Raw genomic sequence first — 56,483 nt, 5'->3', positions numbered from 1 at the left:
GCGACCGACCTCGACCAGGAGGACAGCTTCACCGCGCAGGGCTACACGGTGAAGCCGTGGTCCGGCTGGGCGATCACGTACATGCCGTACAACTTCAACAACCCCTCCATGGGTGCCGTGTTCAAGCAGCTGTACGCGCGCCAGGCGGTCCAGAAGTCGATCGACCAGGACAGTCTGGCGAAGGTCATCTTCAACGGGACCGCCGTCCCGGGCTACGGCCCGATCCCGCAGGGCCAGTCCTCGGACTTCCTCTCGCCGACGCAGAAGAACAACCCGTACCCGTTCTCGACCTCGGCGGCCAAGTCGCTTCTGATCAGCCACGGTTGGACCGAACAGGACGGCGTCATGGTCTGCACGGACGCCGGCAGTGGTGCCTCGCAGTGCGGCGCAGGCGTCGCCAAGGGCACCAAGTTCCAGATGGAGGTGCTGTCGCAGTCCGGCTCGACGGTCACCGACAACATGATGAGCGCGATCCAGTCCTCGCTGGAGAAGACCGGGATCAAGTTCACCATCAAGACCGCGCCCGTGAACTCGGTGCTGTCCCAGACCCCGCCGTGCACCGCGGGCGAGTCGGTCTGCAAGTGGCAGCTCTCGTTCTTCGGCACCGCGGGCAGCTGGTACTTCAACGCCTTCCCCACCGGTGACTCGCTCTTCCAGACCAAGGGCGGCTCGAACTTCGGCAACTACTCCAACCCGGAGGTCGACCAGCTGATCTCCGCGTCCACGACGTCGAACGACGCGCAGGCGGTGCAGGACTACAGCGCGGCCGTGGCGAAGGACCTGCCGGTCATCTGGCTGCCGGAGCCCGACTACCAGATCTCGGTCGTCAAGGAAGGCCTCGGCGGCTTCTCGCAGGACTCGCTCGCCAACTTCCACCCGGCCCAGTGGAAGTGGAACAGCTGACCGCATGGAGACACTCCTCTACCTGGCCCGGCGCGTCCTGCAGTCCCTCGCCGTGATCCTCATCGTGACCGTGGTCGTCTTCTGCCTCCTGCACGCGCTGCCCGGGGGTCCCGCACGCGGGATCCTCGGCCCGCAGGCCACGGCCCAGCAGATCGCGCAGTTCAACCACGAGCAGGGCCTGGACCGTTCACTGCCCGTGCAGTACGTCTACTACCTGAGCAACCTCCTGCACGGCGACCTCGGCACGTCGTTCACCCTGAACGAGGCGGTGTCGCGGCTCATCGAGCAGCGCCTCCCCAAGACCCTCGTCCTCACCGTGCTGTCCGCGGTGGTCGGGCTCGCGCTCGCGATCCCGCTCGGCATGTGGCAGGCGGTCCGGCGCAACAAGCCGGCGGACTACGTCATCACGACACTGAGCTTCGTCGCGTACGCGACCCCGGTGTACTTCCTCGGCCTCGTGCTGGTCCTCGTGTTCACCCAACTCCTGCCCTGGTTCCCCTCGCAGGCACCCCAGGGAGACACCCTCGGGCAGGTGCTCGCGCAGCCGAACGCGCTCGTCCTGCCGGTCGTCGCCGGAGCCGCTTCCATGGTCGCCGTGTTCAGCCGGTACATGCGCGCCGCGACCCTGGAGAACCTCTCCGAGGACTACGTACGGACCGCGCGGGCCGGTGGCGCACGGCCGCGCGCCATCCTGTGGCGGCATGTGTTCCGCAACTCGCTCACGCCGGTCATCGCGATGCTCGGCTACTACATCCCGGTGCTCTTCGGCGGCGCGCTCGTGGTCGAACAGCTCTTCAACTACCCAGGGATGGGGCTGCTGTTCTGGAGCGCCGCGCAGTCCTCCGACTATCCGGTCCTGCTCGGCTGCGTCCTCGTCATCTCCGTCGCGACCGTCATCGGCACCCTGCTCGCCGACATCGTCCAGCGGATCGTCGATCCCCGAGTGAAGGCGGGCCGGACATGAGCGCCGTACTGACCGTGGAAACCGTCGCCGGGTACAGCCTCTCCGTACGCCGGTTCACGCGGAACAAGCTCGCCGTGGCGGGACTGGCCGTGGTCGTGCTCTTCCTGCTCTTCTGCTTCCTCGGCCCGCTGCTCTACTCGACCGACCAGACCCACACGGACCTCACACAGGTGAATCTGGCGCCCAGCGGCGCCCATCTGCTCGGCACCGATGCCGTCGGACACGACGAGCTCGGTCGGCTCATGTTCGGCGGCAAGGTGTCCCTTCTCGTCGGCCTCGCGGCCGGCATCCTCGCGACCGTCATCGGCACACTCTGGGGAGCGATCGCGGGATACGCGGGAGGCTGGATCGACGCGGTCATGATGCGCGTCGTCGACGCCGGCATCGCCATCCCGGCGCTCTTCATCCTCCTCGTGGTCTCCGCCATCACGACCCCGGACACCTGGGGCCTCGTCCTCATCCTCGGTCTGGTGTCGTGGCTCGTGCCCTCTCGCCTCATCCGGGCCGAGACACTCACCCTCAAGGGCAGGGACTATGTGTTGACCCTCCGCGCCATCGGGGGCACGCACGGCCGGGCGATCGCCCGGCACATCCTGCCCAACTCGGTCTCGACGATCGTGGTGGCGGCGACGTTCCAGGTCGCGGACGCCATCCTGCTCGTCGCCTACGTGTCCTACCTGGGCCTGGGAGTCCAGCCACCGGCCACCGACTGGGGCGGAATGCTGTCGGCCGGTCTCACCGCCGCCTACTCCGGCCGCTGGTGGCTCATCGTGCCGCCCGGCCTCGCCATCATCGTCGTCGTCTGCGCGTTCAACGCGATCGGCGACGGCCTGCGCGACGCCTTCGACGTACGGGGGCGCGGATGACCGCCGACATCCTGCGGATCGAGAACCTGGGCGTCACCTTCTCGACCGAGACGGGAGACGTGCCCGCCGTACGCGATGTGTCGCTGCACGTGCGGCCCGGTGAAACGCTCGCCCTCGTCGGCGAGTCCGGCTCCGGCAAATCGACGGTCGCGCTCGCCGCGATGGGGCTGCTGCCCGGCAGCGCCCGCGCCACGGGCCGTTGCCTGGTCGACGGGACCGACGTGATCGCCACCGCCGAGGCCGACCTCAGGGACCTCCGGGGCCGTACGGCGTCGATGGTGTTCCAGGAACCGGCGACAGCGCTCGATCCGCTGACCCGGATCGGCGCGCAGATAGCCGAAGTCGTACGCAACCACCGGCCCCTCACTTTTAAGGAGGCGGCCCGCGAGGCGGTCGAACTCCTGCGCCGCGTAGGCATCCCGGACCCGGAGACAAGAGCGTCCGCGTTCCCCTTCCAGCTCTCCGGCGGACAGCGGCAGCGCGTGGTCATCGCCATGGCGATCGCGAACGCGCCGAGCCTGCTCATCGCGGACGAGCCCACCACCGCGCTCGACGTCACCGTGCAGGCCGAGATCCTCGACCTGCTGCGCGCACTGGCCGCCGACTCCGGCACGGGAGTTCTGCTCGTCACGCACAACATGGGGGTCGTGGCGGACTTCGCCGACCGCGTCGCCGTGATGCTCCAGGGAGAGGTCGTGGAGACCGGGCCGGTGGAGGAAGTTCTGCTGCGCCCCACGCACGAGTACACCAAGCGGCTGCTCGATGCGGTGCCGCGGTTGACGGTCGCCGAGCCGGGAGCGGTGCGGGAAAGCCCCGTCCAGGTTCGGCCTTCCGCCGACCCGGTGGTGGACCTGCGGGAGGTGTCGGTGCGGTTCGGCCGCGGACCGCGGGCGGTGCGGGCGCTGAGCGACGTCTCGCTCACGGTCCGGCCCGGCGAGACCGTCGGCCTCGTCGGTGAGTCCGGCTCGGGCAAGTCGACCGCGGCCCGGGTCGCCCTCGGCCTGCTGTCGCCGTCGTCCGGTTCGGTCGCGCTCTTCGGCGCCGATCTCGGCCGGACCAGGGGGCGGGCCCGCCGCGCCCTGCTCTCCGGCGTCGGTGTGGTCCTCCAGGACCCGGTGGCCTCCCTCGACGCCCGGATGAGCGTGGGGGAGTGCGTCGCAGAGCCCCTGCGTGTCCACCGCCGCGGTATGTCTTCGGCGGAGCGCCGGGCCCGGGTCGGGGACGTACTCGAACGCGTCCGGCTGCCGAGGGACTTGGCGCAGCGCGGCCCGCGCGAGCTGTCGGGCGGCCAGCGCCAGCGGGTGAGCCTCGCCCGCGCACTGGTCCTCGATCCGCGGTTGCTGGTCGCCGACGAGCCGACGAGCGCGCTCGACGTGAGCGTGCAGCGGTCCGTACTGGAAGTGATCGCCGAGCTCCAGGACGAACTGGGTTTCGCCTGTCTGTTCGTGTCCCACGACCTCGCCGTCGTACAGCAGTTCGCGCAGCACGTCGTCGTCATGCGTGCCGGGCGCATCGAGGAGGAGGGCAGTACCGCGACCACGCTCCTGCACCCCAGGACGGACTACACACGCCGGCTCATCGCCGCCGTGCCCGTGCCCGACCCGGTCCTGCAACGCCGCCGGCGCGAGGAACGGCAGGCCGTCCCGGGGGTGAAGGCGTGAGCGCCTCCGAGGCCGGCCCGGCGCCCGAGGTGTTCGCAGGTGTCGACATCGGCGGTACGACCACCCAGGTCCTGCTCTGTACGGCCGACCTCGACGTGGTCGACTCCACGGAGGTGCCGACACCGGCGAGCGAGGGCGGGCAGGCGATGGTCCGCGCCGCGCTCGACGCACTCGGCGTCCTCCGGGCCAGGGTGCCCGCACGACTGCGCGGCATCGGCGTCGGCGCCGCCGGCATCGTGGACAGCCGCGCCGGGCGCATCCTCGTGGCGAGCGACTCCTTCAAGTCCTGGGCCGGCTTCGCGGTGACAGCGACCCTGGAGGAGGCGCTCGGCGTGCCGGCCTTCCTCGACAACGACGTGAACGCCTTCCTCCGCGGCGAGGCGGTCAAGGGCGCGGTCAGGGGCGAAGCGTTCGTGCTCGGGATGACCCTCGGTACGGGCGTCGGCGGTGCGCTGTGGCTGAACGGCGAACTGCTCGACGGCCCGCACGGAGCGGCGGGCGAGGTGGGTCACGTCCCGGGCTTCGGAGACCTGCCCTGCACCTGCGGTGGCCGCGGCCACCTGGAGACACTCGCCTCCGGCCGCGCGATCCGGGCGCGCTACGGCGAGCGGACCGGACGGCTTCTCAGCGCACGAGGTGTCGCGGAGGCGGCGGTCGACGGTGACCCCGACGCGATCGCCGTGTACGAGGCCGCGGGCGCGGGAGTGGCGCGCGCGATCCTGATCACGGCGGGCCTGGCCGACATCACGACGGTCGTGATCGGCGGCGGAGTCAGCGGGGCATGGGATCTGCTCCAGCCATCGATACGGGCCGCACTCGCCGCCGAGCCGCCGGTCAGCGGGCATCCGGTCCGGGTCGTACGGGCCGGGCTCGGAAACGGGGCGGTCGCGATCGGGGCCGCGTCCCGTGCGCGTACAGAACTCGGCGTGGTCGCACAGGTGTAACTGCCGTTTCCTGGATACCGAGTTGACGCCTGGCGTTCCCTGCATTGGTTTGTACATGTCCATGGTTCCAGGCCAGACTGTGCGCCGAACCAGCGCCCCCCACCGAGGAGAAGACCCCATGCGCATGCTCGCCCGGCAACGTTGTCACGCGGCCCTGGCCGGTCTTGTCACGCTCGCCACGGCCGGTGTCCTCACCGTCTCCGCCACCGTGCCCGCCGCCGCCGCGGACACCTGGACCGAGGTGGGCTCGGACCGCGCCGACGCGCTGGCCGAGAGCCAGGGCCTGACCTCGGTCGAGGTGCCGGCCGGAAGCCCCAACCGCTACACCGGGGTCGGCACCATACCCATCGACGTCTACGCCCGCGGCTGGAACCACGTCGGCGACCCGGACGCCTCCTACAACGGCTACTACATCGAGCCGTACCAGGCCGACGGCGGCACCGCCAAGATGTTCCGGGTGCAGGCGCCGGGCGGCGCGTGGTCGGAGTACGTCCACACGCTCAACTCCGGGGAGGCGCTGAACAACTCCTGGGTCACCATCTCCCCGAGCGGCTCGTGGATGGTCAACGGCGAGTACGGCACCATGACCAGATTCTTGGTCTTCCCGACGCCGGGCGTGAACTCGAGCACCTCGCCCTCGGCGAACCTCCCGCAGGCGTCCACCGTCACGCTCGACCATGCCGTACGTGACGTACAGGGCTGCGACTTCGTCACCTCGACGCAGTTGCTCTGCTCGTCCGACGACCCGGCGGGCACGCTCTTCGGCATCACCAAGCCGCTGCTCCAGATCGACCTGTCCGCCGAGCCGGGCAGCACCAACGTGACCGGTCACGTCACGGCCCTGCGTCAACTCCCGCTGCGCAGCGGCTGCACGGGCACCTTCGAAGCGGAGGGCATCGATTACGACCGGCGCACCAGCACCCTGCGCGTGATCGTCCTGTCGCCGAGCATCTGCGTCCTGAGCGACAGCATGACCTACAAGTTCACCAAGAGCTGAGCAGCGCCGCCGCGGGGTGTCCGAGGGGATGCGCGGTGCCCAACTGCCTGGATTTAAGCCAGGCTTCGCCCCGCCACCATCTCGGACCCTCCCCGGCGAGGCCACCTCGCTCCATACTGTGGGCCGAATTCGGCACGGACCCGTGAACGGACCGAAAAGGATGGCCCACTCATGATCGGATGGCGCACCTCAGTCGTTACGGGCACGCTCGCCCGCACCGCGGCCCTGGCCTGCACCGCGGGCGTCCTCGCGGCACCTGCAAGCGCGAGCGAGCGGCACGGGCCCAAGCCCGGAGTCTTCGACCTGCAGGCGCACCGCGGCGGGCTCGGACTGCGGCCGGAGAACACGCTCGCCTCCTTCGCCCACGGCCTGGAGACCGGCGTGAGCACCCTGGAACTGGATGTCCAGATCACCAAGGACGGCCAGGCGGTGGTGACCCACGACCGGCGGGTCACCGGCACCAAGTGCCAGGACACGGCGCCCGTTGTCCCGGACGACCCGCAGTACCCGTACGTCGGGAAATACGTGAACACCCTCACCCTCGCCCAGGTCAGGACGCTGGACTGCGGTTCCCTGACGCTGCCCGCCTTCCCCGAGCAGGTGGCGGCTCCCGGCGCCCGGATGCCCCTGCTCCGCGAGGTGTTCGACCTGGTGAAGAGCTACCGCGCCCACGACGTCAAGCTCAACGTCGAGACGAAGGTGGAGGCGGGCGCGCCCACCGAGACCGCACCGCGCGAGCAGTTCGTGCAGGTCACCGCCCGTGAGATCCGCCGGGCCCACATGCTGCGCCAGGTGACCGTCCAGAGCTTCGACTGGGGCGCCCTGATGGCGATGCACAAGGTGGAGCCAAGGCTGCCGCTGGTGGCGCTGGACAACAAGGACTTCCTCCAGGTCGGCCGACCCGGCGCCTCCCCCTGGCTCGGCGGCATCGACATCGACGACTTCGGCGGCGACCCCCTCGAAGCCGTCAGGTCCTTCGGCGCGAGTGCCTATTCGCCGGTTCACGGCAGCCCGCAGAACGGCCAGGTCACCGACCCCGACTACGTGCCCTACGTCACCGCTCGCATGGTCGACGAGGCGCACCGTCTCGGCCTCAAGGTGATCCCCTGGACCATCGACGACCCGGCCACCATGAACAAGCTCATCGACGACGGCGTCGACGGTCTGATCACCGACTACCCGGACCGGCTGCGCAGCCTGCTGGCCGAGCGGGGCCTCAAACTGCCCAAGCAGTATCGGTAGGTCTACAGTCGACAGGACAACCCGACTGATGGGGGGTTTCCGGCGGTGGTGCAGGATGAGGCCGTGATCGGCCGCACGGGGGAGCTGATCATCGGCACGCGCGGAACCGCCGGTCCCGGCGAGATCCTGGTGCGCGTCAGAGGCGGCTCCGAGACCTTTCTCGCCTGGTCCCAGGAGCCCCTGCCGACGGGAGCGACGGTGCTCGTGATCGAGTCCCGGGGCTGCCGTGCGGTCGACGTCATCAAGTGGGCCGATCCGCTGGATGTACTGGGCGACGGCCACGCCGACGCCGGCTGAGGAGGACAAGCATGTTTGGTTACCGCGTTCCCGCTCCCGACGAGGCGATGCTGATCTCGGGAGGCAGGCGGGGACTGGGCGGCGCGCCCTTCCGGGTGGTGACGGGGCACGGCAAGTTCGTGCTCCCGGTCTTCCGCAAGACCCGCTTCCTCACGCTGTCGATGTGCGAGGCCGAAGTCACCGAGACCTGTGTCACCAGGCAGGGCATCTCGCTGCACGTCCGTGCCGTCATCGCCTTCAAGGTCGGCAACGACACGGAGAGCATCATCAACGCGGGGCAGCGCTTCCTCTCCGACCAGGAACAGATGTCGGTGCTGACCGGCCGGATCTTCGCCGGGCATCTGCGCTCCATCATCGGCTCGATGACGGTCGAGGAGATCGTCACCGAGCGGCAGAAGCTCGCCGCGGAGGTCCTGGACACCTCGAAGATCGAGATGGCGAAGATCGGCCTGATCGTGGACTCGCTGCAGATCCAGTCGATCGACGACGGCGACACCGGCTATATCGAGGCCATGTCCGCTCCGCACAAGGCGGCCATCCAGCGGCAGGCCCAGATAGCCCAGGCCCAGGCCACCCAGGCCTCGGTGGAGGCGGAGCAGGTCGCCGCGCGCAACCAGGCCGAGTACGCCCGGCAGACCGCGATCGTGAAGGCGGAGTACTCGGCCGAGGTGGACCGCGCCCAGGCGCAGGCCGCGCAGGCCGGACCGCTGGCGCAGGCCCACGCGCAGCAGGAGGTGCTCGCCGCTCAGACCGAACTGGCCGAGCGCGCCGCCAAGTTGCGGCAGCAGCAGCTGGTGGCCGAGATCGTGAAGCCCGCCGAGGCCGAGGCCGAGCGCATCCGGGTGCTCGCCATCGCGGAGGCGGAGCGCATGAAGATCCAGGCCGCGGCCGCCGCGTCGTACGACCGCGTCGCCCTCGACCGGATGCTGATCGACCAGCTCCCGCTCATCGTGAAGGAAGCGGCGGGCGGCCTCGCAGGCGCCAACGTCAATGTCCTCAACGGCGCTGACGGCCTCGGTGAGATCGCCGCGGGCCTGGTCGCCCAGGGCCTGACGATCCTGGACTCCGTCCGCCAGAACCTGAACGGCCAGAACAGCGACAGCAGCGCCGAGAAGGTCAAGGGGCTGCTGGAGCTGCAGGGGTTTTCGGGTACGTCGGGGAAGGACACCGACGAAGGGGAGCGGGAGGACGGCCCCGGCAACGCCCGCTAGGGCGGTTTCGGTGCGACCGCGCGAACAGCGGGACCGCGCTCCGCAGTTGACGCTACGTCAGGAGAGCCAGCCGGTGGAGCCGGATCCCGGGGGAAGGGCGCGGGCGCTCGGGACCGAGGCGGCGGGGGGTCTGGGGGGAAGACCGCCGGACGCGGGACCGGAGTTGACGATCCAGTCGAGTTCGCGCTGGATCCTGCGGGCTTCGTTGCGGGCCTGCAGCGGTATGTCGCCGCGCTCGGAGATCAGCTGGTCGTAGATCGGTGCGTCATGCACGGTTGGTGCTTCTCCTCGGGGTCGGTACCTCGCCTCTACGGTAAGGCCGCGGCGTCGCCGCAGGAGACATTCTCCCAGTTCGGACAGAACCCGGCGTACAGCAGTCGACTCGTCTGCCGCTCCTTGTTTCCGCAGGGCAGAGCATTTCTTTCTCGAATTCGCCAACCCGTGGGGTCCGAATCCGCTTGAAGCCGGGTCGAATTGGCGCCCGCGTATTGTTCGCCTTGTCCTACCTGAGGGTGGATAGGCAGGGCATGCCGGGCTCGCCCGGGAGCGGGGTGTGGCCGGAAGTCGGCGGACAGTGAGCTGGGAAGCCCCGGACAGAGCCCTCTTTACCCGGCCCCGCGACGATTCCGAGTTGATTCCGTTCTACCGGTCGACCGCGGTCACCGTCCGGCCCGACGACCGCACGAACTCGCTCGCCTCGCCCCGGCGCCCCTCCGAGGACCGCTTCGTGGACTTGCTTCCCACCTGGCACTGTTCAGCCTCTGGAACCTCAAGACCCAGCCTCCAGGTGTCCTCGATCAAGGGGAAGCGTCAGGCGAGGTCTTCACCCGGCCCAGTACACCCCCCAGCTCTCCCCGCCCCCGAACCCCCAACTTCCGGTAAGCACCGGTCAGATGAGTCTCCACCGTGCGCCGGGCCAGATGCAGCAGCTCCGAGATCTCCGTGTTCGTTCGGCCGTCCGCCGCCAGCGCGGCGATTCGGTGCTCGCTGGCGGTCAGGGTGGTCGTTGTCGTGCGGCGGGCGCCGCCCTCGCGGAGGGATGCCTCGGCGAGGGTGCGCAGGCGTACCACGCCCAGGCGTTTCGCGTGGTCGGCCGCCTCGCGGAGTAGGTCTCGGGCGCGGGTTCGTTCGCCGGACTCGGTGAGTTGGCGAGCCTGGGCCAGTAGGGCCAGGATCAGTTCCGTGACGGCAGGGGTGTCCCGCAGGACGCGTACCGACTCCTCCGCCAACGCCAGGCCCCGGTGGCCGCCCGTCGCCCTGCCCAGAACGCGCAGTGAACGGCCCACCAGGCGTGGAGTGTTCCACACCTGGGCCAGTCGTAGTTCCTCCTCGGCCAGTGCCAGTGCCTCGCGTGGCCGGGCCAGTGCGACACGGCACTCTGCCGCGGCCGTCCGCCACGGTGTCACGACCGGGCTCACCACATCGCGCGCCGACTGGCGGCGCCCGCACCCCAGGAAGTCCCCCAGTGCGCCCGCGTGGTCACCGGCCGCGGCCCGCACCACGCCCCGCGCGTACAGGAAGCGGTTCAGTTCCCAGGAGTCGTGTGCCTCCCGTAGGTCGAGGCCGTCGGCCAGCCGTGTGGCCTCCGTGGTGCGGCCCGTCTCGACCAGTGCGAGGAGTATGTGCGCCTGTGTGTTCGTCGGGCCGTTCCGGGGAGAAGCTCCCTCTCCGGCCCACGGTGCCCCTCCGGGGCACACCCCGCCCTTGTCCCCTTCCCCCTGCCCTTTTCCTCGGCTTCGCTCCCTCTCCCCGTCCCAAGCTCCGGCCAACAGCTCCCCGAACTCCCCCCGAGCCGCCGCAATATCGGCCCGCACGTTCAGCAGCGCCGCGTGCATCGGGTGCAGCAACGACGGCCGCTGCCCCGCCAGCCCCCGCTCCACCAACCGTTGGGCCTCGTCCAGTTCGTCGGCCCACTGGGCCACCGCCGCGGCTGTGCCCAGGAGGTAAGGCTCCGCGAGGGGGTCGGTCGGCTCGGCCAGCAGAACTCGGACCTGTTTCATCGCCGTGGCCGCCGAGGCGAGGCCCGCTGTCGCCTCGTACCGGATGAGGAGGGCGAAGCCGGTCGGGCCGAGCAGGTGCGGTGAGCTCTCGGCGGTCTCGCGCAGCCAGCGGTACACGGTCTGGCGGATCGTCTGGTCGTGGTCGGCCAGCAGGGCCGAGGCGGTTTGTACCGTGCGGAGCAGATCGGGGTGGTCGGTCAGCTGTCCCTTCAAGTTGCGCAGGAGGTCGAACGCGGCGTGGGCCTCGCCGCGCCGGGCCAGTACCGTGCCCAGCGCCACCGCCGCCTGCACCCGATGCTGCGGCAGGTCCGGCAGCCGCATCGCCTCGGTGAGCCGCGGTATTCCGGACGAGGAGAGCACGGCGGCGAACTCCAGGGAACCCAGCTCCGTCAGGACCTCCGCGCGGCGGGCCGACGACATCGGCTCGGCCAGCGCGTGGCGCAGCAGCACCAGCGCCTCGTCGGTACGGCCGTCGCGGACGGCCCCCGCCGCGGCGTCCAGCAGGGCATCGGTCGCCCACGCCTCGCCGACGGTGCCCGATTTGAGCAGCTGCCGGGCCACCGCCTCCGCGGGGTCGCCGCGGCGCAGCAGCAGTTCGCCCGCGGCCCGGTGCGCCGCCTGCCGCCGGGCGGCGGGCAAGCCGGTCAACACCGCGTCCCGCAGCAGCGGATGGGCGTAGCGGGGCCGCCCGGCGGCGTCGGGGCACAGCAGCCCCAGCCGGGTCATGGCGGTCAGCCAGCCCCGTACCCGCTCGGGATCGGCCCCGGCCGTCTCGGCGAGCAGCTCGGCGTCGCCGCCCTCCGGCACGTCGTCGAGCGCGGCGAGCACCCGGGCCGCCTCGGCGGTCGCCGGACCCGCGCTGTCCAGCCACCAGGACACCGCGGCGGGGTACGCGCCCGGATAGAGCGCCGCGCAGGTCTCGGGCAGGGGGGCGGACGTCTGGTTTCCTACGTCGTCCAGCAGGGCCCGCAGCAGCAACGGGCTCCCCGCGCTTGCCCGCACACAGTCAGCCACCCACTCCGGTGAAGGGGGCGGGGGAGGGAGCGGAGATGGTGTGGAGGGTCCGCCCCACGCGTCCGCCAGCGCGGAACGCACCAGCTCCGCCCCCGAGTCGGCGTCCAGCGGTGCGAGTGTATGGATGCGGACGAGCGCGGGGGACAGCGCGTGCACCAGACCGGGGGACGGCGGGTCGACGTCGTACTGGCTGCGTTCGGTCGCGAGGAGCAGGACGGGTAAGTGGTCCAGGCGCCGGGCGGTTTCGGCGAGCCAGCGCCGCGACGGCGGGTCGGCGTGGTGGACGTCGTCCACGGCGATGAGCAGTGGGCCATCGGCCGCGGACGAGCGCAACAGCTTCCAGAGCGCGATGGCCCGCCCGGTCTCGTCCGCCTCCCCGCCGGGTTCGGTGGACCCCGAGGCGAATTCCGGCACGAGATCCGAGGCTGACTCCACTGGAACACCCAGGAGTTGATGTACGGCGGCGAACGGCGCGCCGGTGCCCTCGGGCGAGCAGCGGACGCGCAGGACGCGCATGCCGTGTCCGGCCGCGTGCTCGGCGGCGGCCTCCAGAAGGGTGGTGCGGCCGGTGCCGGTGGCGCCGCGCAGCAGGACCAGCCGGCCAGTGCCGGACCGGGCGCGCTCGGCCTCGGCGGCGATGAGCGCCAGGGCCTCCCGGCGCTCACGCAGCGATGAACTGGGCATGCCTGCCTCCTGTCGTGGACGCGTCGGCACGTCCCCTCTGTGGGACGGGTCCGGGCAGGCTCACGTCACAGCGGCGGCGGCCACTGTTACGGAATGGGCGAGAGAGATCTCGTGGTGCATCTCGTGGTTCTCCACGATTGCGGGAGCCACATGGGCCACAGAAGGGTGGAGGACGTACATCCGTCACCGAACCCACCGAGGTGGCGGGCACCTGGACATGGGGGGAACGGTTGCGTAGCTCATTGCCGGCCACCGGCCGCGTCACACGCGAACCGGGCCGCCGAATACCGGTGGCGGTGCACGCGTCGGACCCGATCTCCCGGGAGGGCGCGCGCAGCCAGCTGAGGCAGCACCAGCAAATCGACCTCCGCGAGGAAACCGACACCGGACCGGGAATCGTCGCCCTGGTGGTCGGCGAGTCCCTCGACGAGACCACCCTGGCGCGGCTGCGCAGACTCGTGCGCAGCGAGGGCGCCAAGGCCGTTCTCGTGATGGGCGTGCTCCGCGAGAGCGAACTCCTCGACGTCATCGAGTGCGGGGTCGGAGCCATCGTCTGGCGCCACGAGGCGACCTCCCACCGCCTGTTGCAGGCGGTCCAGGCGGCCGCCCGCGGCGACGGGGACCTGCCCGCCGACCTGCTGGGCCGGCTGATCAGCCAGGTGGGCAGCCTGCACCGCACCGCGGCGGGCCAGCCCGGCGCCCCCTCGTCGGGCCTCGCGCCGCGCGAGATCGACGTCCTGCGGCTCGTTGCCGAAGGCCTGGACACCGGGGAGATCGCCAGCAAGCTGTCCTACTCAGAGCGCACTGTAAAGAACGTTATGCACGGACTCACCACCCGGTTGTATCTGCGCAACCGGGCACATGCGGTGGCCTATGCCCTCCGGGAAGGCTACATCTGACCGAACGGGCAATCGAACGTCGCGTGCGGGCAGCACCTTCTGCCCGCACGCCGTCCCTTGAGCGCCTGCGAGGGCGGGTGCACCGCAAGGCACGATCGAACCCCAGTGGCGACGGCGGGGCAGGGCGGGAGTGCGACGGTGATCCATGAGGTGGACGAGGTCCTCAAACGGCTGCTCAGCGGCGGCGCCCTGGCCGGTTCCGGCATCGACGTCTTCTTCGACGCCCCGACCAACGACTGGGCGGCCCGCCGCAACGGGCCCGCCGTCAACGCCTACCTGTACGACATCCGGGAGGATGCCAACCGCCGTCAGCGCGGTGCCGTCTCCATCCGCGACGAGCGGGACATCGTCATCAAGCGCCGCCAGCCGCCCCGCTGGTTCCGGCTGTCTTACCTGATCACCGCCTGGACCAAACAGCCTCAGGACGAACACCGGCTGCTGTCCGCCGTGTTGGCGACGCTCTTGCCTCGCGAGATGCTGACCGCCGACGAACTCCCGCCCTCGCTGGCCGCGTTGGGCCTGTCCGTCCCGTTGTCGGTGGCCGGGATCCAGTCCGAGGCCCGTTCCATGGCCGAGATCTGGTCGGCCATCGGCGGCGGACTCAAGCCGTCCCTGGACCTGGTGGTCACCGCGCCCTTCCCGGCCTACCCCGAGTACGACGCCGGGCCGCCGGTCACCGAGGGCGCGGTGGTCCGCGTACGCGGCATCGACGGTTCGCTCGAAGGTTCCGAGGAACGCATGCACCAGACACGGCATCTGACGCCCGAGAACAACGAAAGGCGGTCGAAGGCCGCCAAGCCCGTCGGGGAGGTCCGGTCCGAGTGACCACCCACATCCTGCCCGAGCGCGACGAGGTGACGGCCGCCGTTGCCCACCCCCCGGCTGCCGCACTGCTGTTCCGGCTCGACCGGTTGCGTGCCCGCGCCGCCCTGCTTGTCGACCACCGCAGCCCCGGCGACCCGACGGCCGGTGATCCGCTGCGCGGCCTGTACCTGTCCGAGGAGGCCGTAAGGCACGTCCTGCGCACCGCGGGCCGGGAAGCGGCGCCGGACGACGAGCAGCCGGTCGGGCCCGGCTCGGCGCCGGTGGCCGGCCGCGACCGCCTCGCCGACCTCGCCGCCCGTCTCGGCCTTACCGAGCTCGACGTTCGTATCCTCCTCACCGCCCTCGCCCCCGATGTCGACCGCTCCTTCGAGCCGCTGTACGGCTATCTCAACGACGACGTCAGCAGGCGCCGGGCAACCACCGGGCTCGCCCTCGACCTGTGCGGACTGCCCGGGCACCTCGCCGAGGCCCGCGCCCGGTTCCACCCCGCCGCACCGCTGACCGCGCTCGGCCTGATGACCGTCGAGGAACCCGAACGGCCCTTCCTCGGACGCGCGTTGGCCGTCCCCGACCGGCTCGTCGCCCATCTCCTCGGCGACGACACCCCGGACGGGGCGCTCATCGGCCACCTCCGCCCGCTCGCGCCGCCCGATGCTCAAGACACCTCCCGAGAGTCGGAGTTCACCCGCCGACTCGCCGCCCGACTCGCCGACGGCCCGGTCTCCGTCTACCTCCGCGAACACCGCGAGGGCGACGGGCTCGGCTGCGCCTCGGCCGCCCTGCAGGCGGCGGGGCTCGATGCCCTGCGCTACTCCGGCCCCGAGGACCGGGTCCCCGACCTGCTGCGCGAGGCCGGACTGCGCGGCTCAGCGATCCTCGTCTCCCCGCTGCCGGACCAACCTGCCGCGCTGGTGCGGGCGTTGGCCGCCACCGAGGTACCTGTGCTGCTCATCGGGACTCGCCCCTACGACCCGCAGTGGTGCGACCGCGACCCTCTCGTCTTGGAAGCGCCCCGGCGGCGCGCGGGCGCGGTCACCGAATGGGCGGCGGCGCTGGACCCGGACCCGGTCCTGGACGCGGGCCCGGACGCGCGCCCGAACCTGGTCCCGACCGCGAACCTGGACCCTCTCCCGCGTCTGGACTTGACCCCGGATCTGGATTTGACCCCGGGCCCGACCCAGACCCCGAACCCGGCCCCGGAGGCCGGATCGACCCTCGGCTTCGATCTCGCCGCCACCGTCGCCCCGTACCGCCTCGGCAGCGACCGCATCCGGCGGGCCGCGCAGGCCGCGCAGCGCCTCGCCGTCTTCGACGACACCTCGGTGACCGCAGCGCACCTGCGGATCGCCGCCCGGCAGCAGTCCGCCTCCGGACTGGAGCAACACGCCCGGCGCATCAGGCCCGACGTCGGCTGGGACGACCTGGTGCTGCCCGGCAAACCCCTCGCTCAACTGCACGAACTGGCCCTGCGTGCCCGCCACCGCGAGCAGGTTCTCGGCGACTGGCGGCTCAGCGCGGGCGGCGGGCGTGGCCGGGGTGTCATCGGACTGTTCGCCGGCGAGTCCGGCACCGGAAAGACGCTCTCCGCGGAGGTCGTCGCCGCCGAACTGGGGCTGGATCTCTACGTCGTTCAGCTCTCGTCGATCGTCGACAAGTACGTCGGCGAGACCGAGAAGAATCTGGAACGCATCTTCACCGAGGCCGACCGCACCGACGCCGTGCTGCTCTTCGACGAGGCCGACGCCGTCTTCGGCAAGCGTTCCGAGGTCAAGGACTCCCACGACAAGCACGCCAACATGGAGAGCGCGTATCTGCTCCAGCGCCTCGAGTCCTTCGATGGCATCGCGCTGCTCACCACCAACCTGCGCGCCAACATCGATGAGGCGTTCACCCGTCGGCTCGACCTGGTGGTCGACTTCCCGTTCCCGGACCCCGGCCAGCGGCTCGCACTGTGGCGGCACAGCCTGGCCCGGGTGCCGTGCGCGCCGGACACCGACCCGGCGCGGGTCGCCGACGCCTTCGAACTCGCCGGCGGCTCCATCCGCAGCGCCGTTGTCACCGCGGCCTACTCGGCCGCCGGACGCGGTACTCCGGTCACGACAGCCGACTTGGTGGACGGCGCCGAACGGGAGTACCGCAAGGCCGGCCGCCTGGTGCCCGGCGAAGGCAACTGGTAGCGAGAGCACCTGTCGGCGACGACAAAGCGGGCCCGCGGCGCTCACGCCACGGGCCCGCTCCACACCGGCGAGGTCGTCACACAGCAAACAGTCCTGTAATCACAGAATCACAGGGTGAGCCTGCATCACACGGTGAACTTGACCGCTTCGAGCCAGAGCGAGTTGGCGAGGGTCCCGCCGAAGATGTAGTTGTCCCCGCCGGGCTCGTCGCAACTCATGTTGAGCCAGCCCTGGCTCTGGATGTGCACGGTCTGGCAGATGACGTTCTTGCTGTCACCGACGTTGATGGCGAAGCCCAGCATGTTCGGGGCGTCGTTCTTGGTGCTGCCGATGTAGTTGTCCATGCCGTCGACCACGCCCTTCCACCCGGCGCCGTCGTAATGACCCTTGCCGTCCTGCGAGGCGGGGTAGTGGACGAACGCTGTGGCAGCCGTGCCGTTGGTGCCGGACACCGCGATGTTGAGCGCCTTGAGCGGCTTGTCCTGGCCCGTTGTGCCGGCGATGGCGCCGTCGCACGAGGGGTTCGTCCAGCCCATGCCCGTCACATAGGCGCGGTAGCAGATGTGCTTTTTCCCCGGGTCGTCCGCGGCGGCCTGCTGGACGGCGGTCGCCGCGGTCACCTCCGGAGCCTTCGTCTCCTTCTCCTGCTCGGTTCCGCCTGACCCGCTCCCGCCGTCGCCCGCGTCCGGGGAGGGCGTGACCTGCGGAGCAGGGGGCTCGACCACGGCGGAAACGGTGGGCGAGGGAGGCGGCGGGGCCGCCACCGATGCCGGTGCGCTGCTCGGCGGCAGGGTGCTGACGCCGGCTTCCTGGAGTTGTTCGGTGGCGGCGGTGCGGAAGTTGGGTTTGTAGGCGATCCAGATCATGACGAAGGTGATGGTGAGGGCGAGTGCTATGCCGAGGAAGGTGGCGAGCCAGCCGGGCAGGAACCCGCGCTGGACGTAGGTGCCTTCGACCTCGAGCGGTGTGACGCCCGACCTTTGAACGGCGAGGGTGTAGGGCCGTTGTTCCTTCGACCCGAACCAGATGATGTCGCGCGGCTTGATGGTCGTCTTGACGAAGGCGGCCCGCCCCGGTTCGATCTGCACGCTGCCGGGGTGGATGTCGTACGAGAGCTGGTCGCCGTTGTCGCTTCCGGTGACGGAGGCGGTGAGCTTGGTGTTGCCGAGGTTGTCGATGGCCAGCTTGGGCCGTCCGCGGAGCCGCCCCTTCACGGTCGGGGGCACCAACTCCGCCCGGACCTCCGTAAAAGGGGTGATCGTGAGGTTGCCCTCCGGGACGGTGGTCGCCTCCGGGTGCTCGGTGGGCGTGATGCGTACAGCGAACGGGTTCGCCCCAGCTCTGGCGTCAGGGGTGCGCGGTGGCGCGAAAGTCAGCTCGACCGTCCCCGTCGTCCCCGGATACAGCCGGAGCGTCTGTGGCTCGACGGTGGTCCAGGGTGCGATGTCGCCGACCGGCTCGAAGCGGTATTCGTCGACGATGTCACCGGTGTTGCGCAACCGCAGCCGCACGGTCGTACGACCGCCGGGGTCCACCGTCGCTGACGCGGGTTCCAGGGATGTCCATAGGCTCACCTGGCGACGGTACGGTGGCGAGCCGCGCCCCGTCAGGAGGCGCAGGGGCAGGAACTGTTGCCCGAAGGGCCCCGGTGACGGTGTCCCGGGGCCCAGGGATCAGCCGTCGATGTCCATGGGCGACGGGGACCTCCGGTCCTTCCCCTTCCCTTTCCCTTTCTCCGACTTGTGACGCTTCCACTCGCTTCGGTTCATGGACTCCACGACGTTGCCGCTCGCGTCGACCTTGTCGAAGCCTGAGACGAACTCGGGGCGGACGCCCTTCCAGAAGACGACTTCCTGCTGCTGGGCGAAGGACACGGTGCCCAGTGAGTCCACCAGGTCGATCCCGCCCGGCGGGTTCATCTGATACCGGTACGCCGATCCGTCGGGCTGCCGTGCCCAGTCGGGTACGTAGTCGCCGGCCGAACGAGTGGCGCTCACGAAACCCGTCTTGTGCAGCTCCTTCTGGTAGAGCCGAAGGCTGCGCGGCACTTCTTCGTTCCAGGATTTGAACCCCTCGTCCATGATCTGCTCGGGACTCCGCTTGTCGAAGCGGAACAGGGGCTTGTCGTCCTTGCGGTACTTTAGCTCGGGAGCCTGGCGGTTGTGCTTGTCGTGCCGGAGTGTCTTCAGCTTCTTGGGATTGATGCCGTGTTTGCTCTTGCCGAACCCGGCCGCGGGCTGCGGATCCGCCGTGGTGTCGCGATCGGCGCGCGACCGCTCGGCGAGGTACTCCGTTTCCTCCCACTCGTACCCCTCGGAGTCGTTGTCGTGGCTCGCGTCCGGCCCGGACGAGTAGTCCGGGGTGGAGTCCACCTCCATCTCGTCCCCGGAGGAACGCGGCATCCGCTGCACTGTCGTACCCGCACCCGCTGCCGGCCTGGCCGACGTGCTCGCCGCGCGCTGCACGGGATCGTTGTGCGAGCCCACCCCGGGCACAGAGAGACTGGGGGCGATCCCCTGGGCAAGCTGCCGGCCACTGTCCGCGGCATGCCGCTCGAACGGGTCGTCCTTGTGGGAGACCTTCGTCCCCGTCCCGTTGTCGGCTCCCGCCACGGGCCCCAGGGACTGCTGGTGTACGTGGGTGAGCTCGTGGTACATCGTCTCGTCGTCCGCGCCTCCGGGACCGACGACGATGTCCTTGCCGGTGGTGTAGGCACGGGCGCCGAACTCCAACGCCGATCGCTGGGCGACCGGACCGGAGTGCACCCGCACGTCGCCGAGGTCCATGCCGAGCCCTTGCTCCGCCCTCTCACGAATGCGTGACTCCAGCGGCCGGGCGGGGGAGAGAAGCGCTTCGGACACGGACGACCGCTGGAGGGACGGCTGCTCCACGGCGGTCCGTTCATGGGCGCAGCCAGGGCCGTGCTCATGCCGTTCCTCCTCGACGGCCCGTGCCACGGCCGCGTTGCCCGCCAGGCGCTGGAGTGTGAGAAGCCGGTCCGGGGTCGTGCTCGGCATGGCCGCCGCTCGGCGGTTGCCCTTCCGGTCGTTCGTTCTACCGGCCCGTGCTGCGTGTGCGCGCACCATGATCCCTTCGACGATTGGCATCCTCAGCCTTACCCGGCCGCGCCTGGCGTCGGAAGGACCGTTCGGGCAGCCTCGCGGGCAGACACGGCGAGCGAGGGGCATCGGGGTGCAACGGACTGCCCGTTGGGGCAACACCTCTGCCCCCGGTTGAGTACCGCAGGACGTTTCGGGGTGCGTGCTTCGCGCGTGAGAGTGAAAGGCATCCTGTCTCGTACCCGAGGAGAGCAGAGCATGCCGTCCTACCTGTCGCCCGGCGTCTACGTCGAGGAGGTGGCCAGCGGTTCGCGTCCCATCGAGGGGGTGGGTACCTCGGTGGCGGCCTTTGTGGGCCTGGCACCTACCGGGCCGCTCAACGAGCCGACCCTGGTGACCAACTGGACGCAGTACGTCGCGGCCTTCGGTGCCTTCACCGACAGCTACTACCTCGCGCACTCCGTCTACGGCTTCTTCAACAACGGCGGTTCGGCCGCGTACGTCGTCCGCGTGGGCGGCGTCCCCGGTGACGGCGACGCCTCGGCCGGCAACGGATCCCGGTCCGCGCTGGCCGGCTCGGCCCCCGCCGGGCTGCCCCCGGGCGCGCCCCAGCAGCTCGGCACCTTCAGTGTGACGGCCGTCGCGGGCGGTTCGCTGACCGTCGAGGTCGCGGACGCGGAGGGCGAGGGCCCGGCAGAGCGCTTCAAGCTGTTGGTCAAGGACGGCGACAAGACGGCCGAGACGTTCGACGTCACCGCCAAGAAGGGCGGCCGCAACTACGTCGTCACTCAGGTGAAGGAGCGCTCCAAGCTCATCGCCCTGCAGGAGGCGGCCCCCGCGGCGCAGTTGGCGCGCCCCGAGAACCAGACGGTTGCCCTCGCGGCCCCCACCGCCCCGGCCGCCGTACCCGCCGCGACGGACGACTCGCACCCCGGTCCGGCCCAGTACCTCGGCGACTCCGCCGACCGCACCGGCTTCGGCGGCCTGGAGGCGGTGGACGAGATCTCCATGGTCGCGGTCCCCGACCTGATGGCCGCCTACCAGCGCGGCGCGATCGACCTGGAGGCCGTCAAGGCCGTCCAGTTGGGCCTGATCGCCCACTGTGAGCTGATGGGCGACCGGGTCGCCGTCATCGACCCCCCGCCGGGGCTGAACGCCCGGCAGGTCAGGGTCTGGCGGCAGGAGACGGCGGGCTACGACTCCAAGTACGCGGCCCTCTACTACCCCTGGATCAAGGTCTTCGACCCGGCCACCGGCCAGTCCCAGATGATCCCGCCGAGCGGCCATGTCGCCGGCATCTGGGCCCGCAACGACTCCGAGCGCGGGGTGCACAAGGCGCCGGCCAACGAGGTCGTGCGCGGAGCGGTGGACCTGGAACTCCAGATCACCCGTGGCGAGCAGGACCTGCTCAACCCGATCGGCGTCAACTGCATCCGCTCCTTCCCGGGCCGCGGCATCCGCGTCTGGGGCGCCCGCACCATGTCCTCGGACCCGGCCTGGCGCTATGTGAACGTGCGCCGGTACTTCAACTACCTGGAGGAATCGATCCTCCTCGGCACCCAGTGGGTGGTGTTCGAGCCGAACGACCACAACCTCTGGGCGCGGATCCGGCGCAATGTCTCCGCGTTCCTCGTCAACGAGTGGCGCAGCGGCGCGCTCTTCGGCCAGCGGCCGGAGGAGGCGTACTACGTCAAGTGCGACGAGGAGACCAACACCCCGGAGTCGGTCGATCTCGGCCGGGTCATCTGCGAGATCGGCGTCGCGCCGGTCAAGCCCGCCGAGTTCGTGATCTTCCGGCTGGCCCAGTTCTCCAGTGGCAGCGGGGAGTTGGAGGAGTAGCGGGCCCCGACCGCCTCCACCGGCACCCGCACGCACACGTCAAGCCCCTAGAAATACCCTCAGAAGGACAGCGAACTGATGAGTCTCAGCCCGGGTGACTCCCTTACTTCACATAATTTCGGCCTCCAGATCGATGGCGTGATGGTCGAGTACCTCGCGGAGGTCAGCGGCCTCAGCATCGAGCAGGACGTCATCAAGAGCCCGCAGAACTCCGCGATGGGCAAGCCCGAGATAGCTTTGCTGCCGGGAACACAGAAGGACGGTCAGTGCACTGTTGTGCGCGGTATGACCCAGTCCGCGGCCTTCACGAAGTGGATCAACGACTCGATCGCAGGCCGGATGAGCATTGCCCGTGTGAACGCCTCGATCATCATGATGGACTACGAGAACAATCCGGTGAAGCGCTACAACATGCGCAAGGCCTGGTGCAGCAAGATCGACGCCAGCACCCTGAAGGCCGGCGAGGCCTCCCCGCTCCAGGAGACCGTGACGATCGTCTTCGAAGAACTGGTCATCGAGTAATGCGGCGTGCGACGGCAAGGGCGGGCAGGGGTTCGGTCGTGGACGTACCGGATGCCGTGCCGGAGGACCCCGCGGCGAGCGTGCCGGAGCCGGCCCCCGCCGTCCCTGCCCCGGTCCGCCAAGTACTGCGCACCGAGTTCGAGTTCGAGCTGCCGCGCGGGTACGTCGACGAGGCCGGCACGGTCCACCGCGACGGCGTGATGCGCCTGGCCACGGCCCGGGACGAACTCATCCCGCTGCGGGACGTCCGCGTCCAGGAGAACCCGGCGTATCTGTCGGTGGTGCTGCTCGGCCGGGTGATCACCAGGCTCGGCTCGCTGCCGATGGTGCACGACGGCGTGGTGGAGAACATGTTCGCCTCCGACCTGGCCTTCCTCCAGGACTTCTACCGTCAGGTCAACGCGGAGGGGCACACCCGCGCCGGGGTCACCTGCCCGCACTGCGAGCAGCCCTTCGAGGTCGAACTCGGCGGGAGCCGCCTGGGGGAATCGTGACGTACGCGACCGGCCCTCTGCACGAGGAGATCGCGTACGTCGCCTATCACTTCCACTGGAGCCTGGAGGAGATCCTGGACCTCGAACACCACGACCGGCGCCGCTACACCGAGCAGATCGCGGTCCTCGTCACACGTGCCGCGGGGGAGGAGTGAGGTCATGGGGTTCGTCGATCGTTTGAGGGGTGGGCGGGGCCGCGGCCGTATGAGCCCTGTTGCTCCCCCTGCTCCGACCGTTCCTTCGGGTTCGGCTTCGGCCGGTGTCACGGGGGGCGAAGGTTCGCCCGTCGTGTCCGGTGCCGCAGCGGAGCCCCGGGGTTCGGCTGCCGGCTGGTCCTCGCTGCCGCCGATGCAGCGTGCGACCGCCGGCCCCACGGGTGTTGCCGACGCGGGGTTCGGCGGCCGGCTCAGCACCTGGCAAAACCCCTCCTTCATGGGCACCCTCTCCCACGCGGTCCTCGACGCGGCCCCGAGCGGCCTGGTGAGGGGCGTCCTCACGGAGTCGACGGGACCGGCCTCTGGGCTGGAACGGCCTTCGCTGTCCTTGCCGTTGGCGATCGCCACGGAGGATTCGACGGGTGGCGCCGACGGAGTGCCGGTGCAGCGGGCGGTGTTTCCGGGGGCGGTTGGGCGGGTGACGGGGGCTCGGGTGGCGGCGGTGCCGTCGCCGGCGGCTTCACCTGCGGGTCCAGGTCCGGGGCCAGGTCCGGGTCCGGGTGTGGCTGCGGGGTCGTCGCCGTCCGCCGCCGTGTCGTCTTCGGAGGCCGTTGTGACGCCCTCTGTTTCCGTGTCGTCGTCGGCCCGGTCGCCGTTGACCAGGGTGTCTGCCGCAGCCCCGGTGGTGCAGCGGCGGACTCTGCCGGTGGCTCGGCGGACGGCGGGTGCGGAAGGTGGGGCCCCGACTTCTGCCGGGTCGGGGGTGTCCAACGGCCCGGGTGCGTCTGCCCCTTCGGGTTCTTCACCAACGGTCACGGATTCGGCTGCATCTTCGGCGTCTACGATTCCGGCCGCCGGGTCAGTGTCCTCGCCGGCTGCTTCCACTGCCCCGAGAGCGGGGACCAACAGGCCGGTCGCCTCTTCCGTCGGCCAGGGCTCTGGAGATAACGGGCTCCCGTCTGCTCCGGCGCGTTCTCAGGAGCGGCCACCCGCAGGGCTCGCGGCACCGGTCCAGCGGAGCGTTTCCGATGGCGCGGTGAGTACGAGCGCGTCCTCGGTCGACAACCGCCAGTCGGCTCCACCCGCCGTACCGAACACACCGTCCGTACGGCCGAGTTCGGCCGAGCCCCCGGCTACGCCCCGCGGTCCGGGGGCGGGTCCGGCGCAGCGTCCACGTCCGCTGCTGGGGGCGCCGATGTCCGCGCCGCCCGAAGGGACGACCTCCCTGACGGGGAGAAAAGCTCCAGCGATTGCGCCGGTACAGCGAGCGGTGCCGGAGTCCGGCGGAACCCGTAGGCCGGGTGCGGGCAGCTCAAGACCGCGGACCAGCGAACCGGATCCAGGCGGCTCCGCCACGCCGGGTGTCGGCGGTGCCGCAACACCGAGCGCGGTGCCCGGGGTCGGCACCGCAACGCCAGGCGCTGGACCAGGAACGCGGACTGGAGACCGTACGACGGTTCAGCGTGCCGCTGCTTCGTCGCCCGGTACGTCGGCACAGGCTTCCGTGCCCCGTACTCCCGGAGCCTCAACACCCGTCCCCGGTAGGGCAGATGGTGGCCCGGAGTCCGCGAGCAGATCCCGGAGAATGGATCACGGCTCGGCCACGCCGCCGACGCCGGGAGGCGGGGCCGCTGCCGGTCCGGTCGCCGCCCACCGAGCGGTGACGCCCCCGACGGTTCCCGCTGACCGCGACTCCGTTCAGCGCACGACAATGAGCGCGCCCTCAACCTCGGGCTCCTCAAGTCCCCAATCGGCGCCGCCCAGTTCCTCGACCTCGCGCACTTCGCCCGCCGGGCTTGGGGCCCCGGGACCTGCAACTCCGCTTGCCCATCTGCCGGGTTCCTCGGCCCCCGCCCAGCGATCCGCGTCGTCGGGCGTCTCGCGTGCTGGTTCTGCGGTCTCGGGTTCTTCGACTCCGCGTTCCGTGTTGCCGGATTCGTCCACTCCCGGTCCTGTGGGCCGGCGATCCGCGTCCTCGGGCGTCTCGCGCGCTGGTTCTGCGGCTGCGGGTTCTTCGACTCCGCGTTCCGTGTTGCCCGGTTCGTCGCCCCCCGGTCCCGTGGTCCAGCGATCCACACCGTTGCGTACCTCGCCCACGGGACACGCTTCCCCGGCCCCCTCAACCCCGAACTCCTCGGCTCCGCACCCCGCGCCCCCGGCGTCCGTTGCCCAGGCCTCCGCGACTCCAGGCCCCGCGATTCCAGGCCCCTCAGGGCCTGGAATCGCGTTCCCGGGCCCAGCAACCCGTGCCCTCGCAACCCTGGCCTCCGCAGCCGCCGGCCCCGCAACCGCCCGTTCCACAACCCTCGGCCCTTCCACCCAAGGCCCCACGCCCCCACACCGCAGCACAACCCCCTCCGACCGCCCGCTCGCCTCCAGCCGTCCGCTCACGCCCGTCCTCCCCGCACCGCCTGCCGACGGGGGCCGGCAGAAGGCCTCCGCACCCCGGCCCGTACAACTGCTGCGGCGCACGACGGTGCCCGGCGCGCAGCCCGGCCGTACCCCCGGCCGGTCCGAGCAGGGTGGGTCTCCGGCGCGGCGGCGATCCACCGACCCGATGCCGCCACGGTCGGGCTCGAGCAGCGGCGGCACGGTCCTGCCGCCGCGTGGCGGAACCCTGGCGGCACTCAGCGGCATGCCGACGCCGATGCACGGACCGTCCGGCGGGAGCCCACACGTACAGCGACTCACCGCCACCTCAGCCGGGCAGACGGGCCCCGGTGTACCGGTGGTAGAGCGCTCCTCAGGGCCCACGCCATCGGCCACCGGCTTCGCCCAACTGCCCTCGTACACCGCCCGACCAGCAGCCATTGGTCACACCCAGCGCATCCCCACCACCCCCGCCACAGCGCTCCGCCGCGCCCCCGCCCCCACGGCTCCCGGCGCCACCCACACCCCCGTCCAACCAGCACGTCCCAGGACCCCCGCGCTCTCCATCCCCCTGCCCGTACAGCGGGCCCAAGCCACACCCCCGACACCGCCCACCAGCACACCCACCCCCGCTTCCGCACCCCCCACCCCGGTCCGCGTCCAGCGACGCGTCAGCGAGGCGCCCCCGGCCCACGCCCCGCCCGTACCTCCGCCGGGCTCGCGCGGCGCCCCGGCCGCATCCCGATCGGGCACCGCCGACTTCCGACCCCGCGAGCTGGACGACCGTCAGATCGACGAGCTGGCAGACCGGATGGCCGAACCGATCGGCCAACGCATGGACGTCACCGCCAAGTTCGACCCCAGAAAGCTGACCAGCCACCAGCTCGACGAACTGACGCACCGTCTGATCGGTCGGGTCACCCGACTGGTACGGACCGAACTGCGCATGGACCGCGAGCGGATCGGCAAACTCCGCGACCCACGCCGCTGATCCACCGGGCCGCTGATCCACCGGGCGGCTGATCCCCCCGGCCCCCCATCCGCTTCACTTCGCCCCACCGCAAAACCCAGAACGCCCCAAGAAAGGCCAACCCCCCGATGCCCTCCGATCTCGACCCGGGCTCCACCGTCTTCTTCAACCTGACCATCGACGGCGAGAGCCTCGGGTACTTCAACGGGTGCGAAGGACTCTCGTCCACGGTGGAGATCGAGCAGCACCAGGAGGGCGGGCACAACGGGTTCGTCTGGCAGCTTCCGTCCCGGGTCACCTTCTCGAACATCCGGCTGACCAGGCCGCTGACCCCGGACACCTCCAAGGTCGCTGCCTGGATCTCCTCCGTGGCAACGGGCATCAGCCGGCCGACGGCCCAGATCGCGGCGCTGCGCGCGGACGGCTCGGAGGTGGCGAGCTGGGGGCTGATCGACGTACTCCCGGTCAGCTGGCAGGGACCCACGCTGGACCCGTCCAGTCCAGCCGTGGCCACGGAGGTCCTGGAGATCACCCACCACGGGTTCACGGACTGAGGGGCGGACACCACCATGGCGAAGGGAAACAAGGGCGGCGCCGGGAAGAGTCTCGTACGCGCCACGCTCGCCATCCACGAGCCGCCGATCGGTGTGAGCACCACCCCCGGCGCGCTGATCAAGAACTTCAGCTTCGACTACAACCCCTCCCAGCTCTCGCTCAGCCGCGGCGCCGAGTGGAAGACCACTCCCACCGCGGCGCTGCGCGACGGCTCGCTCCCGGAGTTCATGGGGCCGCAGCCGAGGGAGATGACCGTCGAGATCTTCCTCGACTCTTCCACCAAGCCGACCAGCAACAGCGTGCTGAAGAAGGTGGAGTCCCTCTTCTCCTGCTGCGAGGTGACGACGAAGAGCATCGCCGCCAAGCAGCCCTCCACCCCATGGGTGGTGTTCCAGTGGGGGTCCTTCTCCACGGCCCGCTTCACGGCGTACGTCAGTTCCGTGGAGGCCACCTACTCCCTGTTCGGGACGACAGGGGTGCCGATCCGGGCCACCTGCCAGGTGCGGCTGCACGAGATCCCCAGCAAGACCAAAGGGCAGAACCCGACCTCGGGCGCGCTCACCGCGCAGCGCGTGCACCGGGTCGTGGCGGGCGACTCGCTCCAGTCGCTCGCCTGGCGGGAGTACGGCGACGCGGCCGCCTGGCGGCCCATCGCCGAGGCCAACGGCATCGACGACCCGTCCCGGCTGGCGAACGGCGTCGAACTGATTCTTCCGGCCGCCGAGGAGGTGGGTCTCTGATGGTGAAGCCCTCCTTCTCGAACGTCATCCACGTCACCATCGACAGCAAGAAGCTCCCGCCCGAGTACGCGAGTCTGCTCGTCGGCGGCTGGGCCGATCTCGGGGCCGGGGTGCCGGGCGCGTTCCGGCTCACCTTCCGGGACCCGGGCAGGCTGCTGCTCGGCAAACTGAACGTCAGGTTCGGCTCCCAGGTGGTCCTGGCGCCGGTCGCCGACGGCCAGGGCGCGGCGACCCCGCTGCTCACCGGCGAGGTCACCGGCATGGAGACCGACTACGACGGCACCGGCTCCTTCACCGTCATCCGCGGCTACGACATGGGCCACCGACTGTTGCGCGCCCGCAGGGTGGCCGCCTACCGCAACCAGACCGCCGCCGACATCGCCCGCAAGCTCGCCACGATGAACGGCATCCCGGTCGGCTCGGTCCAGGGCACCAAGACGGTGTACGAGTTCATCAGCCAGTCCAATGTGACCGACTGGGACTTCCTGGCGCGGCTCGCCGACGAGAACGAGATGGTGATGTCGCTCGACCCCAAGGGGAAGTTCCAGTTCGTCAAGCCGAAGCCGGCCTCCGGCGCGCCCGCGACGAGCACCCCCGGCGAAAAAAGCCCGGTCGTGCTCCAGGCCCGCCACGACATCCTGCGCTGCCGGGCCGCAGTCACCGCAGCCGACCAGGTCGACAAGGTCGACGCGCGCGGCTGGGACGTGACCACCAAGAAGAAGATCGTCGAGACGGCGCCGGCCACGAGCACCTCGCTCATCGCCATCGGCACCACCCCGAAGAAGGCCGCCCAGCCCTTCAAGGTCGCCAAGCTCGTCGAGACCGACACGCCCTACGATCGCCGGCCCGAGGCCAAGGCCGCCGCCAAGTCCCTGGCCGACGACCTGACCTCCTCCTTCGCGGAGCTGGAGGTCACCGTGTACGGCAACCCCAAGCTGCGCCCGGGCATCCCGGTCACGCTCACCGATGTGGGCGCCCCCTTCGAGGGCAAGTACACGGTCACCTCGGCCCGGCACGTCTTCGGCGACGGCGACCACTACGAGACCCTGATCACCGTCAGCGGACGCCAGTGGCGCTCCCTGTTCGGCCTCGCCTCCGGTGGCGGCTCCACGGCCGCGCCCCGGCTGCCGAGTGTGGCCAACGCGCTGGTCACCGACGTACAGGATCCGCTGAAGCAGGGGCGGGTGAAGCTGCAGTTCCCCTGGCTGGACGACGCGTACGTCAGCGACTGGACGCGGACCGTGCAGCTGGGCGGCAAGGCAGGGGGTGGGATCTTCCCGCTGGACGTCGGCGACGAGGTCCTTGTCGCCTTCGACCGGGGCGCGCTCGACCATCCCTTCGTCATCGGCGGCCTCTACAACGGTGTGGACAAGCCGACCGTCGTCAAGGACGTGCCACTGCACGACGGGCTGAAGAAGCAGGCGATCCGGCACACTCTTTCCGACCGCCAGGGCAACCGTGTGGACCTGCTCAGTCAGCAGACAGGTGCCCGCAAACAGGGCGTTCGCATCGCCTCGGGCAACGACAAGCTGATCATCAACCTCGACCGGACCAAGACCGAGATCACGGTGGACAGCAAGGGATCCGTCAGCATCACGGGCAGCCGGGACGTGTCGATCGACGCCGGTACCAGCCTGACGCTGAGCGCGAAGCGGTCCGTGAACATCAAGAGCGGCGGGTTCGTCAGCATCACTGGTCAGGGGGTCGTCAACCTCAAGTCGCTCGGCGGAGCGGTGTCGGTCGACGCGGTGGGTGCGCTCAACCTCAAGTCGGTGGGCGCCGCGATGATCAGCTCGGGCGGGGTGATGCAGGTCAACACCGGTGCCCGGATGGACCTCCGGGCCCTCAACATCGGGCTCACCGGCATCGTGCTGGTCAACAACAAGCCGTATCCACTGCCGTGACGGCCGCAAAGATCACCCGGATCACCGGGATCACCGGGATCACCGGGATCACCCGGATCACCCGGATCAGCAGAATCGTCGAGACGAGGAGAAGGCGGGTGGACCACTGATGGCCGAGCAGTTCGTCGGGTCCGGCTGGGCGTTCCCCCTGCGCATCGGCCCCACTGGAGGTATCGCCCTGGTCAGCGGGGAACGGGAGGTGGAGGAGGCCATCCGGCTCGTCCTCGCCACCGCGCCCGGCGAGCGGTCGATGCGCCCGGAGTTTGGCTGCGCCATCCACGACCTGGTGTTCGCCCCGCTCAACGAGGCCACCGCAGGCCGGATCCAGCACGAGGTGTACACGAGCCTGGACCGCTGGGAGCCGCGGATCGAGGTGAACGACGTCGAGGTGACGGCGGGCACCGATGACGGCGTGCTCTACATCGACGTCCGCTACTCCATCCGCGGCACCAACAACCCGCGCAGTCTCGTCTTTCCGTTCTATGTCATCCCCTCTCACGACGAGCCGGACCCGGCTTCCGAGAGCTCCGAAAGTGACCGCTGATGGCCCTGCCCTCCCCGAACCTCGACGACCGGCGCTTCCAGAATTTCGTCGACGACGCCAAGCGCTACATCCAGCAGCGCGCCCCCGAGTGGACCGACCACAACGTGTCCGACCCCGGCGTCACCCTCGTGGAGACGGTCGCGCACATGGCCGACCAGATCGTCTACCGCCTCAATCGCGTCCCGGAGAAGAACCACCTGGCCTTCCTGGACCTGGTCGGCATCACGCTCTTCCCGCCCTCCGCGGCCCGTACGGACGTCACGTTCTGGCTGTCCGCGCCGCAGGAGGAACCCGTGCTGCTACCCGTGGGCACCGAGGTGGCGACCACCCGCACCGAGAGCGAGGAGGCCGTTGTTTTCGCCACCGAGCGCGAACTGGCGGTCGTACCAAGTGAGTTGACGCATCTCGTCGCCCAGAGCAGCGGCGGGCCGGTCGCCGACCGGACCGCCGACCTCACGGAGGGCAAGGATGTGCTCTGCTTCTCCGAGGCCCCGGCCCCCGGTGACTGCATGCTGCTCGGGCTGAGCGCCGCCGTCCCGCACTGTGCCCTCGCACTCGATCTGGACAGCCGGGTCGACGGCGTCGGCGTGGACCCGCGGCAGCCACCGTTGGTGTGGGAGGCGTGGACCGAGGACGGCTGGGCGGCCTGCGAGGTCGACCGGGACGGCACCGGCGGCCTCAACCGGCCCGGCGAGATCGTCCTGCACGTGCCCGGCGGACACACCCTGTCCCGCACCGGCGGCCGGGAGGCCGGCTGGCTGCGCTGCCGGGTCACCGAACCCCTGCCCGATCAGCCCTTCTACACCACCTCACCGACCGTGCGGTCCGCGGAGGCGTTCACCGTCGGCGGCACCACGGCCGCCGCGCACGCCGAGACGGTGTACGACGAGGCCCTCGGCGAGTCCACCGGCCTGCCCGGGCAGCGGTTGCGGCTGGCCAACGCGCCCGTGGTCGGCGACGAGCAGCCCGTACTCCTCCAGTCCGCCTCCGACAACGACGGCTGGACCGACTGGCAGGTCGTCCCGCACTTCGCCGCCTCCGGCCCCGACGACCGGCACATCACCCTCGACGCGGCGACCGGCGAGATCGCCTTCGGCCCTGCCGTCCGCGAATCCGACGGCACCCTGCGCCAGTACGGGACGGTCCCCGCCAAGGGCGCCGTCCTGCGCGCCCGCCGCTACCGCGTCGGCGGCGGCCGGACCGGCAACGTGGCCCGCGGCGCCGTCCGGGTGCTGCGCAGTTCCATCCCGTACGTCTCCGAGGTCGTCAACCGCGAGGCCGCGCGCGGCGGAGTGGAGGGCGAGACCGTCCAGGAGGCGAAAGTACGGGCGCCGATCACCTTGCGCGCCCAGGAGCGGGCCGTGACCCTGCGCGACTACGAGGAACTCGCCCGCCGCGCCGCGCCCGAAACCGCCCGCATCACCTGCCTGGAGGGCGACGAGGCCGAGCACGGGGCTTATGCCGTACGGGTGTTGGTGGTGCCGCAGGCGGTACCGGACCCCGGCGGCCGTCTCCGCTTCGAGCAACTCGTCCCCGGCGACGCCCTGTTGCAGCGCATCACCCGCTACCTCGACGAACGGCGGCTGATCGGGACCCGGTTGGCGGTTGGCCCGCCCTTCTATCAGGGCGTCACCGTGGTGGCGACCGTGCACGCCTTCCGGGGCGTCGACACCGACCGGGTGCGCCGCCAGGTCCACGACGCGCTCTACCGCCACCTCGACCCGCTCACCGGCGGCACCGACGGAAGGGGCTGGCCCTTCGGCCGCCCGGTGCAGTCCGGCGAGGTCTTCGCGGTCCTGCAGCGTGTCCCCGGGGTGGAGCTGGTCGACGAGGTGGAACTGCACCCGGCCGACCCGCTCACCGGCAAGCGCGGCGAGGCGACCGGCCGGATCGACCTGGCCCCGCCCGCGCTGGTCTTCTCCTTCGACCACCGGGTCCGGGTCATCGGGGACGGCGCGTGAGGGGCTCCATCGACGGACTCGGCTCCTCCGCGCCCATCGGCGCGATGCTCCCGGCCGTCTTCGCCGACGACGACCTGGCCCAGCGTTTCGTCGCCGGGCTCGACGACGTCGTCGCGCCGATCCTCAACTCCCTCGACTGCCTGGACTCCTACTTCACCCCGGCACTGGCCCCGCTGGACTTCACGCGCTGGCTCGGCGACTGGGTCGGCGCCGAGACCGACGGCACGGAGCCGGAGGCCCGTCTGCGCGCGGCCGTCGCTGCTGCCGCGCATCTGCATCGCATACGGGGCACCCGACGTGGCCTGTCGGAGGCCGTGCGCCTCGCCTTCGGCGTGACACCGGAGATCACCGAGAGCGGCGCCGCGGACTGGAACGCCCGGCCCCTGGGCCCGGTGCCCGGCGAGCGCCGCCCGCGCCTCCACGTCACCCTGCGGCTGCCCGCCCCCATGCCCGCGGACGAACACCGTCTTGACAGCCTCGTGGCGGCCGCCCGCCCCGCCCACATGCCCTACACGGTCAAGGTGACCGCTGCCGAAAGGACCCCCGAGAGATGACCAGCCAGAGCTGCACCGAGTGCGGCACCCGGGCGGAGCCCGGCCAGTCCTTCTGCGACGCCTGCGGGGCGGTGCTGGGCTGGGGCGAACGGGCCCACCAGGGCGAGCGGGGGGACCGTGCGGAGGCCGGGCGAGCGGCTGCCGCGGACGAACCGGCCGGCGCACGTGCCGCGCAGGGGGGCACCCCGGGCTTCGACGCGTTCTCCCGCCCGGTCCCGGCCGGCGGCGGCCTGCCGCACACGGCCCGTGAACGCCTCGGCGCGAGCAGTGCGAGCGGTACAAGCAGCGTTGGCGGTACGGCCGTTGCACGCGGTGCCAGCGGCACGGGCAGTGCGCCCGGTACGGCCGCTGCCGCCCGGATCGCCGCCGCACCGGCCCCTGCCGAGCCCGCGGACCCCGTGATGCCGACTCCGGGCGCGGACAACCGCGCGAGCACGTCCGCGGCCGCCGGCCCTGCGTTCCTGAGCCCGTCCCCGTACGACGGCGCGCCCGGCAACGAGCCGTGGCCGGCGGGGGACGACACCACGTCCCGCGCCCGGTCCCTGCTCGTGCCGGTCACGGATCCCGACCCGCGCCCTGTGGCGGAGCCGTCCGTCGCGCCCGTACTGCCCGGCCGCCCCGTCGCGGACCGGCCGCAGGTGCGGGCCCCCGGCCGGGAGCCCGGCGCCGAGGGCGGCCCGCCGTGCCCGTGGTGCGCCACCCCCAACCGGCCCGACCGCCACTTCTGCGGCCGTTGTGCGATGTCCCTGGCGGGCCGCGGCTCCGAAGCTCCGGGCCACCTCCCGTGGTGGCGCCGCCTGCCTGGCTTCAGCAACGGCGAGATCCCGTGGGCGGGCGAACGCCCCCGCCTGCGCCGGGGCTTCGGGCGCGCCCTGAACTGGGTGTTCGGCGCGTTGGTGCTGTCCCTGCTGATCACGGCCGTCGTCTACGCCGACACGGCGGTGGGGGCCGTGAGCGACCACTTCGCCAAGCGGGCCGCTGTCGAGCCGGACAACGTCAGCGCCTCCCGGTCCTACCCGGGCCACAAGCCGGAGCTTCTCTTCGACAAGCTCAGCAACACCTGGTGGGGGCCGGGGATCACCCAGTCCGCCGAGGGCGAGTGGGTGGAGGCCCGTTTCGCCGAGCCGACCCGGCTGCTGGACGTCATCATCACCCCGGGTGTCTCCACCCAGGCCACCCAGCTCTCGCAGTCGGCCCTGCCGCACCGGATCGAAGCCCGGGTGACGACGGCGGACGGCAGGACGACGACCCGCACGCTCACCCTGGACAGGGGCCCGGGCGGCCAGACCCGGGCCTTCCGCGTCGGCGACGTCACCTCGGTCCGCTTCATCCTGCGCTCGGCGTACGGCGCTGCCCCCGACAAGCAGGTCGCCATCGCGGAGATCGAGTTCTTCGGACGGTCGAGCAGCAACAGCTAGGGAGCCGGACGGTGACGGCCCGGGACGAGGTGCCGAAGCGACTGCGCAAGCTCACAGCCGGACAGGCGAAGACGATCGAGTTCCCGGAGAAGGCGACGGTCTTCCCCGCCGTCGGAGACCGGGTCCGAGCCACACACCCTCGGCCGTCCGGGCAGCGAAGCCGCTGTCCTGGGCCCGCACTCGGGAGGCGCACCCTTCACACGGGGCGCACCCCGCCTGGCCGCAGCACCCGGTCTCACTCCCTCCCGGAAGCGGGAGGAGGCGCTGAGAATGAGGCACAGTGAACAGGTCCCGCCCACCATCCGCAGAGGGGCGGGGCCTGTTCGCGCGGGCGCGCCGTCGTGTCGGACCGGCAGGACCGGGAGAGTACTTGTCGGACGGGTGACTCAGCTCGCGTGGGCACGCAGCGCGGCGAGGGCGCGGTCGGCGTGTGCGCTCATCCGCAGTTCGCTGCGGACCACCTCCAGGACCGTACGGTCCTGTGCGATGACGAAGGTGGCCCGCTTCGTGGGCGCCAGGGAGAACCCCCGCTTCACCCCGAAGCGCTCACGGACAGTCCCCGCGGTATCCGACAGCAGCGGAAAACCGAGCGTGTGGCGCCCGGCGAACTCCTGCTGCCGGTCGACCGAGTCACCGCTGATCCCGACCGGCCGCGCTCCGGCGGCGGCGAACTCGGCGGCCAGATCACGGAAGTGGCAGGCTTCGGCCGTGCAGCCCGGGCTGAGAGCGGCGGGATAGAAGAACAGCACCACCGGTCCCTCGCCGAGCAGCTCCGACAGCTGCCGGACCGTACCCGTCTCGTCCGGCAGAGCGAAGTCCTCGACCGTGTCACCCACAACCGCACTGCTCGTCATGACTGTCCCTCTCCACCCTTGGCGACGCCGCGTGCCCACAGCACGAGCGGTATCTGCAGCGGAAGCCGCGCCAGGGCCGCGGCCTTGAGCGGCGCGGGCTTGTGACGCCAGTCCACTGCCATCTGGACGTTTGCCGGAAACACCCCGACGAAGAAGGCGGCGGTGGCCAGCGCGGCGACTCGCCGGGTACGCGGCATCGCCAGCCCGGCCGCCAGCGCGAGTTCCGCGGCACCGCTCGCGTAGGTCCACGCCCGGGGCGCTCCGGGCAGCGCAGTCGGGATGATCGCGTCGAACTGGCGCGGAAGAACGAAGTGCGCGGCGCCCGAGGTTGCCAACAGGCCGGCGAGCAACAGGGGTGAGCGTTCCGACCTCGGCACGGTTCCTCCTCTGGACCTGTCGCACGACATTACTGGATGGTAAGTCGGAGGGAGCGAGAGGGTGCCGCTCGTTCGCGGTTCCTCCGGGCGACGCTCGCGCCCGAGAAGGACCGTCCAGGCGCGATCAGTGTGTTTGGAGCGGCTTTTCTCGGTGAGTCGTACAAGTGGATCGCAAGTGTCGAGCGAGCGAGGATGTGAACCGCGATGGCCAAGAACCAGAAGGCGAAGGCCAAGATGGAGCAGGCCAAGGGCAAGGCCAAGGAGAGCGCCGGACGCACGGTCGGCAACGAGCGTCTGACCGCAGAAGGAAAGACGGATCAGGCGAAGGGTGACGCCCGCCAGGCCAAGGAGAAGGCGAAGGACGTCTTCCGCCACTGACCTCGCACCTGCGCCGCAGGGCCCGCCGCACCTGGGTGCGGCGGGCCCGCTTCGTTGTGTGTTCCCGTCTTCGTTGTGTGTTCCCGTACGCGTACAAAAGTGGCCACAAGGTGGCCTTCCTGTGCGTTCCTGGGCGCGTACGGAGGGTGATCTCCGTGTACGCCTTCGAGGCGTACCGATGGTGGCCTTCGTTCACGCGCTCACGCAGTCAGCGCCTGCCGCGGTGTGGCTGTCAGGGATGACGCGTCGCGCACCGCCGCCCGCACCGGATACGTGGTCTTCGCCGGGTCGACCACCGGATCGCCCAGCACGATGAGACCCGCCGCGTGCAAGGCGTCGCACTCGGCGGTGGGCAGCGCGACGTGGCAACCTCCTCGCGCGGCCGCGGAGCCGACGGACTGCCAGTAGCCGTACCGCCGACGTCCGTTGGCGTGCACCGTGAGGAAGACGGGACCGCGCTGCTCCATGAGGAGACGCAGCACCTCGGCACCGCCGGGGCTGAGCGGCGCGCGTGTGTGGGGGAGAGCTCGGAGCATGGGTCGTCACCGTCCTTCGGTCGGAGCCTGCGGCATGGCGCGGCGGTGGAGAAGGGGCGTCATGTGCGGGCGGCCTTTCGACGGACGGGGATCGATCGCGTACCGCTGGGAGCAGTGACGTTCTCGCTGCTGAGCATTGTTCCCGACGGCACTGACAACGCGGGCGGGCGGCGCTCCGGAGCGCCGCCTGTCTTGTCAGACACATGCTCAACTTCCCGCGTTCCACACCTCGGTGATGTCCCCAGGTCCCTCACATCTTCGATGTCCCATTCGCCTCGCAAGCGTGCAAATGCCTACTCGGCGCCGGTCATCTACCCCAGGAACGCAGCCGTGGTCGCCACGAAACGCTCGGCGTCGTCGAGCCACGGGAAGTGGCCGGCGCCCGGCTGAACGACCAGCCCGGCGTTCGGGAACAGCCCCGCGAGCTCGGTCACCGCACGAGGAGGTGAGTTCAGGTCGACCTCCCCGGCGAGCAGAAGGACCGGCGCCCCGAACAGTGCCAGTGCCGCGCGTGTGCCGTCCGGGTCGAAAGCGCCCTCGGCACCGTAGGCAGCCGCGGCCGCATTGTTGCGTTGACTGTCCTCAGCGGCGTGATGAGCTCGTGCCCGCTCGTCCCAACAACCGTAGAGAAACGGGGCGATGGCCTCCCAGGAGTCGTCCGTCGCCCGGCCGGCGGTGATCGCTTCCAGGGCCGCGAACGCCGCCGGGAACCACGGCTCGTCCCGGCGGAGCCGCGCGGTCTCGCGCCGGAGTTCCCCAGTGATCGCAAGGCCGACCGCCATGGGACTCGGTGTGATGAGTACGAGCCTGCTCACCCGCTCCGGGTGCCGGGCGGCATACAGCGCCGCCAGATTCGTACCGCCGGAATGCGCGAGCAGGTCCACCCTTTCCAGACCGAGATGCTCGCGCAGGGCGTCCACATCGTCGACAAGACGGTCGCAGCGGTACGAGGAGACGTCCTGCGGTGTCTGCGACTGTCCCGTGCCCCGCAGGTCCAGCATGACCAACTGCCGGTGCGCCGAGAGGCCGCCGAGGTCACCGAGGTACACGGACGCCTGCATCGGGCCGCCGGGCAGGCAGAGCACAGGAGTGCCGTCCCCGGCCACGTGGTAGGCGAGTTCGGTGCCGTCAGGTGCGGAGAAGCGAGGCATGGCCAAGACCCTGACAGCGCTCCAGGGCCGGAGCAACCGGATTTCCCCGGAGCCGCAAGGTCCGAGACGGCGCCGCTCTGCGCGGGGGAGGCCTCCTGGTGGCAAGATGGGAATCCGGGTGGGCGGCGGTCGCGCTTCCACAGAGAAGCAGGTGTTACATGTCGCATGAGGCCCGCGAGGACTGGGAGCGGTTCGCCGTGGCCCTGGCGGAGATGGCACGGGATCTGCTGGCCCAGGACTCGGTCCAGGCCACCATGGACCGCATCGTGGGGCATGCGACGGTTCTGATCAACGGCTGCGACGAGGCCGGCATCCTCACCGTGCACCGGGGCGAAGTGAAGGCCCTGTCGGCAACGAGCGAGGTGGTGCGCACGGCGGACCGGATCCAGCAGGACCTGGAAGAGGGGCCCTGTTTCGACGCGGTGACCGACCGTACGCAGGTCTACGCCATCGAGGACCTGAACCGTCCCCACGAGCGCTGGTCCCGCTTCGCCCCCGAGCTGCGGAAGCTGGGCATGGGAAGCATGATGGGCTTTTTGCTCTTCACCGAGGACGACGATCTCGGTGCACTCAATCTCTACTCCCACCAGCCGCGCACCTTCGACGACGTGGCCCAGCGGGCGGGCTGGATCCTCGCCTCGCACGCGGCCGTCGCGTTCTCCGCGGCCCGCACCCACCAGCAGCTCGGCCACGCCCTGGAAACCCGCCACGAAATCGGTGAGGCCATGGGAATTCTCATGGAACGCCACGGCCTGACCGAGGAAAGGGCCTTCGGCGTCCTCAAGAAGGCATCCCAGGACCACAACATCAAACTCCGCGAGATCGCCCGCCGGATCTGTGAGACAGGGGAGAGGCCGGCCTGAGGGCCTCTGCGGAACGGGCGAGAGGCCTGCCCGAGCACGCAACTGGAGGTTTCCATGGCCGTAGAGCGCGTGGGCCTGGTGGTCCACATGGGCCGCCCGGCCGCCAAGGACGTCGCCCGCACGGTCCACGAGTGGTGCGACGCCCACGACATCCCCTGCGCCGACATCGATGTGTGGGCCAAGGACCACCAACGCCTCGGCGGCCGTGCGGAGGCGCAGGCAGCGGGCAACCCCGACCTCGTGGTGACCCTCGGCGGTGACGGTACGTTCCTCAGAGGCGCGCGGATCGCGCTCAAGAGCGGGGCGAACGTTCTGGGCGTCGACCTCGGCAAGGTGGGCTTCCTCACCGAAGTGCAGGCGTGCGACGTCGGCGAAGCGCTGGAAGCCGTCCACCACGGCCGTGCCACCGTCGAAGAACGCATGACGCTGACCATGCGCGCCTCCCGGGCCCTGGAGATTCCCGAGCGGATGGAAGCCCTGCTGCGCTACGGCCGCGGTCCCGCGCTTCCGCCGCCGCAGGTGCGCCCCGAGACCACCGAGGGGAAGGGCTGGGGCCTGGCCCTCGACGTGCTGGCCCTGAACGACGTCGTCGTGGAGAAACTGGCCCGGGACCGCCAGGTGAGCCTGGGCGTCTACCTGGCAGGCCGCCTGCTGGCCTTCTACTCGGCCGACGCCGTCGCGGTCGCCACCCCGACCGGCTCCACCGCCTACTGCTTCGCCGCCGGCGGCCCGATCCTCTCCCCGCACATGGACGGGCTCGTCTTCACCCCGATCGCGCCCCACATGACCTTCAACCGCAGTGTCGTGGCCGCCCCCGACGAACCGGTGGCCCTGCGCGTCCTGCCGCATTCGGGACAGGCCGCGGTCAGCGTCGACGGCCAGTTGCGCGGAGTGCTCGACCCCGGCGACTGGATCGGCGTATTCCGCGCCCCGCAGCGAGCGCGCCTCATCCGCCTGCGTCCCACCGACTTCTACGGCAGGCTCCGCGACCGGTTCCGGCTCACCGACGCACCCGCCACGGTGACGGACGGGGAACCGGCACCGTTCTTCCGGCCCGACTCCCCGGTGCCCCCGGATCTCGCCCACCTGCGACTGCCCCCGCCCCCCGCGGCCCACTGAACCCACTGCTTACCCCATCTTGACCTTCCCTTTCCCGAAATACCTCTGACACAGAGCTATTGTCGAAGCGTGGAGTCAGAGAGCCTTCCCGAGGCGCTTGCCGACACCCTGGCCGGACTGCAGAGGCTGATCAGGCGGCGGCTGCGCAGCGGCACGACCGCGCCGCACCTGCGCGGTGCCGAGATCGATCTGCTGCGTCTGGTCGTGACCCGGCCCGGCGTCGGTGTGTCGGAGGCCGCGAAGGACCTCTACCTGGCGGGCAATTCGGTCTCGACGCTCGTCAACCAGCTGGTCCGGCAGGGCTATCTGTTCCGCGAGACGGACCCCGCCGACCGGCGGGCCGCGCGACTGCTGCCCACACCGGCCGCCGAAGCACGGCTGCGCGACTGGCGGGAACGCCGCGGCGCGCTCGTACGCCGGCAGGTGACCCGTCTCGACGAGGCCGACCGCGCCGCACTGCAGGCAGCCCTCCCGGCCCTGCGCAAGCTGGCGGCGAACCTGCACGAGGAGGCCGAGGAGACATGACGCGCGACATGACCGGAAGGGGAGACCCCGTGCAACAGGGGAGCACTGGGAACGGCGAGGAGGCACGCGCCGACGACGTCCGGGCCGCAGTGGCCGGTCCCCCTACGGACGCCGTCACCTGCTCCGGCCTCACCTACACCTTCGGCGCGACGACCGCCGTCGACGCACTCGACCTCTCCGTCCGCGACGGCGAGGTGTTCGGTCTGCTGGGCCCCAACGGCGCCGGCAAGACCACGGCCATCCGCTGCATCACCACGCTCCTGCCGGTTCCCGCCGGCATGGTCCGCGTGTTCGGTCACGACGCCACCCGCGAACGTATGCCGGTGCGCCGCCTGTTGGGCTACGTACCGCAGCAGCTCTCCGCCGACTCCGGGCTCACCGGCCGGGAGAACGTGGAACTGTTCGCCCGCGTCTTCGACGTCTCGCGCAAGGAACGCGCGGCACGCGTGGACCAGGCGCTGGCGGCGGTCGACCTCTCCGAGGTGGCCGACCGGCTCGCCAAGACGTACTCCGGAGGTATGGTCCGCCGTCTGGAACTCGCCCAGGCCCTGGTCAGCGCGCCCCGGCTGCTGATCCTCGACGAACCGACGATCGGCCTCGACCCGATCGCCCGGACCAGCGTGTGGGACCACATCAACGCCGTACGCGCCGCCACCGGCATGACCGTCCTGGTGACGACCCACTACATGGACGAGGCCGACCAGTACTGCGACCGCGTCGCGCTGATGCACCAGGGCCAGGTCCACGCCCTGGGCACCTCCGAGGAGCTGAGGAGGGGTCTCGGCGAACGGCGTGGAATGACGAAGCCCGGTGAACTGCCCACGCTGGAGGACGTCTTCCGCGACATCGCCGGCAGCGGCCTCGACGACAAGTCAGGAGACTTCAGCGATGTCCGAAGCACCCGCCGTACCGCGACCCGTGTCGGCTGACCACGTCCACCCGGCCGGCCTCGACCTGCTCCTCGTACCGCCGCGGGCGCGTACCGGCTGGCGGGTGCTGCCCGCCCGGGTCGCCGCGATGTGCGCGGTGGAGCTGCAGAAGATCCGCCACGACCGTACCGAGTTGTACACGCGGGCGGTCCAGCCGGCGCTGTGGCTGCTGATCTTCGGCGAGACCTTCACCAAGATCAAGGCGATACCCACCGGTGGCATCCCCTACATCGACTACATGGCGCCCGGCATCATCGCGCAGTCCGCGATGTTCATCGCCATCTTCTACGGCATCCAGATCATCTGGGAGCGCGACGCCGGCATCCTCACGAAACTGCTCGTCACCCCGACTCCGCGGTCGGCGCTCATCACGGGCAAGGCCTTCGCGTCCGGGGTCAAAGCGGTGATCCAGGCGGTCGTGGTCGTCCTCATCGCCGCACTGCTCGGCGTAGGGATGACCTGGAACCCCCTTCGCCTGCTGGGCGTTGTGGTGGCCGTCATCCTGGGGTCGGCCTTCTTCTCCTGCCTCTCGATGACCATCGCGGGCATCGTGCTCAGCAGGGACCGCCTGATGGGTATCGGCCAGGCCATCACGATGCCGCTGTTCTTCGGCTCCAACGCCCTTTACCCGGTGGACATCATGCCCGGCTGGCTCCAGGTCGTCAGCAGGATCAACCCGCTGAGTTACCAGGTGGACGCGCTGCGCGGGCTCTTGCTCGGCACGCCCGCCCACCTGGCACTCGACTTCGGCGTCCTGGCCGTGGCCGCGGCGCTCGGCATCTGGTCCGCCTCGGCGCTACTGGGCCGCCTGGCCCGTTGAGCCCGACGCGAGCACCAGGCCACGTACGCACCGCAGTTGGCTACCGGTTGTCCTCGGGGCGCGTGCCGAACTGGTCCATGAGCTTGTCCTGGCCGGTGTCGACCTGGCCGCTGTACTTGCCCTGGGTCCTGTCGTCGACGGCGTCGCCCGCCTTGTCGATGCCCTTGTCGGCCTGTGCTTCGTGGCCCTTGAGCATGTTCTTCAGCTTGTCCATTACGGACATGATGGTGTCCTCTCGCTCTTGCCCCCACGGTCCAGTGTTCCCGCGGACGCCCGTGCGCGCATCTCAGCGCCGCGGAAAGCGGCGCCCGCCTGGACACGGGCATGATCGATTGGTGGGGTCGGGTACACCGCACTAACGTCGGTGTGGCGAACGTCCACGTTCACTCCTGACTGAGACGCAGGACATTCCCCATGACAGGCGCTCAGAAGACACCCACCGAGCCTGCCGAATCCCCGGAGCGGGGCAAGGGCAGCGGTATCGCACTCCTCGTCATCGCCTCGTGCCAGCTGATGGTGGTCCTCGACATCACCATCGTGAACATCGCCCTGCCGCACATCCAGACCTCGCTCGGCTTCTCGACCGAGAACCTGTCCTGGGTGATCAACGCCTACACGCTGACCTTCGGAGGTCTGCTGCTGCTCGGCGGGCGACTGGGCGACATCCTCGGCCGGCGCAGGGTCTTCATCTTCGGCGTGCTGCTCTTCGTGTTCGCCTCCCTGCTCGGCGGACTCTCCCAGGAATCATGGCAGTTGCTGGCAGCACGCGCGCTTCAGGGCGTCGGAGGCGCCATCGCCTCTCCCACCGCCCTGTCGCTGATCACCACGACCTTCCGTGAAGGGCCCGACCGCAACAGGGCGTTCGGGGTCTTCGCCGCCGTCTCGGCGGGCGGCAGCGCGATCGGACTGCTCGCGGGCGGACTGCTCGTGGAGTGGCTCGACTGGCGTTGGGTCCTCTTCGTCAACGTGCCCATCGGCCTGCTGATCGTGCTCGCGACACCCCGCTACATCCGCGAATCCGAGCGCCACCCGGGCCACTTCGACCTCCTCGGCGCGCTCACCTCCACCCTCGGCATGGTGTTGCTCGTCTACGGCTTCATCCGCGCCTCGGAAGACGGCTGGAGCGACAGCGTGACCGTCGTGGCCTTCGTGGCCGCGGTCGTGTTCCTCGCCCTGTTCATCATCACCGAGCGCCGGTCCAGGCAGCCCATCACCCCGCTGTGGATGTTCCGCGACCGCAACCGAGCCGGCGTCTACGCGATGATGCTGACCCTGGCCGCCGCGATGTTCGGCATGTTCTTCTTCCTGACCCTCTTCGTGCAGAACATCCTGGGCTTCAGTCCGCTGCGGGCCGGGCTCGCCTTCCTGCCGGTGAGCGTGATCATCGCGATCGGCGCCGGATTCGCCTCGCAACTGCTGCCCAAGTGGGGCCCCAAGCCGTTCATGGCGGTGGGCGCGATCCTGGCCGCAGTGGGACTCGGCTGGCTGACGCTGACCGATGTCGACAGCACGTACCTGGGGAGCATTCTCGGCCCCATGCTGGTCTTCGGCTTCGGCATGGGGCTGCAGTTCGTGTCACTGACGCTCATGGCGGTGTCAGGCGTGACGCCCCAGGAGACGGGAGCGGCCTCCGGGATCCTCAACGCCACCCAGCAGGTGGGCGGATCGCTCGGCCTGTCCGTGCTGGTCACCGTCTACGGAACGGCCAGTCGCAACGAGGCCACCGACCAGGTCGCCAGGTTCATGGCCGACGCGAGCCCGGCGCAGCGACTGGAGTTCCGCAGGACCGGCCAGCTCCCGAAACCCTGGAGCGACCAGGTGCTCGCCTCCGGCATTTCCAGCTCCTTCATCGTCGCCGCCGTCTTCGCCGTCGTGGCCGCACTGGTCGCTCTGATCGTCATCCAGGTGCGCCCCGACGACCTGGAGCGCCTCCAGGGCGGCGCCGGCCTGCCGCTCGCTCAGTCCGACGGCGCTCCGGAGCCTTTGACCGACACGGGCGCGTCGGAGACTCCGGCCGACACGGGAGCGCCGGAGCCGGACACGCGTGACGGCCGGCCTCCTCCTCAGGGCTGAGCGTCGGAAGGCAGCGGCTGCTCGCTCCAGATCACCTTGCCCGTGGGGGTGTAGCGGGTGCCCCAGCGTTCGGAGAGCTGCGCGACAAGGAACAGTCCGCGTCCGCCCTCGTCGGTGCTGGCCGAGTACCGCAGGTGGGGTGAGGTGCTGCTGGTGTCGAAGACCTCGCAGATCAGACTGCGGTCGCGCAGCATCCGTACCTGGATCGGTCCGCTGCCGTAGCGGATCGCGTTGGTGACCAGCTCGCTGAGTATCAGCTCCGTGGCGAACACCATGTCGTCCAGACCCCATTGGGCAAGCTGCCGGGTGACTGACGCGCGTACGTCGCCGACGGCCGCCGGATCGGCCGGCACCTGCCATTCGGCGATCCGGTCGGCACCGAGGGCGTGGGTACGGGCCACGATCAGGGCGATGTCATCGCTCGGCCGGGCCGGCAGCAGGGCGTCCAGCACGGCCTGGCAGGTGTCCTCCGGTGACCGGTCGGCCCCCGTCAGGGCGGTGCGCAGCATTTCCAGCCCTACGTCGATGTCCCGTTCCCTGTCCTCGACGAGCCCGTCGGTGTAGAGAACCAGCCGGCTGCCCTCATCGAGGACGAGATCGACCGTCTCGAACGGAAGGCCGCCGAGGCCCAGCGGCGGACCGGCCGGCACCTCGGGGAACTCGACGCTGCCGTCGGGACGGACCAGCGCCGGGGGAGGGTGGCCGGCCCGGGCGACCGTGCACTTCCGGGAGGTCGGGTCGTAGATCGCGTACAGACACGTGGCGCCGGTGATGGCGGCGCCGCTGTCCTGCGCGTCCTCGTCCTGGTCGATTCGGCCGACCAACTCGTCGAGAAGCCCCAGCAGTTCGTCGGGCGGCAGGTCCAGTGCCGAGAAGTTGTGCACGGCGGTACGCAGCCGCCCCATCGTGGCCGCGGCGTGCAGCCCGTGCCCGACGACATCGCCCACCACGACGGCGACCCGGGTGCCCGACAGCGGCAGTACGTCGAACCAGTCCCCGCCCACCCCCGCCTGCGCCGGGAGGTAGCGGTAGGCGATGTCCAGGGCGGTCTGCTCGGGCAGGTTGCGCGGCAGCAGGCTGCGCTGCAGCGTCACGGCCATGGTGTGCTCGCGTGTGTAGCGGCGCGCGTTGTCGATGGACACAGCGGCGCGCGCCACCAGTTCCTCGGCGAGCGTCAGCTCCTCCACGTCGAAGGGCTCCGGCCGCTCGGAGCGCCAGAACTGGACCACGCCCATCACCAGCGGGCCCACCCGCAGCGGAACGGTGATCAGCGAGTGGATTCCGTACTCCACGACCTGCGCGGAGCGCTCCAGGTCCTGGGCGAGCCAGCCGGTGGCCTTGCTGAGATCGGGCTCCACGAGGGACTGGCCGGTGCTGAGGCTGCGGGCCTGCGGTGAGGTGGCGACGAAGGTGATCTGCCGTCCCACCGGGTAGAGAGGGGCGTCGTCGCGGATTCCGCTGGACGCCGTCCGGCGCAGCCTGCCGATCGTCTCGGGCTCCTCGCCGCTGTGCACGGCCTCCGCCAGATCCACGGTGACGAAGTCGGCGAACCTCGGAACGGCCACCTCCGCCAGCTCCTCGGCGGTGCGGGTCACGTCCAGGCTCGTGCCGACGCCCACCCCCGCGTCGTAGAGGAGCTTGAGGCGTTCGCGTGCCACGTCGGCCCTGCCGGACAGCGCCCGCAGCTCGGTCGAGTCACGCAGCGTCGCGACACTGCCGGACGGGCCGCCCTGGAGGTCCGTCGACCGTTGGTTGACCGCAACCAGCCGGTCGCCGACCAGATGCACCTCGTCCGTGGCGACCCGTCCCGAGGCCAGCAGGCCGACGATGTCCGACTCGAGGCCGAGTTCCGCGAGGAGCCGTCCGTCGGCGTCCTTGGGCAGGTCGAGCAGTCGATGCGCCTCGTCGTTGGCGAGCAGCAGCCGTCCCTCGTCGCTGATGATGATCACGCCCTCCCGGACGGCGTGCAGCACCGCGTCGTGGTGCTCGTACATCCGGGTCATCTCGAACGGGCCGAGGCCCCGCGTCTGGCGCAGCAGCCGCTTGCTCACGAGTGCCGTCCCGGCCGTGGCCAGGGCGAGCGCGGCGGCCGCGGCTGCCAGCAGGAGCGGAAGTTGCCGTTCCGCCACGCCGCCCACGTTCGCTGTCGTGATACCGGCCGACACCAGGCCCACGACCGATCCGTCCGGCGCCTTGATCGGAACCACGGCCTGCACCAGCGGCCCGATGGTCCCGGTGATCTCCTCGGTGATGGCGTGGCCGGCCAGAGCCGGCCCGATGTCCCCGACGAACTTCTTTCCGATCCGGTCCGGGAACGGGTGGGTGTAGCGGATTCCGTCGGTGTTCATGACAACGATGAAATCCACCTTCGTCGCCTTGCGCGCGGCTTCGGCCCGAGGCTGGAGCACAGCGGTGGGGTCGGGGGAGCGCAGCGCCTCGACGGTGCCGGGCGCGTTGGCGAAGGTCTCGGCGACGGCCAGTGAACGGTTGTGGGCCTCCAGAGTGCTGTCGTGCCGCACTTGGAGCACCAGCGCCACCACCGCGGACACCACCAGCAGCAGGACGATCACCACTTGCAGCATGAACACCTGGCCGGCCACGCTGCGCCCGCTCAGCGCCGCCCACAGCCGGCCGAGCGGCCGCTTGTGTGGCCCGCTCCCGTCCGGCACCCGTGGATCGGGCGGTCTGTGGGGTGCCCGGGTCGACTGGGCCCGGGATCGACCCATTAGTCGGACCATGTGCATATGTCTACACTGCCCGGCGCCCGGAGGCGAGAGGCGTCACCCGTGGTGACAGAGGCGGGAGTGGCTTGTCGCGGCCGCTGGGTACTGCTTCCGGGATGGTCTGGCTGCATCATGGAGGTGGGACTGTTTGTCATCATTTGTCTCTCGGGACTGTCTCAAGCGCTGGAGGTCGTCATGGAAACCAAGGACCGCTACCGGCTCTCCTTCACCCATCAGCGATCAGACAAGGACTCCGCGACGGATGAGGTGATCGTCGAACGGACCGACACGGTAGGACCGGGCGGAAACCCCGTGTACTGCGATCCCACCGGCATCCTCCGTGCCGAAATCAGCCCGGCAGGCGAGGTGCGGATGCTGGTCAGCGGCGCCTACCAGGCGCCGACGGCCCCCTCCGTCGAACCGCTTCCCTGAGAGCCCGCACCTCGGCGGATTCCACCCGACGTGGTCCTCCGCCGAAGTATCCGTTGTCAGAAGGTAGTTCACGCCACTCGGGAGCTGTCAACGCGGCTCGACTCCTGGTGGGACGGAACGGGCTTCACCTCGCCTCCAGTCGTGGCAAGTCGGTGCTCGGCGAGCGGACGAGGTTCGACGCGGCCCCACGCGGGCGCCGCATGGCGTCGAGCTGGTCCGCCCGCAAGGGCTTCTTCCTGCGGGCCGAGACCGCACTCGACGCCCTGGGCAGGGAAGGCTTCTCCCTGGAGTCGGTGAGTCACGGCGAAGGCTTTCAAGAAGGGCGGCCAGGTCGTCTGCGCCACCCACTCCCCACTGCTGACCGCCCTGCCGGGCGCGGACATCGTCGAGCCGTAGAGCTCAGTTGCTGCTCGGCCGGTTCGACGCGAGCCGCGGCCGGCTGGCGACGGCGCACTCCCCGGCGGCCCTGGCGGTGACGCCAGGTGTGCCACTACATTTGGCTGCATGAGTGTAGTCACTGTGCGGATCCCCGACACCATGGACCACGCGTTGCGTGCGGCCGCTGCCGACGCGCCCTCGCTGAACGCCTACATCGTGCAGGCCGTGCGCCGTCAGATGACGCTCGACGCCGCCCGCAAGCTGGCCGCCGTCGATGCCCACGCCGCCCTCGACCTCGACGGCGAGGGCGACGCCCTGTGATGATCCGCAAGGGCGACGTGTGGGATGTCGACACCGGCAAGGGCACCCGCACGGTGCTGGTCGTGAGCCTCGACGGGCTCGCCGACGCGTACGGGGCCGTCGTCGCGCTCGTCCTGCATGCCCCGGCCGTGCACCCCGACACCGCCATGAGCGTGCGCCTGTCCGCGCCGGTGGAGGCGTCGGTCGTCGCCGTCAACCTCGTTCAGCTGTCGGCATCCCGCTTCGAGACGGGGACCCCGCACGGCAACATCGGCTCCGAACAGCAGGCGCTCGTCGACAACGCACTCCGCGCGGTCCTCGACCTGTGAGTGCCGGCGGCGTGCGGCGCCGCCCGCCCGGAGGCCGAACTATTCGAAGCTACTCGAACCGGGAAGGGTCTCCGGCTCCCCTGCGTACGATTTCTGCTTCCCCGCTGGAGAAGTCGATGACTGTTGTCGGCTCGGTGCCGCAGTCACCGGAGTCGAGGACGGCGTCCACCACGTGATCGAGTTCCTCCTTGATCTCCCATCCCTGGGTCAGGGGCTTGTCCTCGCCGGGCAGGAGCAGGGTGCTCGACAGCAGCGGCTCGCCGAGTTCGGCGAGGAGTGCCTGGGCGGCGACATGGTCGGGGATCCGGACGCCGACGGTCTTCTTCTTCGGGTGCAGCAGCCTGCGCGGAGCCTCCTTCGACGCCGGGAGGATGAAGGTGTAGCTCCCGGGTGTCGACGATTTGATCGCCCGGAACACCGTGTTGTCGAGGTGCACGAAATGGCCCAGCTGCGCGAAGTCCTGGCACATCAGCGTGAAGTGGTGGCGGTCGTCGAGCCGACGGATCGAGCGGATCCGGTCGAGCCCCTCCCGATTGCCCAGCTGACACCCGAGCGCGAAGCACGAGTCCGTCGGATAGGCGACGAGACCTCCGCCGCGGATGATCTCTGCCACCTGGCTGATGGTGCGCGGCTGCGGGTTCTCAGGGTGCACGTCAAAGTACTTGGCCATACACCGAGCTTAGGACCGCGGAGGCGCCGTTTCCGACCGCGCCCCAAGGTCTCCTTCGCCGCAGCCCGCAGCCCGCAGCCCGCAGCCCGCAGCCCGCAGCCCGCAGCCAGGGCTGAGCGCTCCTGAGTGCTACTCGCTGCCTGCCGGTTTCTACCGGGCAGGCCGGTACTAAGCGTCCGATGCCTTCGCGTACTCCTTCGCCATGCCTCCGGCGAAGTCGTACACCACGGCCTGTTCGTCTCCCACGACCCACGCGTCGTGGCCGGGCGGGACGACGAACACGTCGCCGGGTCCGACCTCACTCTCGCCGCCGTCGTCCATGCGGATGTGCATGCGTCCCTGCACGACATAGCCGTTGTGATGGACCTGGCAGCTCTCGGTTCCCGCGATGGGGGCCACGGACTCGGACCACCGCCAGCCCGGCTCGAAGGTGCCCACGGCGAAGTCGAGCCCGGTGAGGTGCACGGCTTCGAGGTGACCGCGGGGGAAATCGCGCCGCTCATCCGGCTTGTCGAGCGTTTTGACCTCGATCATGACGGCTCCCTTCACATCAGAACCCCTGCACTCCATCGTCTGCCTGTCCAGCCGGGTGCGCCATTCGGAGGAGACCTCGTCAGACGCTGACGATGCCCACGACGACATTGATGGCCGTGGCCAGAATGCTGGTGCCGAATACGTACGACAGCAGAGTGTGTCTGAGCACTATCGAGCGGATCCTGGAACTCGAGACGTCGGTGTCGGAGACCTGATAGGTCATTCCGAGGTTGTAGCTGAAATAGAAGAAGTCGCGGTACGAGGGCGGCCGGTCGGAATTGAAGTCGATTCCGCCGTTGTCCTCGTAGTACACGTAGGCGTAGCGGGCGGCGTACATCAGATGCAGGGCTGACCAGGCCAGGAACACCGCACACAGGGCCGTGACGGCTGCCGCCTGGCCGTCGTACGCCTTGCTGCCGCGCACAAGCAGGAGCACGATCGCGGACAGCCCGCACAGGGCCACCGCGACCACCACGATCTCGTCGGTCACGGGGTCGAAGTCCTCGCGCCGTGCGTTTCGGCGGGTGGCGGCCGCGTCCATGGGCCACAGCACCAGCCAGCCCGCCACGACGAAGAACAGTTCCGTCGCGGCGATCCCCGCCAGCAGCCCCAGAAGGATGTCCGTCTGCAGTCCTACCACCACACCGCCCCCGGCTCCGAGGACCACTGAGCCTGTCAGTCGCGGCACCGCATCCAGGGGAAGCATCATCGTCATACACGGCGACGTTAGCCCTGTCGCGGCAGGTGAGCCCGGCGGCCCCCTGTGACTGGCCATCAGCGCCTTCACGGGCGCCCGTGCGGCGTACGGCATGCGCGTGTCCGTATCTGTGGGTTGTACGGCCCTGTCGCCATGGCGACGCGCCACCGTTGCGACGAGGCTGGACCGTGTCGCCGGACGTACCGGCGGCGGCAATGAGCAAGAAGTGCGGGTGAACGCGATGACCACCGATTCCAACCCGGTCCCCGGGGTGAGCGTGCCGGACACCAAGCTGGCCAGGGAAGCGACTGAACTGGTCAGGGACACCACGAGCGACCTCGTCTACCACCACTCGCGCCGCGTGTACCTGTTCGGTGCGCTGCAGGGCCGCAACCGCGACCTGAGCTTCGACCCCGAACTCCTCTATTTCGGCGCGATGTTCCACGACCTGGGCCTGTCCGAGCGCTTCCACTCCAGCGGACGCCGCTTCGAGGTGGACGGAGCGGACGAGGCCCGTCGCTTCCTGCGGTCGCACGATGTGCCCGAGGACAGCATCCGCCGCGTGTGGACGGCGATCGCCCTGCACACCACGCCCGGCATCCCGCAGTTCATGGAGCCGGAGGTCGCCCTGGTGACCGCGGGTGTCGAATACGACGTCCTGGGCATCGGCTACGAGGACATCTCCGCCGCCGACCGCGCGCGGATCGTCGCCCTGCACCCCCGGCCCGACTTCAAGAAGCAGATCCTCGGCGCGTTCACCGACGGCATCCGCCCCAAGCCGGAGACCACCTTCGGCAACGTCAAGGCCGACGTACTGGAGCACTACGTACCCGGCTTCGAGCGGGGAGACTTCGTCCGCACCATCCTGGACTCTCCGTGGCCCGAGTGATCCCCGGCGTCTTCGGCACCGCGGCCCACGTCGTCGCGGTGCTGGCCTTCGACGGTGTACAACTCCTCGACGTCACCGGCCCCGTGGAGGTCCTGACGACGGCCAACGCCTACGGAGCCCGCTACGACGTGCGCCTGGTGTCCATCACCGGAGCCGACATCCGCACCTCGGCGAACGTCCGCATCGGCGTCGACGGCAGCTGGGACGAAGTACCCGCCCGACTGGGCACGTTGATCGTCCCCGGCAGACGCGAATGGCGCCAGGCAGTCGCCGACGACGGCCTGGTCGCCGCGGCCGTGAGCCTGGCCGGACGCGCCGAGCGAGTCGCATCCGTGTGCGCCGGCGCCTTCCTGCTGGCGGAAGCGGGAGCGCTCGACGACCGCCGGGCCGCGACTCATTGGCAGCTCGCCCACGAGCTGGCCGCCGCCTATCCGAGGGTGAGGGTCGAGACGGATCCGCTGTTCGTACGGGACGGCAACGTCATCACCTCCGCGGGTGTCACCTCGGGTATCGACCTCACGCTGGCCATCGTCGAGGAGGATTACGGTCCCGACACGGCCCGCGAGGTCGCCCGTGAACTCGTCGTCTTCATGGCGCGCCCCGGCGGCCAGTCGCAGTTCAGTGCCCGCCTGACCCCACGGGACGCCACTGACCTGGTCGTTCGCCGCGTCATGAACCTGGTGGGAGCCGACCCCGCCGCGGCCCGCGACCTGGACGCGCTCGCCCGCGGCGCCGGAGTCAGCACCCGCCACCTGAGCAGACTCTTCCGTGCGCAGACGGGAATGACCGTCGGCCAGTACGTCGAGTCGGTACGCCTCGAAGCCGCGCGGGCACTTCTGGAATCCGGCAGCGACACCGTCGACGCGGTCGCCGAGCAGGCCGGCTTCGGCTCGGCGGAGTCCATGCGCCGAGTCTTCCAGCAGGCGCTGGGTGTCTCACCGACGGCGTACCGGGCGCGGTTCCGTACGACGGGCAGGGCGGCGGACGGGTGACTGGCCCGGCCTGTCGCCTTCAGTCGCGCGTGCGGGCCAACAGCAGGGCGACATCGTCGTCGGGCTCGGGACGCAACGCGTCCAGAAGCATGTCGCTGATCCGCTCCAAGGACAGCCGCGTGGTCTGCAGGAGCCGTGTCATCGTGTCCAGGCCCGCGTCGATGGGCTCCGTACGGTTCTCGATCAGGCCGTCGGTGTACAGGGCGAGCAGGGAGCCCGGCGGCAGTTCCACCTCCATGGTGCCGAACGGCACGCCGCCGACGCCGAGGGGCACGCCGCCGGGGATGTCGAGGAGGTCCGCACTGCCGCCGGGACGGATCACCACCGGCGGCAGGTGACCGGCGCTGGACAGCTCGCAGGTGCCCCGACGAGGGTCGCACACGGCGTAGACACAGGTGGCGATGGTGTCCCCGAGCGAACCCGCGATGTCGTCGAGGTGGCCCAACAACTCGGCGGGAGACGGATCCAGACGCGCCAGGGCGCGGGTGGCGGTGCTCAACTGCCCCATGACCGCGGCCGCTTGGACACCCTTGCCCATCACGTCACCGACGATCAGACCGGTCCGTCCCCGGCTGAGCGGCAGCACGTCGTACCAGTCCCCGCCGACCTCGCTCAGGGCAGGCAGATAGCGTACGGCGATGTCGAGACCGTCGTGGTCCACGGGAGTGCGGGGGAGCAGGCTGCGCTGGAGGGTGAGCGCGGCGCTGCGTTCGCGCCCGTAGAGGCGGGCGTTGTCGACACAGATCGCCGCGCGCGCGGCGAGTTCCGACGCGAGGATACGGTCCTGCTCGTCGAACGGTCGGGTGTTGATCGTGCGATACAGACTGAGCGTGCCCAGCACCTCGCCCCGAGCGACCAGCGGGACGGCCAGATAGGAATGGACTCCCGCCATCCGCAGGGTCTGAGCGGCGTGCGAGTCCCTGGCGATGCTTCGCATCATGGCGGAATCCACGTGTTCGACCAGGATCGGCCTGGCTTCCCGGACGCACTGGGTGATGATTCGGGTCGAACTGTAGGTGGCCAGTTCACCGACCGGGTCGGCGGCGTGAATGGCGTCCGTGAGATACCCGGCCGCCACGGCCAGCGCCCGGAACTCGGCCTGAGCGTCGCCGACGACCGCCCTGGTGGTCCCGTGGGCGACCACCGCTTCGAGTACGTCGACGGCGGCCAGGTCCGCGAGCTGCGGTACGGCCACGTCGGCCAGCTCCCGGGCGGTCTGCTGAAGATCCAGTGTGGTGCCGATGCGGGCACCGGCGTCCGCGATCACGGACAGGTGCTCGCGTGCCTGGGAGACCTCGGCCGCCGCCTGCTGCCGCTCCGAGACGTCGATGATGGACATCGCGAGGCCGAGTACGCGACCCTCCGAGTCCTGGATGCGGTGGTACGACTCCGAGTACGCGCGGTCCTCGGTGTCCGCCGGTGTCCTGCCGACGGACTGCTGGTCCAGCAGGGGCCTGCCGCTGGCCAGGACAAGACGCATGCGCGACTCGATGGCTTCCACGTCGAGACCCGGCAGCATCTCCGTGATCCGATGCCCGATGACCGCCTCCTCAGGGAGGCCGTTGATCCGCTCCAGCGCCGGATTGAGGCCCACCCAGCGCAGGTCGTTGTCGAAGACCGCGATGCCCACCGGCGTCTGCTGCACAAAGCTGTGGGACAGGGCGAGGTCCCGCTCCACGCGCCGTACGGTGGTGGCGTCCGTCACCAGGCTCAGTAGGTGGATCCGACCGTCCCTGTCGTGCAGCCGCATGGTGCGGAACTCGACGGGGCGTTCCGTGCCGTCCTTGTGCTGCATCGGGAAGACGCCCGCCCAGCGCGCTCCTGATCGCACCTGCGCGAACACCTGGCGCGCCCGTTGCAGGTTCTCGGGTGAGACGAGGAGTTCGTCGGTTCGGTGGCCGAGAGCCTCTTCCGCCCGGTATCCGAGCAAATGTTCGGCCTCGGGGCTCCACAGCACGATGTGCCCGTAGCTGTCGACCACCACGGCCGCGACCTGCAACAGGTCGAGCAGTCCTCCCGGCGCGGCGGTGACCCCGTCGTCGTTCCCGGTTGCGTACCCGTGCATTCCAGCCGCTCCTTCCGGCGCGGCACCATCGGCATCGCCAAGTCCCGCCCTTCGGGTTCTCCGATTACGTCACACCGCGCCCCGGAGGGCAACACCTGCACCACGGAGCAGCCCGGAAACCGCAGGTGGCGGGCGTAGCGCCAGGACTCCCGGCATCCCCCACGAGGCCGTTCGGGTGACGGCCCGTGCTGTCCGGAAACGTACCTCAAGGGCTCGCGGCCGATCAGACATTTTCACCGGTCATGGCCCTATGAACCTCGCGGTCCTCTGGCTACTCTCCGCCGCATGATTTCCACGGTGGTCTGGGGCACCGGCAACGTGGGCCGCGCGGCCATCCGCGCCGTCGACGCCCACCCGGCGCTGAAACTCGCGGCAGTACTCGTCCACAACTGCGACAAGGTCGGCCGCGACGCGGGCGAGCTCGGCGGCCTCCAGCAGGGACTGGGGGTCACGGCGACCGACGACATCGACGCCGTACTGGCCGCCGCTCCCGGGGCCGTCGTGTACGCGGCGACCGGCGACATCCGACCCGACGAGGCGCTCGACGACATCGGCAGGGCGATCCGCGCCGGCGCTGTGGTCGTCACCCCCGCGCTGTACCCGCTCTACGACCAGCGGAACGCCCCGCCCGAGTTCCGCGATCCGGTGCTGGAAGCCATCGCGGACGGCGGCGGCTCGCTCTTCGTCTCCGGCGTCGACCCGGGCTGGGGCAATGACGTCCTGCCCCTGCTGATCAGCGGACTCGGCACCACGATCGACGGCATCCGCTGCCAGGAGATCTTCGACTACTCCACCTACGAGCAGGAGGACTCCGTTCGCCATCTGATCGGCATGGGTCATGGCATGGACTACGAGCCGCTGATGCTCGCCCCGTCGGTCCCGACCATGGTCTGGGGCGGGCAGATACGGCTGATGGCCAGGGCCCTCGGCGTCGAACTCGACGACATCCGGGAGACGTTGGAACGCAGGGCGCTCGACGCCACGGTGACCACACGGACGATGGGGGAGTTCGAGGCGGGAACCCAGGGCGCGGTGCGGTTCGAGGTGCAGGGGATCGTCGGAGGCGAACCCCGCATCGTCATCGAGCACGTCACCCGCATCCACGGATCCTGCGCACCGGACTGGCCGACACCGCCCGACGGCGGTGACGGAGCACACCGCGTCATCATCGAGGGCCGCCCCCGCATCGAGGTCACGGTCGAGGCCACCGACGAGGGCGAGAACCGGTCCGCGGGCGGGAACGCCACCGCGGTAGGCCGGCTGGTGGGTGCCATCGACTGGCTGGTGGACGCGGAACCCGGACTCTACGACGCGCTCGACGTCCCGCTGCGCCCGGCAGCCGGCCGGCTCGGAAGGAAGTGACCCCATGACCATGCAGATCGACATCCCCGAGGGCCAGGAGCCGATCGGGTACGTGTGGGGCGAGATGGTCCCCGGCATCGGGATGGCCGCCGCGAACTTCTCGCTGTCGGTGTACGAGCACACCACCCTGGGGCTGCGCGAGTTCGAGGCCGCGCGTCTGCGTATCGCGCAGATCAACGGCTGTCTCTTCTGCCTCGACTGGCGGACCGAACGCGAGGGCCAGAAGGTCGAGGAGGGGTTCGCCGAGGCGGTCACCCAGTGGCGTACCACCGACGTTTTCGACGACCGCACCAGGCTGGCCGCGGAGTACGCCGAGCGGTACGCCCTGGACCACCACGGTCTCGATGACGAGTTCTGGACACGGATGACCGCGAACTACAGTCAGCACGAGATCGTGGAGCTGAGCATGAGCATCGGTTCCTGGCTGGCGTTCGGCCGGCTCAACCATGTACTCGGCCTCGACGCCGTGTGCGTGCTGCCCACGCACTGAACCGGGTTTCCGCAGGCGCCGCCGTCACAGGTCGGTGGCGATGATCTTCTCGATGTTCCGTTCGGCGAGCGCGGTGATGGTGACGAACGGATTCACGCTGGTGTTGCCCGGAATGAGCGAACCGTCGATGACGTAGAGGCCCGAATAGCCATGCAGACGCCCGTAGTTGTCGGTGGCCTTGTTGAGGACCGCGCCGCCGAGCGGGTGGTAGGTCAGGTGATCGCCCCAGATCTTGTAGACGCCGAAGAGGTCGGTGCGGTAGATCGTCCCTTCCTTCGCATTGATCTTGTCGAAGATTGATTTCGCCATGTCGATGGACGGCTGCTTCCAGGCGGTCTGCCAGTTGAGTTCGGCCTTGCCTGTCGCGGCGTTCCAGGTGAACTGGGCGCGGTTCGGGTTCTTGGTGATCGACAGATAGAACGAGGCGTACGTCTCGATTCCGGTGGGCAGTGGTGCGATCTCGGCGAACGCGCCACCGGCGGTCCAGTTGTCGATGCCGCCGCACGGGATGCTCGCCTGGAGGGAACCGGTCGGGTCCCACAGGTGGTTGGCGCGACCGCACATGACGTTCCCGTTGTCGCCCCAGCCCTTGCCGATCTCGGAGTTGAGGCCGGGCAGCGCGCCGGTGGCCTTCAGCTTGACGAGCAGCTTGCTGGTGCCGACGCTGCCGGCCGCGAAGAAGACGCGGTCCGCCGTCACTGTCTTGGTGGTCGTGGTGTCGCCGTTGCTGTTGATCTGGTCGATGAGGACCGTGTAGCCGCCGCCGGATGCCGGGGCGACCGAAGTGACCTTGTGGAGCGGCGAGATGGTGACCCTGCCGGTGGCCGCGGCCTGGGCGAGGTAGGTCTTCTGCAGTGACTTCTTGCCGTAGTTGTTGCCGTAGAGGATCTCGCCCGCCATCGCCGACTTGGGGACCGTTCCGGCTGCCTCCTGCTTCATGTAGTCCCAGTCGTACACGTCGGGGACGAAGACGAACGGGAACCCGGACCGCTGGGCGTGCTTGCGGCCGACCCGTGCGTACTGGTACCCCGGCGTGGTGTCGAACCAGGCCGGGTCGATGGTGCCGACCCCGAGTGCGGAGTTGGCCCGCGGGTAGTAAGTGCCGTACATCTCATCGGCGTTCACCGAAGGGAGTACGGCGGCGAAGTTCTCGCGCTTGGGCGTGACGGCCATGCCGCCGTTGACCAGGGAACCGCCGCCGACACCGCGCCCCTGGTAGACGATGATG

Annotated in this window: 53 protein-coding genes and 1 pseudogene (2 of these 54 cut by a window edge); 39 read left to right on the top strand and 15 right to left on the bottom strand. The window is 70.2% G+C overall.

Features of this window, described 5'->3' with window-relative positions; translation table 11 throughout:
- The 9 genes from ACFYPC_RS28310 to ACFYPC_RS28270 all read left to right on the top strand — a co-directional run.
- Window positions 1-903 carry the 3' portion of a peptide ABC transporter substrate-binding protein gene (locus ACFYPC_RS28310; RefSeq protein WP_388681718.1) on the top strand. It extends 891 nt beyond the left edge of the window, so only the last 903 of its 1,794 coding nucleotides appear in the window; its start codon lies off the left edge, out of view; it ends in the stop codon at window positions 901-903.
- A gap of 4 nt (window positions 904-907) precedes the next feature.
- A complete protein-coding gene (locus ACFYPC_RS28305; protein WP_388681715.1) occupies window positions 908-1,867 on the top strand; it encodes an ABC transporter permease in 960 nt (319 codons plus the stop codon).
- Entirely contained in the window at window positions 1,864-2,733 is an 870-nt protein-coding gene (locus ACFYPC_RS28300; protein ID WP_388681712.1) for an ABC transporter permease, read from the top strand. The genes ACFYPC_RS28305 and ACFYPC_RS28300 overlap by 4 nt, the downstream gene beginning before the upstream one ends.
- Window positions 2,730-4,394: a dipeptide ABC transporter ATP-binding protein gene (locus tag ACFYPC_RS28295; protein WP_388681709.1), complete on the top strand. Its 1,665-nt coding sequence runs from the start codon at window positions 2,730-2,732 to the stop codon at window positions 4,392-4,394. Before ACFYPC_RS28300 ends, ACFYPC_RS28295 begins: the two co-directional genes overlap by 4 nt.
- A 29-nt stretch (window positions 4,395-4,423) precedes the next feature.
- A complete protein-coding gene (locus ACFYPC_RS28290; protein ID WP_388681779.1) occupies window positions 4,424-5,338 on the top strand; it encodes an ROK family protein in 915 nt (304 codons plus the stop codon).
- Window positions 5,339-5,456: 118 nt separating this feature from the next.
- A complete protein-coding gene (locus ACFYPC_RS28285; protein WP_388681707.1) occupies window positions 5,457-6,335 on the top strand; it encodes a hypothetical protein in 879 nt (292 codons plus the stop codon).
- A 171-nt stretch (window positions 6,336-6,506) separates the two neighbouring features.
- On the top strand, window positions 6,507-7,577 hold the full coding sequence (locus tag ACFYPC_RS28280; RefSeq protein ID WP_388681704.1) for a glycerophosphodiester phosphodiesterase: 1,071 nt from the start codon (window positions 6,507-6,509) through the stop codon (window positions 7,575-7,577).
- A gap of 45 nt (window positions 7,578-7,622) precedes the next feature.
- Entirely contained in the window at window positions 7,623-7,874 is a 252-nt protein-coding gene (locus ACFYPC_RS28275) for a hypothetical protein (protein ID WP_388681702.1), read from the top strand.
- Between the two features lie 11 nt (window positions 7,875-7,885).
- Entirely contained in the window at window positions 7,886-9,085 is a 1,200-nt protein-coding gene (locus tag ACFYPC_RS28270; RefSeq protein WP_388681699.1) for an SPFH domain-containing protein, read from the top strand.
- A gap of 57 nt (window positions 9,086-9,142) precedes the next feature.
- On the opposite strand, the gene ACFYPC_RS28265 is transcribed toward ACFYPC_RS28270, so the two are convergent.
- Window positions 9,143-9,358: a hypothetical protein gene (locus ACFYPC_RS28265; RefSeq protein ID WP_388681696.1), complete on the bottom strand. Its 216-nt coding sequence runs from the start codon at window positions 9,356-9,358 to the stop codon at window positions 9,143-9,145.
- Between the two features lie 524 nt (window positions 9,359-9,882).
- Window positions 9,883-12,783: an AAA family ATPase gene (locus ACFYPC_RS28260; protein ID WP_388681693.1), complete on the bottom strand. Its 2,901-nt coding sequence runs from the start codon at window positions 12,781-12,783 to the stop codon at window positions 9,883-9,885.
- Window positions 12,784-13,013: 230 nt separating this feature from the next.
- On the opposite strand from ACFYPC_RS28260, the gene ACFYPC_RS28255 reads away from it, so the two are divergent.
- The 3 genes from ACFYPC_RS28255 to ACFYPC_RS28245 all read left to right on the top strand — a co-directional run bounded on the left by ACFYPC_RS28255 (window position 13,014) and on the right by ACFYPC_RS28245 (window position 16,684).
- Window positions 13,014-13,682 (top strand): response regulator transcription factor, encoded by a 669-nt coding sequence (locus ACFYPC_RS28255; protein ID WP_388681691.1) that lies wholly within the window; start codon window positions 13,014-13,016, stop codon window positions 13,680-13,682.
- A 138-nt stretch (window positions 13,683-13,820) separates the two neighbouring features.
- Complete coding sequence (locus ACFYPC_RS28250) at window positions 13,821-14,507, top strand: DUF4255 domain-containing protein (protein ID WP_388681689.1); 687 nt, start codon at window positions 13,821-13,823, stop codon at window positions 14,505-14,507.
- Window positions 14,504-16,684 carry an ATP-binding protein gene (locus tag ACFYPC_RS28245; RefSeq protein WP_388681686.1) on the top strand — a complete coding sequence of 727 codons (2,181 nt, stop codon included), beginning with the start codon at window positions 14,504-14,506 and terminating at the stop codon, window positions 16,682-16,684. The genes ACFYPC_RS28250 and ACFYPC_RS28245 overlap by 4 nt, the downstream gene beginning before the upstream one ends.
- Before the next feature lie 125 nt (window positions 16,685-16,809).
- On the opposite strand, the gene ACFYPC_RS28240 is transcribed toward ACFYPC_RS28245, so the two are convergent.
- Both ACFYPC_RS28240 and ACFYPC_RS28235 read right to left on the bottom strand, forming a co-directional pair.
- Complete coding sequence (locus tag ACFYPC_RS28240; RefSeq protein ID WP_388681684.1) at window positions 16,810-18,258, bottom strand: hydrolase; 1,449 nt, start codon at window positions 18,256-18,258, stop codon at window positions 16,810-16,812.
- Window positions 18,259-18,357: 99 nt separating this feature from the next.
- Window positions 18,358-19,701, bottom strand: coding sequence for a DUF4157 domain-containing protein (locus tag ACFYPC_RS28235; protein ID WP_388681681.1), 1,344 nt, complete (start codon window positions 19,699-19,701; stop codon window positions 18,358-18,360).
- 300 nt (window positions 19,702-20,001) lie between these two features.
- On the opposite strand from ACFYPC_RS28235, the gene ACFYPC_RS28230 reads away from it, so the two are divergent.
- The 12 genes from ACFYPC_RS28230 to ACFYPC_RS28175 all read left to right on the top strand — a co-directional run bounded on the left by ACFYPC_RS28230 (window position 20,002) and on the right by ACFYPC_RS28175 (window position 33,769).
- On the top strand, window positions 20,002-21,582 hold the full coding sequence (locus tag ACFYPC_RS28230; RefSeq protein WP_388681678.1) for a phage tail sheath subtilisin-like domain-containing protein: 1,581 nt from the start codon (window positions 20,002-20,004) through the stop codon (window positions 21,580-21,582).
- Between the two features lie 78 nt (window positions 21,583-21,660).
- Window positions 21,661-22,104, top strand: a complete 444-nt coding sequence (locus tag ACFYPC_RS28225; protein ID WP_388681675.1) for a phage tail protein — start codon at window positions 21,661-21,663, stop codon at window positions 22,102-22,104.
- Window positions 22,104-22,598, top strand: a complete 495-nt coding sequence (locus ACFYPC_RS28220) for a hypothetical protein (protein ID WP_388681672.1) — start codon at window positions 22,104-22,106, stop codon at window positions 22,596-22,598. The genes ACFYPC_RS28225 and ACFYPC_RS28220 overlap by 1 nt, the downstream gene beginning before the upstream one ends.
- Window positions 22,595-22,753, top strand: coding sequence for a DUF6760 family protein (locus tag ACFYPC_RS28215; RefSeq protein ID WP_388681669.1), 159 nt, complete (start codon window positions 22,595-22,597; stop codon window positions 22,751-22,753). Before ACFYPC_RS28220 ends, ACFYPC_RS28215 begins: the two co-directional genes overlap by 4 nt.
- 2,728 nt (window positions 22,754-25,481) lie before the next feature.
- Window positions 25,482-26,114: an extensin gene (locus ACFYPC_RS28210; RefSeq protein WP_388681666.1), complete on the top strand. Its 633-nt coding sequence runs from the start codon at window positions 25,482-25,484 to the stop codon at window positions 26,112-26,114.
- A gap of 107 nt (window positions 26,115-26,221) precedes the next feature.
- Window positions 26,222-26,647, top strand: a complete 426-nt coding sequence (locus tag ACFYPC_RS28205) for a phage tail protein (protein WP_388681664.1) — start codon at window positions 26,222-26,224, stop codon at window positions 26,645-26,647.
- A 15-nt stretch (window positions 26,648-26,662) separates the two neighbouring features.
- Window positions 26,663-27,388 (top strand): peptidase M23, encoded by a 726-nt coding sequence (locus ACFYPC_RS28200; RefSeq protein ID WP_388681661.1) that lies wholly within the window; start codon window positions 26,663-26,665, stop codon window positions 27,386-27,388.
- Window positions 27,388-29,292, top strand: a complete 1,905-nt coding sequence (locus ACFYPC_RS28195; protein WP_388681659.1) for a VgrG-related protein — start codon at window positions 27,388-27,390, stop codon at window positions 29,290-29,292. The genes ACFYPC_RS28200 and ACFYPC_RS28195 overlap by 1 nt, the downstream gene beginning before the upstream one ends.
- Window positions 29,293-29,401: 109 nt before the next feature.
- Complete coding sequence (locus tag ACFYPC_RS28190; RefSeq protein ID WP_388681657.1) at window positions 29,402-29,836, top strand: GPW/gp25 family protein; 435 nt, start codon at window positions 29,402-29,404, stop codon at window positions 29,834-29,836.
- Entirely contained in the window at window positions 29,836-31,797 is a 1,962-nt protein-coding gene (locus ACFYPC_RS28185) for a putative baseplate assembly protein (RefSeq protein WP_388681655.1), read from the top strand. Before ACFYPC_RS28190 ends, ACFYPC_RS28185 begins: the two co-directional genes overlap by 1 nt.
- A complete protein-coding gene (locus tag ACFYPC_RS28180; protein WP_388681652.1) occupies window positions 31,794-32,351 on the top strand; it encodes a phage tail protein in 558 nt (185 codons plus the stop codon). The genes ACFYPC_RS28185 and ACFYPC_RS28180 overlap by 4 nt, the downstream gene beginning before the upstream one ends.
- Window positions 32,348-33,769 (top strand): NADase-type glycan-binding domain-containing protein, encoded by a 1,422-nt coding sequence (locus ACFYPC_RS28175; protein ID WP_388681649.1) that lies wholly within the window; start codon window positions 32,348-32,350, stop codon window positions 33,767-33,769. Before ACFYPC_RS28180 ends, ACFYPC_RS28175 begins: the two co-directional genes overlap by 4 nt.
- Window positions 33,770-34,155: 386 nt before the next feature.
- Here ACFYPC_RS28175 and ACFYPC_RS28170 read toward each other — a convergent pair whose 3' ends face one another.
- Window positions 34,156-34,623 carry a peroxiredoxin gene (locus ACFYPC_RS28170; protein WP_388681647.1) on the bottom strand — a complete coding sequence of 156 codons (468 nt, stop codon included), beginning with the start codon at window positions 34,621-34,623 and terminating at the stop codon, window positions 34,156-34,158.
- Entirely contained in the window at window positions 34,620-35,000 is a 381-nt protein-coding gene (locus tag ACFYPC_RS28165) for a DoxX family protein (protein WP_388681645.1), read from the bottom strand. Before ACFYPC_RS28165 ends, ACFYPC_RS28170 begins: the two co-directional genes overlap by 4 nt.
- Before the next feature lie 204 nt (window positions 35,001-35,204).
- Here ACFYPC_RS28165 and ACFYPC_RS28160 point away from each other — a divergent pair, with 204 nt between their 5' ends.
- Entirely contained in the window at window positions 35,205-35,378 is a 174-nt protein-coding gene (locus tag ACFYPC_RS28160) for a CsbD family protein (protein WP_388681643.1), read from the top strand.
- A gap of 200 nt (window positions 35,379-35,578) precedes the next feature.
- On the opposite strand, the gene ACFYPC_RS28155 is transcribed toward ACFYPC_RS28160, so the two are convergent.
- The gene (locus tag ACFYPC_RS28155; RefSeq protein WP_388681641.1) at window positions 35,579-35,914 is read right to left on the bottom strand and encodes a hypothetical protein; all 336 of its coding nucleotides are present in this window, start codon (window positions 35,912-35,914) and stop codon (window positions 35,579-35,581) included.
- A 311-nt stretch (window positions 35,915-36,225) separates the two neighbouring features.
- A complete protein-coding gene (locus ACFYPC_RS28150; protein WP_388681638.1) occupies window positions 36,226-37,065 on the bottom strand; it encodes an alpha/beta fold hydrolase in 840 nt (279 codons plus the stop codon).
- Window positions 37,066-37,223: 158 nt separating this feature from the next.
- Between ACFYPC_RS28150 and ACFYPC_RS28145 the strand changes: the two genes are divergently transcribed.
- The 5 genes from ACFYPC_RS28145 to ACFYPC_RS28125 all read left to right on the top strand — a co-directional run bounded on the left by ACFYPC_RS28145 (window position 37,224) and on the right by ACFYPC_RS28125 (window position 41,321).
- Complete coding sequence (locus tag ACFYPC_RS28145) at window positions 37,224-37,928, top strand: GAF and ANTAR domain-containing protein (RefSeq protein WP_388681635.1); 705 nt, start codon at window positions 37,224-37,226, stop codon at window positions 37,926-37,928.
- Window positions 37,929-37,982: 54 nt separating this feature from the next.
- Window positions 37,983-39,047: an NAD(+)/NADH kinase gene (locus tag ACFYPC_RS28140; RefSeq protein WP_388681632.1), complete on the top strand. Its 1,065-nt coding sequence runs from the start codon at window positions 37,983-37,985 to the stop codon at window positions 39,045-39,047.
- A gap of 69 nt (window positions 39,048-39,116) precedes the next feature.
- Window positions 39,117-39,572, top strand: coding sequence for a MarR family winged helix-turn-helix transcriptional regulator (locus ACFYPC_RS28135; RefSeq protein ID WP_388681630.1), 456 nt, complete (start codon window positions 39,117-39,119; stop codon window positions 39,570-39,572).
- Window positions 39,569-40,501 (top strand): ABC transporter ATP-binding protein, encoded by a 933-nt coding sequence (locus ACFYPC_RS28130; RefSeq protein WP_388681627.1) that lies wholly within the window; start codon window positions 39,569-39,571, stop codon window positions 40,499-40,501. Before ACFYPC_RS28135 ends, ACFYPC_RS28130 begins: the two co-directional genes overlap by 4 nt.
- Window positions 40,461-41,321 carry an ABC transporter permease gene (locus ACFYPC_RS28125; RefSeq protein WP_388681625.1) on the top strand — a complete coding sequence of 287 codons (861 nt, stop codon included), beginning with the start codon at window positions 40,461-40,463 and terminating at the stop codon, window positions 41,319-41,321. Before ACFYPC_RS28130 ends, ACFYPC_RS28125 begins: the two co-directional genes overlap by 41 nt.
- Window positions 41,322-41,361: 40 nt before the next feature.
- Here the strand turns inward: ACFYPC_RS28125 and ACFYPC_RS28120 are convergent, their stop codons facing one another.
- Window positions 41,362-41,544: an antitoxin gene (locus tag ACFYPC_RS28120; protein ID WP_388681623.1), complete on the bottom strand. Its 183-nt coding sequence runs from the start codon at window positions 41,542-41,544 to the stop codon at window positions 41,362-41,364.
- Between the two features lie 191 nt (window positions 41,545-41,735).
- Between ACFYPC_RS28120 and ACFYPC_RS28115 the strand changes: the two genes are divergently transcribed.
- Window positions 41,736-43,394 carry an MFS transporter gene (locus ACFYPC_RS28115; RefSeq protein ID WP_388681620.1) on the top strand — a complete coding sequence of 553 codons (1,659 nt, stop codon included), beginning with the start codon at window positions 41,736-41,738 and terminating at the stop codon, window positions 43,392-43,394.
- Here ACFYPC_RS28115 and ACFYPC_RS28110 read toward each other — a convergent pair.
- Window positions 43,385-45,976, bottom strand: a complete 2,592-nt coding sequence (locus ACFYPC_RS28110; protein ID WP_388681777.1) for a SpoIIE family protein phosphatase — start codon at window positions 45,974-45,976, stop codon at window positions 43,385-43,387. The two genes, ACFYPC_RS28115 and ACFYPC_RS28110, sit on opposite strands and share 10 nt — an antisense overlap.
- A gap of 336 nt (window positions 45,977-46,312) precedes the next feature.
- Here ACFYPC_RS28110 and ACFYPC_RS28105 point away from each other — a divergent pair, with 336 nt between their 5' ends.
- The 4 genes and pseudogenes from ACFYPC_RS28105 to ACFYPC_RS28090 all read left to right on the top strand — a co-directional run bounded on the left by ACFYPC_RS28105 (window position 46,313) and on the right by ACFYPC_RS28090 (window position 47,556).
- A complete protein-coding gene (locus tag ACFYPC_RS28105; RefSeq protein ID WP_388681617.1) occupies window positions 46,313-46,549 on the top strand; it encodes a DUF6296 family protein in 237 nt (78 codons plus the stop codon).
- 131 nt (window positions 46,550-46,680) lie between these two features.
- Window positions 46,681-46,939: pseudogene (locus ACFYPC_RS28100) on the top strand (ABC transporter); the annotation flags it as partial.
- A 114-nt stretch (window positions 46,940-47,053) separates the two neighbouring features.
- Complete coding sequence (locus ACFYPC_RS28095; RefSeq protein WP_365433812.1) at window positions 47,054-47,248, top strand: hypothetical protein; 195 nt, start codon at window positions 47,054-47,056, stop codon at window positions 47,246-47,248.
- Window positions 47,248-47,556 carry a hypothetical protein gene (locus ACFYPC_RS28090; protein WP_388681774.1) on the top strand — a complete coding sequence of 103 codons (309 nt, stop codon included), beginning with the start codon at window positions 47,248-47,250 and terminating at the stop codon, window positions 47,554-47,556. Before ACFYPC_RS28095 ends, ACFYPC_RS28090 begins: the two co-directional genes overlap by 1 nt.
- A gap of 49 nt (window positions 47,557-47,605) precedes the next feature.
- Here the strand turns inward: ACFYPC_RS28090 and ACFYPC_RS28085 are convergent, their stop codons facing one another.
- The 3 genes from ACFYPC_RS28085 to ACFYPC_RS28075 all read right to left on the bottom strand — a co-directional run bounded on the left by ACFYPC_RS28085 (window position 47,606) and on the right by ACFYPC_RS28075 (window position 49,475).
- Entirely contained in the window at window positions 47,606-48,226 is a 621-nt protein-coding gene (locus tag ACFYPC_RS28085; protein WP_388681614.1) for an L-threonylcarbamoyladenylate synthase, read from the bottom strand.
- Between the two features lie 168 nt (window positions 48,227-48,394).
- A complete protein-coding gene (locus ACFYPC_RS28080; protein WP_388681611.1) occupies window positions 48,395-48,760 on the bottom strand; it encodes a cupin domain-containing protein in 366 nt (121 codons plus the stop codon).
- A 79-nt stretch (window positions 48,761-48,839) separates the two neighbouring features.
- Window positions 48,840-49,475, bottom strand: a complete 636-nt coding sequence (locus tag ACFYPC_RS28075; RefSeq protein WP_388681609.1) for a DUF1345 domain-containing protein — start codon at window positions 49,473-49,475, stop codon at window positions 48,840-48,842.
- Window positions 49,476-49,698: 223 nt separating this feature from the next.
- Between ACFYPC_RS28075 and ACFYPC_RS28070 the strand changes: the two genes are divergently transcribed.
- On the top strand, window positions 49,699-50,346 hold the full coding sequence (locus ACFYPC_RS28070) for an HD domain-containing protein (RefSeq protein ID WP_388681606.1): 648 nt from the start codon (window positions 49,699-49,701) through the stop codon (window positions 50,344-50,346).
- On the top strand, window positions 50,334-51,338 hold the full coding sequence (locus tag ACFYPC_RS28065) for a GlxA family transcriptional regulator (RefSeq protein ID WP_388681603.1): 1,005 nt from the start codon (window positions 50,334-50,336) through the stop codon (window positions 51,336-51,338). The genes ACFYPC_RS28070 and ACFYPC_RS28065 overlap by 13 nt, the downstream gene beginning before the upstream one ends.
- A gap of 19 nt (window positions 51,339-51,357) precedes the next feature.
- Here the strand turns inward: ACFYPC_RS28065 and ACFYPC_RS28060 are convergent, their stop codons facing one another.
- A complete protein-coding gene (locus ACFYPC_RS28060; protein ID WP_388681600.1) occupies window positions 51,358-53,403 on the bottom strand; it encodes a SpoIIE family protein phosphatase in 2,046 nt (681 codons plus the stop codon).
- Window positions 53,404-53,688: 285 nt separating this feature from the next.
- On the opposite strand from ACFYPC_RS28060, the gene ACFYPC_RS28055 reads away from it, so the two are divergent.
- Both ACFYPC_RS28055 and ACFYPC_RS28050 read left to right on the top strand, forming a co-directional pair.
- On the top strand, window positions 53,689-54,765 hold the full coding sequence (locus ACFYPC_RS28055) for a dihydrodipicolinate reductase (RefSeq protein WP_388681597.1): 1,077 nt from the start codon (window positions 53,689-53,691) through the stop codon (window positions 54,763-54,765).
- A gap of 10 nt (window positions 54,766-54,775) precedes the next feature.
- On the top strand, window positions 54,776-55,255 hold the full coding sequence (locus tag ACFYPC_RS28050) for a carboxymuconolactone decarboxylase family protein (protein WP_388681771.1): 480 nt from the start codon (window positions 54,776-54,778) through the stop codon (window positions 55,253-55,255).
- A gap of 24 nt (window positions 55,256-55,279) precedes the next feature.
- Here the strand turns inward: ACFYPC_RS28050 and ACFYPC_RS28045 are convergent, their stop codons facing one another.
- Window positions 55,280-56,483, bottom strand: the 3' portion of a protein-coding gene (locus tag ACFYPC_RS28045) for a GMC oxidoreductase (RefSeq protein WP_388681594.1). Its footprint extends 440 nt past the window's final position; only the last 1,204 of its 1,644 coding nucleotides appear in the window; the start codon falls outside the window, past its right edge; the stop codon is at window positions 55,280-55,282.

Source organism: Streptomyces sp. NPDC005808, assembly GCF_042871385.1.
In the GTDB taxonomy this organism is placed as follows: Bacteria; Actinomycetota; Actinomycetes; order Streptomycetales; family Streptomycetaceae; genus Streptomyces.
The sequence above is the reverse complement of the archived record's forward strand: the minus strand, read 5'-3'. Positions and strand labels throughout refer to the sequence as shown.

Coding starts and splice junctions, on each gene's coding strand:
- ACFYPC_RS28285 (WP_388681707.1), top strand. CDS start 5,457: ATGCGCATGCTCGCCCGGCAACGTTGTCACGCGGCCCTGGCCGGTCTT.
- ACFYPC_RS28125 (WP_388681625.1), top strand. CDS start 40,461: ATGTCCGAAGCACCCGCCGTACCGCGACCCGTGTCGGCTGACCACGTC.
- ACFYPC_RS28080 (WP_388681611.1), bottom strand. CDS start 48,760: ATGATCGAGGTCAAAACGCTCGACAAGCCGGATGAGCGGCGCGATTTC.
- ACFYPC_RS28205 (WP_388681664.1), top strand. CDS start 26,222: ATGCCCTCCGATCTCGACCCGGGCTCCACCGTCTTCTTCAACCTGACC.
- ACFYPC_RS28050 (WP_388681771.1), top strand. CDS start 54,776: ATGCAGATCGACATCCCCGAGGGCCAGGAGCCGATCGGGTACGTGTGG.
- ACFYPC_RS28295 (WP_388681709.1), top strand. CDS start 2,730: ATGACCGCCGACATCCTGCGGATCGAGAACCTGGGCGTCACCTTCTCG.
- ACFYPC_RS28190 (WP_388681657.1), top strand. CDS start 29,402: ATGGCCGAGCAGTTCGTCGGGTCCGGCTGGGCGTTCCCCCTGCGCATC.
- ACFYPC_RS28105 (WP_388681617.1), top strand. CDS start 46,313: ATGGAAACCAAGGACCGCTACCGGCTCTCCTTCACCCATCAGCGATCA.
- ACFYPC_RS28185 (WP_388681655.1), top strand. CDS start 29,836: ATGGCCCTGCCCTCCCCGAACCTCGACGACCGGCGCTTCCAGAATTTC.
- ACFYPC_RS28070 (WP_388681606.1), top strand. CDS start 49,699: ATGACCACCGATTCCAACCCGGTCCCCGGGGTGAGCGTGCCGGACACC.
- ACFYPC_RS28175 (WP_388681649.1), top strand. CDS start 32,348: ATGACCAGCCAGAGCTGCACCGAGTGCGGCACCCGGGCGGAGCCCGGC.
- ACFYPC_RS28150 (WP_388681638.1), bottom strand. CDS start 37,065: ATGCCTCGCTTCTCCGCACCTGACGGCACCGAACTCGCCTACCACGTG.
- ACFYPC_RS28300 (WP_388681712.1), top strand. CDS start 1,864: ATGAGCGCCGTACTGACCGTGGAAACCGTCGCCGGGTACAGCCTCTCC.
- ACFYPC_RS28235 (WP_388681681.1), bottom strand. CDS start 19,701: ATGCCGAGCACGACCCCGGACCGGCTTCTCACACTCCAGCGCCTGGCG.
- ACFYPC_RS28130 (WP_388681627.1), top strand. CDS start 39,569: ATGACGCGCGACATGACCGGAAGGGGAGACCCCGTGCAACAGGGGAGC.
- ACFYPC_RS28060 (WP_388681600.1), bottom strand. CDS start 53,403: ATGCACGGGTACGCAACCGGGAACGACGACGGGGTCACCGCCGCGCCG.
- ACFYPC_RS28155 (WP_388681641.1), bottom strand. CDS start 35,914: ATGCTCCGAGCTCTCCCCCACACACGCGCGCCGCTCAGCCCCGGCGGT.
- ACFYPC_RS28270 (WP_388681699.1), top strand. CDS start 7,886: ATGTTTGGTTACCGCGTTCCCGCTCCCGACGAGGCGATGCTGATCTCG.
- ACFYPC_RS28145 (WP_388681635.1), top strand. CDS start 37,224: ATGTCGCATGAGGCCCGCGAGGACTGGGAGCGGTTCGCCGTGGCCCTG.
- ACFYPC_RS28195 (WP_388681659.1), top strand. CDS start 27,388: ATGGTGAAGCCCTCCTTCTCGAACGTCATCCACGTCACCATCGACAGC.
- ACFYPC_RS28260 (WP_388681693.1), bottom strand. CDS start 12,783: ATGCCCAGTTCATCGCTGCGTGAGCGCCGGGAGGCCCTGGCGCTCATC.
- ACFYPC_RS28305 (WP_388681715.1), top strand. CDS start 908: ATGGAGACACTCCTCTACCTGGCCCGGCGCGTCCTGCAGTCCCTCGCC.
- ACFYPC_RS28110 (WP_388681777.1), bottom strand. CDS start 45,976: ATGCTGCAAGTGGTGATCGTCCTGCTGCTGGTGGTGTCCGCGGTGGTG.
- ACFYPC_RS28085 (WP_388681614.1), bottom strand. CDS start 48,226: ATGGCCAAGTACTTTGACGTGCACCCTGAGAACCCGCAGCCGCGCACC.
- ACFYPC_RS28220 (WP_388681672.1), top strand. CDS start 22,104: ATGCGGCGTGCGACGGCAAGGGCGGGCAGGGGTTCGGTCGTGGACGTA.
- ACFYPC_RS28140 (WP_388681632.1), top strand. CDS start 37,983: ATGGCCGTAGAGCGCGTGGGCCTGGTGGTCCACATGGGCCGCCCGGCC.
- ACFYPC_RS28230 (WP_388681678.1), top strand. CDS start 20,002: ATGCCGTCCTACCTGTCGCCCGGCGTCTACGTCGAGGAGGTGGCCAGC.
- ACFYPC_RS28055 (WP_388681597.1), top strand. CDS start 53,689: ATGATTTCCACGGTGGTCTGGGGCACCGGCAACGTGGGCCGCGCGGCC.
- ACFYPC_RS28090 (WP_388681774.1), top strand. CDS start 47,248: ATGATCCGCAAGGGCGACGTGTGGGATGTCGACACCGGCAAGGGCACC.
- ACFYPC_RS28115 (WP_388681620.1), top strand. CDS start 41,736: ATGACAGGCGCTCAGAAGACACCCACCGAGCCTGCCGAATCCCCGGAG.
- ACFYPC_RS28160 (WP_388681643.1), top strand. CDS start 35,205: ATGGCCAAGAACCAGAAGGCGAAGGCCAAGATGGAGCAGGCCAAGGGC.
- ACFYPC_RS28075 (WP_388681609.1), bottom strand. CDS start 49,475: ATGACGATGATGCTTCCCCTGGATGCGGTGCCGCGACTGACAGGCTCA.
- ACFYPC_RS28170 (WP_388681647.1), bottom strand. CDS start 34,623: ATGACGAGCAGTGCGGTTGTGGGTGACACGGTCGAGGACTTCGCTCTG.
- ACFYPC_RS28225 (WP_388681675.1), top strand. CDS start 21,661: ATGAGTCTCAGCCCGGGTGACTCCCTTACTTCACATAATTTCGGCCTC.
- ACFYPC_RS28280 (WP_388681704.1), top strand. CDS start 6,507: ATGATCGGATGGCGCACCTCAGTCGTTACGGGCACGCTCGCCCGCACC.
- ACFYPC_RS28200 (WP_388681661.1), top strand. CDS start 26,663: ATGGCGAAGGGAAACAAGGGCGGCGCCGGGAAGAGTCTCGTACGCGCC.
- ACFYPC_RS28095 (WP_365433812.1), top strand. CDS start 47,054: ATGAGTGTAGTCACTGTGCGGATCCCCGACACCATGGACCACGCGTTG.
- ACFYPC_RS28120 (WP_388681623.1), bottom strand. CDS start 41,544: ATGTCCGTAATGGACAAGCTGAAGAACATGCTCAAGGGCCACGAAGCA.